General features: G+C 38.2%; 55 protein-coding genes and 4 pseudogenes (2 of these 59 cut by a window edge). 36 read left to right on the top strand and 23 right to left on the bottom strand.

Annotated features, from left to right (window positions below; translation table 11 throughout):
- From ACRWSG_RS22650 to ACRWSG_RS22615, 8 genes are all read left to right on the top strand, one after another.
- On the top strand, window positions 1–162 hold the final stretch of the coding sequence (locus tag ACRWSG_RS22650; RefSeq protein ID WP_462167626.1) for a GGDEF domain-containing protein. 1605 nt of this gene lie to the left of the window's left edge; 162 of the gene's 1767 nt are visible here — the last part of the coding sequence; its start codon lies beyond the left edge, outside the window; its stop codon occupies window positions 160–162.
- Window positions 129–917 (top strand): EAL domain-containing protein, encoded by a 789-nt coding sequence (locus ACRWSG_RS22645; RefSeq protein ID WP_462167625.1) that lies wholly within the window; start codon window positions 129–131, stop codon window positions 915–917. Before ACRWSG_RS22650 ends, ACRWSG_RS22645 begins: the two co-directional genes overlap by 34 nt.
- A 253-nt stretch (window positions 918–1170) precedes the next feature.
- Entirely contained in the window at window positions 1171–1536 is a 366-nt protein-coding gene (locus ACRWSG_RS22640) for a hypothetical protein (protein WP_055022201.1), read from the top strand.
- Window positions 1537–1539: 3 nt separating this feature from the next.
- Window positions 1540–1836, top strand: a complete 297-nt coding sequence (locus ACRWSG_RS22635) for a type IV conjugative transfer system protein TraL (protein WP_462167624.1) — start codon at window positions 1540–1542, stop codon at window positions 1834–1836.
- A 9-nt stretch (window positions 1837–1845) separates the two neighbouring features.
- Window positions 1846–2556 (top strand): TraE/TraK family type IV conjugative transfer system protein, encoded by a 711-nt coding sequence (locus tag ACRWSG_RS22630; protein ID WP_462167623.1) that lies wholly within the window; start codon window positions 1846–1848, stop codon window positions 2554–2556.
- Window positions 2557–3690 carry a hypothetical protein gene (locus ACRWSG_RS22625; RefSeq protein WP_462167622.1) on the top strand — a complete coding sequence of 378 codons (1134 nt, stop codon included), beginning with the start codon at window positions 2557–2559 and terminating at the stop codon, window positions 3688–3690.
- A gap of 11 nt (window positions 3691–3701) precedes the next feature.
- Entirely contained in the window at window positions 3702–5090 is a 1389-nt protein-coding gene (locus tag ACRWSG_RS22620) for a TraB/VirB10 family protein (RefSeq protein WP_462167621.1), read from the top strand.
- 3 nt (window positions 5091–5093) lie between these two features.
- Entirely contained in the window at window positions 5094–5528 is a 435-nt protein-coding gene (locus ACRWSG_RS22615) for a hypothetical protein (RefSeq protein ID WP_274169656.1), read from the top strand.
- 221 nt (window positions 5529–5749) lie between these two features.
- Here the strand turns inward: ACRWSG_RS22615 and ACRWSG_RS22610 are convergent, their stop codons facing one another.
- The gene (locus tag ACRWSG_RS22610) at window positions 5750–6700 is read right to left on the bottom strand and encodes an IS30 family transposase (RefSeq protein WP_462167710.1); all 951 of its coding nucleotides are present in this window, start codon (window positions 6698–6700) and stop codon (window positions 5750–5752) included.
- A gap of 495 nt (window positions 6701–7195) precedes the next feature.
- Complete coding sequence (locus ACRWSG_RS22605) at window positions 7196–7345, bottom strand: hypothetical protein (RefSeq protein WP_167330986.1); 150 nt, start codon at window positions 7343–7345, stop codon at window positions 7196–7198.
- 258 nt (window positions 7346–7603) lie between these two features.
- Between ACRWSG_RS22605 and hsdR the strand changes: the two are divergent.
- The 7 genes and pseudogenes from hsdR (at window position 7604) to ACRWSG_RS22570 (ending at window position 18194) form a co-directional block, all read left to right on the top strand.
- Window positions 7604–11111, top strand: a pseudogene (gene hsdR, locus ACRWSG_RS22600) (type I restriction-modification system endonuclease).
- Window positions 11112–11226: 115 nt separating this feature from the next.
- On the top strand, window positions 11227–12306 hold the full coding sequence (locus ACRWSG_RS22595; RefSeq protein ID WP_063529394.1) for a Fic family protein: 1080 nt from the start codon (window positions 11227–11229) through the stop codon (window positions 12304–12306).
- Between the two features lie 27 nt (window positions 12307–12333).
- Window positions 12334–13932, top strand: coding sequence for a class I SAM-dependent DNA methyltransferase (locus ACRWSG_RS22590; RefSeq protein WP_462167620.1), 1599 nt, complete (start codon window positions 12334–12336; stop codon window positions 13930–13932).
- The gene (locus ACRWSG_RS22585; protein WP_462167619.1) at window positions 13933–15336 is read left to right on the top strand and encodes a restriction endonuclease subunit S; all 1404 of its coding nucleotides are present in this window, start codon (window positions 13933–13935) and stop codon (window positions 15334–15336) included.
- A complete protein-coding gene (locus ACRWSG_RS22580; RefSeq protein WP_462167618.1) occupies window positions 15336–16145 on the top strand; it encodes an ATP-binding protein in 810 nt (269 codons plus the stop codon). The genes ACRWSG_RS22585 and ACRWSG_RS22580 overlap by 1 nt, the downstream gene beginning before the upstream one ends.
- Window positions 16117–17100 (top strand): AAA family ATPase, encoded by a 984-nt coding sequence (locus tag ACRWSG_RS22575; RefSeq protein WP_462167617.1) that lies wholly within the window; start codon window positions 16117–16119, stop codon window positions 17098–17100. The genes ACRWSG_RS22580 and ACRWSG_RS22575 overlap by 29 nt, the downstream gene beginning before the upstream one ends.
- Window positions 17100–18194: a hypothetical protein gene (locus tag ACRWSG_RS22570; RefSeq protein WP_462167616.1), complete on the top strand. Its 1095-nt coding sequence runs from the start codon at window positions 17100–17102 to the stop codon at window positions 18192–18194. Before ACRWSG_RS22575 ends, ACRWSG_RS22570 begins: the two co-directional genes overlap by 1 nt.
- A 307-nt stretch (window positions 18195–18501) precedes the next feature.
- Here the strand turns inward: ACRWSG_RS22570 and ACRWSG_RS22565 are convergent, their stop codons facing one another.
- Both ACRWSG_RS22565 and ACRWSG_RS22560 read right to left on the bottom strand, forming a co-directional pair.
- Window positions 18502–18801 carry a HigA family addiction module antitoxin gene (locus ACRWSG_RS22565; protein WP_462167615.1) on the bottom strand — a complete coding sequence of 100 codons (300 nt, stop codon included), beginning with the start codon at window positions 18799–18801 and terminating at the stop codon, window positions 18502–18504.
- A 68-nt stretch (window positions 18802–18869) separates the two neighbouring features.
- The gene (locus ACRWSG_RS22560; RefSeq protein ID WP_309167713.1) at window positions 18870–19175 is read right to left on the bottom strand and encodes a type II toxin-antitoxin system RelE/ParE family toxin; all 306 of its coding nucleotides are present in this window, start codon (window positions 19173–19175) and stop codon (window positions 18870–18872) included.
- 439 nt (window positions 19176–19614) lie between these two features.
- Here ACRWSG_RS22560 and ACRWSG_RS22555 point away from each other — a divergent pair, with 439 nt between their 5' ends.
- The 3 genes from ACRWSG_RS22555 to ACRWSG_RS22545 all read left to right on the top strand — a co-directional run bounded on the left by ACRWSG_RS22555 (window position 19615) and on the right by ACRWSG_RS22545 (window position 20715).
- A complete protein-coding gene (locus tag ACRWSG_RS22555) occupies window positions 19615–19815 on the top strand; it encodes a hypothetical protein (RefSeq protein WP_462167614.1) in 201 nt (66 codons plus the stop codon).
- Between the two features lie 18 nt (window positions 19816–19833).
- Window positions 19834–20262, top strand: coding sequence for a hypothetical protein (locus ACRWSG_RS22550; RefSeq protein WP_462167613.1), 429 nt, complete (start codon window positions 19834–19836; stop codon window positions 20260–20262).
- Window positions 20263–20367: 105 nt separating this feature from the next.
- Entirely contained in the window at window positions 20368–20715 is a 348-nt protein-coding gene (locus tag ACRWSG_RS22545) for a hypothetical protein (RefSeq protein ID WP_462167612.1), read from the top strand.
- Window positions 20716–20857: 142 nt separating this feature from the next.
- On the opposite strand, the gene ACRWSG_RS22540 is transcribed toward ACRWSG_RS22545, so the two are convergent.
- From ACRWSG_RS22540 to ACRWSG_RS22530, 3 genes are all read right to left on the bottom strand, one after another.
- Window positions 20858–22045, bottom strand: a complete 1188-nt coding sequence (locus ACRWSG_RS22540; protein WP_462167611.1) for a hypothetical protein — start codon at window positions 22043–22045, stop codon at window positions 20858–20860.
- Between the two features lie 433 nt (window positions 22046–22478).
- A complete protein-coding gene (locus ACRWSG_RS22535) occupies window positions 22479–23429 on the bottom strand; it encodes a tetratricopeptide repeat protein (RefSeq protein ID WP_462167610.1) in 951 nt (316 codons plus the stop codon).
- The gene (locus ACRWSG_RS22530) at window positions 23377–24726 is read right to left on the bottom strand and encodes a DUF4365 domain-containing protein (RefSeq protein ID WP_462167609.1); all 1350 of its coding nucleotides are present in this window, start codon (window positions 24724–24726) and stop codon (window positions 23377–23379) included. The genes ACRWSG_RS22535 and ACRWSG_RS22530 overlap by 53 nt, the downstream gene beginning before the upstream one ends.
- Window positions 24727–25157: 431 nt before the next feature.
- On the opposite strand from ACRWSG_RS22530, the gene ACRWSG_RS22525 reads away from it, so the two are divergent.
- Window positions 25158–25541, top strand: a complete 384-nt coding sequence (locus ACRWSG_RS22525) for an Arm DNA-binding domain-containing protein (RefSeq protein WP_462167608.1) — start codon at window positions 25158–25160, stop codon at window positions 25539–25541.
- Between the two features lie 137 nt (window positions 25542–25678).
- A complete protein-coding gene (locus ACRWSG_RS22520) occupies window positions 25679–26362 on the top strand; it encodes a tyrosine-type recombinase/integrase (protein WP_462167607.1) in 684 nt (227 codons plus the stop codon).
- 193 nt (window positions 26363–26555) lie between these two features.
- Here the strand turns inward: ACRWSG_RS22520 and ACRWSG_RS22515 are convergent, their stop codons facing one another.
- Entirely contained in the window at window positions 26556–26960 is a 405-nt protein-coding gene (locus tag ACRWSG_RS22515; protein ID WP_462167606.1) for a hypothetical protein, read from the bottom strand.
- A gap of 992 nt (window positions 26961–27952) precedes the next feature.
- Here ACRWSG_RS22515 and ACRWSG_RS22510 point away from each other — a divergent pair.
- Window positions 27953–28828: a hypothetical protein gene (locus ACRWSG_RS22510; RefSeq protein WP_462167605.1), complete on the top strand. Its 876-nt coding sequence runs from the start codon at window positions 27953–27955 to the stop codon at window positions 28826–28828.
- Between the two features lie 57 nt (window positions 28829–28885).
- Here ACRWSG_RS22510 and ACRWSG_RS22505 read toward each other — a convergent pair whose 3' ends face one another.
- Window positions 28886–29386 carry a hypothetical protein gene (locus ACRWSG_RS22505; protein WP_462167604.1) on the bottom strand — a complete coding sequence of 167 codons (501 nt, stop codon included), beginning with the start codon at window positions 29384–29386 and terminating at the stop codon, window positions 28886–28888.
- On the opposite strand from ACRWSG_RS22505, the gene ACRWSG_RS22500 reads away from it, so the two are divergent.
- The gene (locus ACRWSG_RS22500; RefSeq protein WP_063528617.1) at window positions 29385–30335 is read left to right on the top strand and encodes an IS30 family transposase; all 951 of its coding nucleotides are present in this window, start codon (window positions 29385–29387) and stop codon (window positions 30333–30335) included. The genes ACRWSG_RS22505 and ACRWSG_RS22500 overlap by 2 nt on opposite strands.
- Here the strand turns inward: ACRWSG_RS22500 and ACRWSG_RS22495 are convergent.
- Window positions 30318–31145, bottom strand: a complete 828-nt coding sequence (locus tag ACRWSG_RS22495; RefSeq protein ID WP_462167603.1) for a hypothetical protein — start codon at window positions 31143–31145, stop codon at window positions 30318–30320. The two genes, ACRWSG_RS22500 and ACRWSG_RS22495, sit on opposite strands and share 18 nt — an antisense overlap.
- An 807-nt stretch (window positions 31146–31952) precedes the next feature.
- On the opposite strand from ACRWSG_RS22495, the gene ACRWSG_RS22490 reads away from it, so the two are divergent.
- Window positions 31953–32303 carry a hypothetical protein gene (locus ACRWSG_RS22490; RefSeq protein WP_462167602.1) on the top strand — a complete coding sequence of 117 codons (351 nt, stop codon included), beginning with the start codon at window positions 31953–31955 and terminating at the stop codon, window positions 32301–32303.
- Between the two features lie 2 nt (window positions 32304–32305).
- Complete coding sequence (locus ACRWSG_RS22485) at window positions 32306–32662, top strand: hypothetical protein (protein ID WP_462167601.1); 357 nt, start codon at window positions 32306–32308, stop codon at window positions 32660–32662.
- Between the two features lie 121 nt (window positions 32663–32783).
- Here the strand turns inward: ACRWSG_RS22485 and ACRWSG_RS22480 are convergent.
- Window positions 32784–33083, bottom strand: a pseudogene (locus tag ACRWSG_RS22480) (IS66 family transposase); the annotation flags it as partial.
- 1237 nt (window positions 33084–34320) lie between these two features.
- Here ACRWSG_RS22480 and ACRWSG_RS22475 point away from each other — a divergent pair.
- Window positions 34321–34773 carry a hypothetical protein gene (locus ACRWSG_RS22475; protein ID WP_462167600.1) on the top strand — a complete coding sequence of 151 codons (453 nt, stop codon included), beginning with the start codon at window positions 34321–34323 and terminating at the stop codon, window positions 34771–34773.
- A gap of 219 nt (window positions 34774–34992) precedes the next feature.
- Here the strand turns inward: ACRWSG_RS22475 and ACRWSG_RS22470 are convergent.
- From ACRWSG_RS22470 to ACRWSG_RS22445, 6 genes and pseudogenes are all read right to left on the bottom strand, one after another.
- Window positions 34993–35942, bottom strand: a pseudogene (locus ACRWSG_RS22470) (IS30 family transposase).
- Between the two features lie 171 nt (window positions 35943–36113).
- Window positions 36114–36350, bottom strand: a complete 237-nt coding sequence (locus ACRWSG_RS22465) for a hypothetical protein (RefSeq protein WP_462167599.1) — start codon at window positions 36348–36350, stop codon at window positions 36114–36116.
- Between the two features lie 743 nt (window positions 36351–37093).
- Window positions 37094–37486: a hypothetical protein gene (locus tag ACRWSG_RS22460; protein ID WP_462167598.1), complete on the bottom strand. Its 393-nt coding sequence runs from the start codon at window positions 37484–37486 to the stop codon at window positions 37094–37096.
- Between the two features lie 49 nt (window positions 37487–37535).
- Window positions 37536–37850 carry a hypothetical protein gene (locus ACRWSG_RS22455; RefSeq protein ID WP_462167597.1) on the bottom strand — a complete coding sequence of 105 codons (315 nt, stop codon included), beginning with the start codon at window positions 37848–37850 and terminating at the stop codon, window positions 37536–37538.
- Between the two features lie 223 nt (window positions 37851–38073).
- Window positions 38074–38526: a hypothetical protein gene (locus ACRWSG_RS22450; protein WP_462167596.1), complete on the bottom strand. Its 453-nt coding sequence runs from the start codon at window positions 38524–38526 to the stop codon at window positions 38074–38076.
- Window positions 38527–38826: 300 nt separating this feature from the next.
- Entirely contained in the window at window positions 38827–40008 is a 1182-nt protein-coding gene (locus ACRWSG_RS22445) for a hypothetical protein (protein ID WP_462167595.1), read from the bottom strand.
- Window positions 40009–40611: 603 nt separating this feature from the next.
- Between ACRWSG_RS22445 and ACRWSG_RS22440 the strand changes: the two genes are divergently transcribed.
- Both ACRWSG_RS22440 and ACRWSG_RS22435 read left to right on the top strand, forming a co-directional pair.
- Entirely contained in the window at window positions 40612–40944 is a 333-nt protein-coding gene (locus ACRWSG_RS22440) for a hypothetical protein (protein WP_462167594.1), read from the top strand.
- A gap of 201 nt (window positions 40945–41145) precedes the next feature.
- Window positions 41146–42819, top strand: a complete 1674-nt coding sequence (locus tag ACRWSG_RS22435; protein ID WP_462167593.1) for a tyrosine-type recombinase/integrase — start codon at window positions 41146–41148, stop codon at window positions 42817–42819.
- Between the two features lie 211 nt (window positions 42820–43030).
- Here the strand turns inward: ACRWSG_RS22435 and ACRWSG_RS22430 are convergent, their stop codons facing one another.
- Entirely contained in the window at window positions 43031–43510 is a 480-nt protein-coding gene (locus ACRWSG_RS22430) for a hypothetical protein (RefSeq protein ID WP_462167592.1), read from the bottom strand.
- Window positions 43511–43612: 102 nt separating this feature from the next.
- On the bottom strand, window positions 43613–44050 hold the full coding sequence (locus ACRWSG_RS22425; protein WP_462167591.1) for a TIR domain-containing protein: 438 nt from the start codon (window positions 44048–44050) through the stop codon (window positions 43613–43615).
- 747 nt (window positions 44051–44797) lie between these two features.
- On the opposite strand from ACRWSG_RS22425, the gene ACRWSG_RS22420 reads away from it, so the two are divergent.
- Entirely contained in the window at window positions 44798–45004 is a 207-nt protein-coding gene (locus ACRWSG_RS22420; protein WP_462167590.1) for a hypothetical protein, read from the top strand.
- A gap of 191 nt (window positions 45005–45195) precedes the next feature.
- On the opposite strand, the gene ACRWSG_RS22415 is transcribed toward ACRWSG_RS22420, so the two are convergent.
- Window positions 45196–46077: a LysR substrate-binding domain-containing protein gene (locus ACRWSG_RS22415; RefSeq protein WP_462167589.1), complete on the bottom strand. Its 882-nt coding sequence runs from the start codon at window positions 46075–46077 to the stop codon at window positions 45196–45198.
- A 106-nt stretch (window positions 46078–46183) separates the two neighbouring features.
- On the opposite strand from ACRWSG_RS22415, the gene ACRWSG_RS22410 reads away from it, so the two are divergent.
- The gene (locus ACRWSG_RS22410; RefSeq protein ID WP_462167588.1) at window positions 46184–47248 is read left to right on the top strand and encodes a YeiH family protein; all 1065 of its coding nucleotides are present in this window, start codon (window positions 46184–46186) and stop codon (window positions 47246–47248) included.
- A 199-nt stretch (window positions 47249–47447) separates the two neighbouring features.
- Here ACRWSG_RS22410 and ACRWSG_RS22405 read toward each other — a convergent pair whose 3' ends face one another.
- Window positions 47448–47735, bottom strand: coding sequence for a hypothetical protein (locus ACRWSG_RS22405; protein ID WP_462167587.1), 288 nt, complete (start codon window positions 47733–47735; stop codon window positions 47448–47450).
- Window positions 47736–48457: 722 nt separating this feature from the next.
- Here ACRWSG_RS22405 and ACRWSG_RS22400 point away from each other — a divergent pair.
- The 5 genes from ACRWSG_RS22400 (at window position 48458) to ACRWSG_RS22380 (ending at window position 52806) form a co-directional block, all read left to right on the top strand.
- Complete coding sequence (locus ACRWSG_RS22400; RefSeq protein WP_462167586.1) at window positions 48458–49039, top strand: hypothetical protein; 582 nt, start codon at window positions 48458–48460, stop codon at window positions 49037–49039.
- Between the two features lie 153 nt (window positions 49040–49192).
- Window positions 49193–49897, top strand: coding sequence for an ETEC_3214 domain-containing protein (locus tag ACRWSG_RS22395; RefSeq protein WP_462167585.1), 705 nt, complete (start codon window positions 49193–49195; stop codon window positions 49895–49897).
- A gap of 363 nt (window positions 49898–50260) precedes the next feature.
- Complete coding sequence (locus ACRWSG_RS22390) at window positions 50261–51301, top strand: transglycosylase SLT domain-containing protein (protein WP_462167584.1); 1041 nt, start codon at window positions 50261–50263, stop codon at window positions 51299–51301.
- A gap of 75 nt (window positions 51302–51376) precedes the next feature.
- Entirely contained in the window at window positions 51377–52273 is an 897-nt protein-coding gene (locus ACRWSG_RS22385; RefSeq protein WP_055022262.1) for a tetratricopeptide repeat protein, read from the top strand.
- Complete coding sequence (locus tag ACRWSG_RS22380) at window positions 52270–52806, top strand: hypothetical protein (protein WP_462167583.1); 537 nt, start codon at window positions 52270–52272, stop codon at window positions 52804–52806. Before ACRWSG_RS22385 ends, ACRWSG_RS22380 begins: the two co-directional genes overlap by 4 nt.
- A 109-nt stretch (window positions 52807–52915) precedes the next feature.
- Here ACRWSG_RS22380 and ACRWSG_RS22375 read toward each other — a convergent pair.
- Window positions 52916–53261 (bottom strand): annotated as a pseudogene (locus ACRWSG_RS22375) (type I restriction-modification system subunit M N-terminal domain-containing protein); the annotation flags it as partial.
- Between the two features lie 126 nt (window positions 53262–53387).
- Here ACRWSG_RS22375 and ACRWSG_RS22370 point away from each other — a divergent pair.
- The gene (locus ACRWSG_RS22370; protein ID WP_462167582.1) at window positions 53388–55106 is read left to right on the top strand and encodes a putative bifunctional diguanylate cyclase/phosphodiesterase; all 1719 of its coding nucleotides are present in this window, start codon (window positions 53388–53390) and stop codon (window positions 55104–55106) included.
- Window positions 55107–55173: 67 nt separating this feature from the next.
- Here the strand turns inward: ACRWSG_RS22370 and ACRWSG_RS22365 are convergent, their stop codons facing one another.
- Complete coding sequence (locus tag ACRWSG_RS22365; RefSeq protein ID WP_462167581.1) at window positions 55174–56220, bottom strand: sensor domain-containing diguanylate cyclase; 1047 nt, start codon at window positions 56218–56220, stop codon at window positions 55174–55176.
- Between the two features lie 492 nt (window positions 56221–56712).
- Between ACRWSG_RS22365 and ACRWSG_RS22360 the strand changes: the two genes are divergently transcribed.
- Window positions 56713–57671, top strand: partial view of a ParA family protein gene (locus ACRWSG_RS22360; protein WP_462167580.1) — the 5' portion only. 253 nt of this gene lie beyond the right edge of the window; 959 of the gene's 1212 nt are visible here — the first part of the coding sequence; the start codon lies at window positions 56713–56715; its stop codon lies beyond the right edge, outside the window.

Raw genomic sequence — 57671 nt, 5'->3', positions numbered from 1 at the left:
AGTGCTGGCTGCGTTAGCTATACCACTCCAGCTGATATAGACATAAAACATAACCTTCACCAAGCTAATATAGCTTTATTCAAGCTATTCAAAGGGGTGGAAATCAACCAGTTTTATTCCAAGCAGCAATGGAGGATGAATACAAAGAGGCTATTGACATAAGGAATGCTTTGTTTGAGGCTATTAAATACAATCAATTCTCTGTTTTTTATCAACCTATCCACAAGCTTGAAGACGAAAGCGTTGTTGGTGTCGAAGCCTTAATTCGCTGGGAGCACAATGATAAATGGATTTCACCCGCAAAATTCATACCTATCGCAGAAACAACCGAGCAAATAGTCCAGATAGGAGATTTAGTTTTACAGCGTGTAATTAGTGATATTAATCGCTCACCTTCACTTCAAAAAATCAAAGTTGCTGTAAACTTTTCAGCTAAACAAATTATTAAGCCTGATTTTCTAAACAACTTAATTGATCAAATAGCAAATAGCGCCGCTCAATTTAACAACTTTACATTAGAGGTCACTGAATCATCTCTTCAGGATAAATCACTTGTAAGTCAAACTCTTCAGGCTGCTATGAACAAGGGAATTAACATTGCTATTGATGACTTTGGGACTGGTTACTCTAGCTTATCATCTCTTGCGAGCCAACCATCAAACATCATTAAAATTGATCGAGAATTCACCTTTGGTGCGGAGGTACCTTCAAAAGAGCAACGCCTATTAGATACAATAATCAATGCCTGTATCGATTTAGATAAAGCTGTCGTAGTGGAAGGTGTCAAAAGTAGAGAGTTGATTAGTTATTTAAGAAAATATAAAGGGATTAGGATCCAAGGGTATTTTTATTCAAAGCCCTTACCTTTGGAAGAATTAATCGAATACATCCATAACCACAAAGTAAAAAAACAATAGGCAACAAGCCATTTATTTTAACAATTACAAATTTCACGTAATCTTAAATACATAGCTTAATTTTTAAAATTAAGCTTTCTCTCATTCTTACATGAAGTGAGACCAGCTAACGTAAAAATAAAACACGCCAATTAAATATCAATTTCCACTATTTTTATTCAAATTTAAATAAAAATCCGGCTTTATGCTGTTTTTAAGAGTTTAAGATTAATTCGACTTTAACGTTGAACATTAACTCTTAAGAGGTTTAAAAATGGAACTAACCAACCAATCAAACATTGTTGAAGCACCAACAATCACTAAAAAAATGTCTACTGCTAAAAAAGCGACCATCGCACTGATGGTAATCTCTTTAGCTCTATTAATTTCACAAGGCGTAATGGCTGCGGCTCCAACTTCTGGTGACTTCCTGTACGGAGTTTACAATGAAGTAGTTGGCTGGTTAACCGGCGCACCTGGCATCATCATTTCAATTTTCACATTTGGCTTTGCTGCTTTCCAAGGCATTATGAAGCAGAACTATGCTACTTGTGTGGGTGCATTCCTTATCGCACTGCTATTTGCAAATGCACAAGATGCTGTTGAGTACTTCCTAACTGCTTCAGTTGGAGTGCTTTAAAACATGGAAACGCCCAATCGCTACCGCTGTAAGACCCACATCAACCAACCGTTATTAATCTTGTTTGTATTTACTAAAGAACAAGTAATACCGTTGATGGTCGCGGTAGCGATTGGCATGGTGACAAAACAGACCTTTATCCTTGTATGCCTAGCCATGGCATACATTTATATCTCTCAAAAGGTTAAAGGCCGATTCCCTAAAGCCTATGTTAAACACAAGCTTTGGTCTTATGGGTTCATCTTAACCAATCAAAGCAAATCAATTGCAGATCCAGTTAAACGTACATACCACCGCTAAGGCAAGAAAATGCTTGATGATAAATCCGCTTCAGTTCGAAGCTTTAAATCAATGGTTGCATCTAACAACATAAGCCGAGTAGCTAACCTATTTTTATCCATTACAGTTGCACTAGGCGCTTTAACACTGTTTTTCAAGGACAGTGAAGTCGTTCTTATCCCAGAACAGAATTACTTTGGTGAGCTTACAATTCAAGGCGATAAAGCTAACCAGAATTACCAACAAGCATGGGCCTACAGCGTGTCTACTCTAATAGGCAACATTAACTCGCAAAACATCGATTTTGTAAAAAAGATAATGATGAAAATGTTATCTCCACAACTACAAGTTGAAATCGAGCCAATGCTGGATAAGCAAGCTGAAATGATAAAAATGCGTGATATACGACAGGTTTTTATTGCTGACGACCTAATTCATGAGCCTGAAACTGATTTAATCACCATTTGGGGCCAAAAAATCACTTTCATTGGTGGAGAACCCAAAGCAGATACAAAGTGGAGCTACGAATTTAAGATCACCGCAAGAAATGGAAGACCTAAAATCACCCACTTAGATCAATATCCGGGCACCCCAAGAAAGCGAAAACAAGCGATGGAAGCGCGTGGCGATGCTGAACCGGGAGCTTTAGAGTCGCAACCTTACTATGACAGTGAACTGGAGATAGGAGTACTAGAAGCGGCAAAAGAACTGAAAGTGAAAGAACAACAGGAGAGCAACTAGATGAAAACGAAATCAATACTTTTAGCCATTGGTTGTGCGTCTAGTACATTCACCTTCGCTAATGATGCAACTGAAAATCCAAGCAATACATTCAAGCTACCAACAGAAGTAGTAAATGAACAACCTATTCCTGTTACAAAACAAGCCATATTTGAAGCGGCTAAAAACGGCATTAAATTAGATAGTCGAAGTGAGCCTGCAATGAAAACAGTTTCACCTCAAGATGAAATCAATCAAATTGCCGATAACGTAAAACCAAACGGAATGATGAATGAAGCTGACTTTAACCAATACCAGCAGCCACAAACTGCACAGTCAATTCGCTCAGGTAATGGGTACTCATTCCTAGATATCGTTAAATCAAAATACAAACCAACCCAAAACCTTAGCAATCTTGAACCGGGCGCTAATATCGCTGTACCTGTAGCTGTCGGCTTGACGAATCCAATCATAACTAATTTTAAGATGGTTGCTGCTAGAACCCACGACGAAGAATCAGTCATTGAATTGGAAGATGGCCGTTTATACATCACTTTAAACTCACTTAAGCCTGTTGCTTTAATGTTGTTTGAAGAAGGCGTTCCAGAGTCAATGATTAATCTTACATTGGTACCAATGGAAGCGATGCCCGTTGTTGTAAATGTCGATGTGAATCTTTCAAAATCGATGCAATACAAAGGCGCAAATCACAGAGCGGAAATAAAAGAGCAAGAAGCATTAGCTGAAGCGTCTTTAACTGAAGGCCACGTCGCAAATGTTGAAACAGATCGAGTAGCGCGTATTAAGCAAATTCTAAAACCTGTTGGTAAAGGTGAAATACCACAAGGTTTTTCACTTTCTCATGATGTATCAAAAGCGATGCACCAACCTTGCGGCTTAACCATTAGTCAGCAAGTACTACAGCGAATTGTCGGTCCAAGAGAAGTTGTTGATGTAGTCAGAGTCCAAAATACAACTACACGCCCCTATACAATTCGTGAACAAATGTGCGAGTCACGTGATGTTATGACCGTTGCCATTTACAACAAATCACTACTTCAACCTGGCGAAGCAACAGAAGTTTATATCCTGCGAGACAAATTGCACCAAAGCATTGTTAACACTAACTCTAAACGTCCTCGTGTAATCAACTAAGGCTGGTGGAAATGAGCATTAAAAAACAATGGGAAAATCCCAAAGTTAGAAAGTTTGCAGCAATACTGATGATTATTCCTATTGCGTTCTTTGGTTATAAGTCGATGTCTTCGAGTGATAAAAAAACCAGTCTGCAGGACAGAATTGCAGCAAGACAAGCTGAAGACCGCCTTGATGGAAAGGGTAAAGTACGCGGGCTATTTGATTCAGAAAGCATTGCTAACATCGATAAAAACGAATTCGACGAAATCTATGACAAGTCTGTAGACTCAATTCGCAGAAAAGAGCGTGAGGTATATACAGAAAAAGAGCGTGTACTTGAGATGGTTCAGCAACAGCAGCAAAGCATTGATGACCTGACGCTAAAATTGAAAGATTACGAGCGCCAACTGGAAGTGCGCGATAGAGCATATGCAAACACCCAACATAATAGACAATCAAATGGTGGCTCACGCTCAAATTACAACACTTCATACTCTGGTGCAGAGCAAGGGCAACAAGCTATAGCTGATGCACCACAACAGTACGATGAGAGGGTCTTTGACAGAACCCCTACTCAGCTTGTTACTGCAAAACCATACATCGAAGGCCGTGTAATTAGAACTATTACCCAACGCAGCGTTCGAAGTATTAAGAGTTCGGGTGTTGTTGAAGAAAAGCAGCAAAAAGATTTGTTGATCACACAACAAAGTCTAAAACCTGAAAAAGAGGTCCAAAAGAAAAGCGATCCAAATGAAGGTGGACTAATTGATTCTGACGAGGGTGTTGTTTACTTGCCTGCAGGCTCATTTTTCTCTGGTGTTTTACTTACTGGTTTGGATGCTCCAACACAGCTTGCAGCCAAGTCTTCTCCTATGCCGGTTGTAATCCGAGTTAAAAAAGAAGCTATCTTACCTAACCATTTCACTTTAGATATTCGCGAGTGTCACGTTATTGGCCAAGCAATCGGGGATTTATCAAGCGAAAGAGCGCATATCCGAGCACAATCAATTACATGTGTACGTAATGACGGTAAGAGTGTTGAAAGCGCGATTCAAGCGAATGCAGTTTCTGACTTTGATGGCAAACTTGGTATAGCCGGCAGACTTGTAAGCAAAAATGGCAACCTCTTAGAAGGCTCTATGGCAGCTGGATTTATGAGTGGCATTTCTAAAGCTGTTGCACCTCAACGAACTACATCAATCAATACGTCTGGTGGTGATAGAGCGGTATGGGAATCAGTAGACTTAGGCTCCGTTGCTTCCGCTGGTGTGTTCCAAGGCTCAGCTGATGCTATGGATAGACTAGCTGAATACTACATCGCTTTAGCAGAACAGATTCACCCTGTAATTGAGATATCACCGGGACGTTCAATTACATTCGCTGTGCTATCTGGCACTAAACTCAAATTAGGTGATTAAACAATGAATGACTATATAAAAATGATTCTAATAAGCCTAGTTATGTCAGCCTTAGCATTTTCCGCCGGTGTATCTTACACAAAAGCAGTAAGCGAAAAATCGATGATTGAGATAACTGATTTACTTGCAGGTTATGCGAAAGTTCAAACGTTTAATCCAGAAGAGATTTCAAAGCGCATTACATCAGAGGGGGCTACACCTGCAGAGCTGGCATCTTATATCGAGCGTTATATTAAGCTCCATCAGCTCAAAGGGGTAATCCTTATTGATGAAAGTTATGTAGTTGCAAAGCCTAATTTCTCATCATCTGCTACGCTTACTATGAGTGAGCTAAATAACCTTAGTGAAAAGTACAATATTAAAACTGAAATAGATTATGGCTCACTCCTTAGTGAATTCAATAAAACAATTAAAAGCGCCAAGAATTACACAAATTAAATCCCAACTAAAAACCGCCTCATCATTTTGTAGGCGGTTTTTTTTGATCTATGTCCTATTTTTGATATCAAATTCCTTGAATTTACATCAGGTATTCATTAACTGAGAGAGCAATTAAAAAACAACGCGATAGCTTACTCTGCTGATATATAATATTAATTCTAAAAATAATTATGATTCACTAATCGCGAATTCAACCCCGAAGTGCACCACTCGCTAAATTAGGCCGCATTGCGTAATTCGTTAAACACAACGACAGGCTGTTTGTAACCTAGGCACTTTCTAGGTCTGGCGTTTAGCGCACGTTCTATATCGGTCACCTGCTTATCCGTTACCGTTCTTAAATCCGTGCCTTTGCGTATGTACTGGCGCAGTAAACCGTTGAAGTTTTCATTCAATCCGCGCTCCCATGAGGAATACGGATTCGCAAAATAAATATCAGTGTTGAGCTTATCTGCAACTAGCTCGTGGTCACAGAACTCGCTGCCATTATCAGCGGTTATCGTATGCACATGACGGCGATATCGCCACAGCATGCCTATCATGGCTCTGCTTACGTCTGCCGCGCTCTTTGCTGGCACTTTACGTATTAAATAAAGCTTGCTTTGGCGTTCAACTAGGCTGACTATGGCACCCGTTCCATGCTTACCCAGTACGGTATCAGCTTCCCAGTCACCGAACCGTCTTTTCTTGTCAACAATCGCTGGGCGGTGCTCAATGCCCACTCGGTTCGGGATAATGACACGCTTCGCACGACGACCTTTGCGATATCGTCGATGGCCTTGTCGTAAGTGCCTAAACAACTTGCCGCCACTCAATTTATCCCGTTGCACATAACCGTAAATCCATGCATGACTCACTGAAAGCCCAATAATCCGGCCCACGCCTGCAATTTGCTCGGGACTCCACTTTTGTTTTAATCCGAACTCAACAAAGGTGATGGTCAGCTTAGATAGACACGACTTTGCGGCTTGAACGCGCCTTTTGAGTGTCTTTGCCTGGGCGACTTCGGGTAGATAGTGATTTTCCCGGATCCTATTTCGTCTGATTTCTCGGCTAATGGTGCTATGACTGACTTTCAGGCGTTTGCCTATCTCACGATAACTAAAGCCCTCGCGTAAGTAGGCTTCTATCTGGTATCTTTGTCCTGCGATCAACTGCTTGTAACTCATGGTAAATGCTTCTGTTTGTTTGGCGACGATAGAGTACCACCAACAGGCAGTTGATCTCTTCTCACCGTTTAACCATGAGTGGTGCACTTATTATCTGAATTCGGGCTTACCTTCTTTTCTAAAGTTAGAAAGGTTTGTAAGTGCAATTTGCGAGAAATTATGTGATTTAGATTCTTCAGCATTACTTGTGTACTTCAGGATTAGTCGAGGGATAGACACAAAAATACAAGTATGTTTTGAACAAACTGAAAGCGAAAAACTTATTCCTATTTTCAATGAGATTATTGGGCAATACCCTGCTTACTTTAAGTACTATTCAGAACGCGAGAATTCGGCCATCTAACTTCAAAATTAGACGGCCTTAGCTTTTGCAATTAATCGTCTAAGCGCTCTTCCCAGTCTTCAGGGCGCTCATCTTCACCTCGGCTTTGCCAATAAGCGTCATGCTCAGGGTTTAGCTGCTGTGAACGGTTGTCATCATCATGTTGGGCCATTTTATTTTTTCCCTTGTTGGTTTTTGTTTGCGGCTCTAGCTGCGCGAGCAGCAAAACCATTAGAATCAACGCCGCCACCATTTTGCTTAGCTTCATTTCTTTGAATACGGGCCAAAGCATCGGTAGTCATTGGAGTTTCTTTCTTCGTCATTATATTTCTCCAAAATAGGTTTATTGTTAGGTGCTCCTAACAACAGAGAGAATAATGCCAAACAAAATTGGCGCTGTGGTGGGGGGAAAGAGTGTAAATTTAATTTTCTCTATGTATTTTTGTAAAACACACTAATCATAAGAAAGTTGAAAATCCGTCTATTAGTGATAATGTATTCAATATTCAGGCAACAGGGCTTGTGAACCTTTATATCTCATATACTTGGCTTGTTGTTTATCATTTAAATGGAGTTTATGAATGTCTGCGTCTAATGGAAATTTTGGGTTTTTAGCTGAACATGATCCATTATTCACTGAGCTTGCTTTATCCGCTGAGCGCTCTTTCGCCAGTGATCCAAATACCACATTAATAAAACTACGTCAGCTAGGCGAAGCATTAGCACAACATATTGCTGCATTGGCTGGTATTGAGTTTGATGAACAAACAACACAAGCTGACCTTTTATACAAAATTAATCGTGAATTACAATTAGAAAATGTTGTACGAGAGTTATTCCGCACTCTTAGGGTTGAAGGTAATAAAGCAACCCACCAATTTAAAACAAAGCATAAAGAAGCAATTAACGGCTTAGTAGTTGCCCGTAAATTAGCAATTTGGTTTCACCAGTCATTTGGTAAAGCTGGCCCAAAGTTTAAGCCTGGGCCATTTATTGCGCCTTCAGATCCGAGTGAACAGTTACGTAAACTTCAAAGTGAAATTGCTAACTTAAAGACTGACCTACAAAAAGCAAATCTTGATTTAAATTCAAGCCACCAGCTGAATGAGTTAATCGCCAAAGAAAAGCATGAATATGAGCAGTTAGCGTATGAAATGGACGAAGAGTCTAAATTATTAGCGCAACAAGCGGCCTCTCATGAACAAGCATTGCAGCAACAACAAAAAGAGTACGAAGCCAAAATAAAGGCACTGCAAATACAGCTAGCTTCACAAGATGAAAAGTCAAAAGCTAACCAACGTGAAAAGCTAAACAATAACACTCAAGCAGCAACTAAACATATCGTACTCGACGAAGCGTTAACTCGTATTTTAATAGATCAGCAATTAACAGAAGCAGGTTGGCAGGCTGATAGTGAAGAGCTTACTTATAAAAACGGCATTCGTCCTGAAAAAGGTAAAAATATCGCAATTGCTGAGTGGCGAACGCGGCCGAGCCGATTACGTATTATTTGCAGGGTTAACACCCATAGCCGTGGTTGAAGCCAAAAAAGAAAACACCAATGTTGCAGGTAAAATTCGTCAAGCTGAGCGATACAGCAAAGGGCTAACAGTCAATCCCCCGCTACTACCCGCTTGGGAATTGCAAGGTTTGACCATAGCATGGCCAGATGAGGCCGAAGACCATTATAAAGTCCCGTTTGTGTATTCTTGTAACGGTCGCCCTCATGTAAAACAACTCGCTGAACAATCTGGTATTTGGTTTCGTGATGTACGGGAGTGCTCAAATACAAAACGAGATTTAAGTAAATTCCACACGCCAACAGGTCTACTCGATACTCTCAAGCGCAGCAAAAGCGAAGCACAAAAAAAATTAGATAAAGAGCCATTTGGCTACTTAAAGCTTAGGGAATACCAAAAAAATGCAATTAGTGCCGTTGAGGATGCACTTGCAAATAACGAACGGCGAGCATTACTTGCAATGGCTACGGGTACTGGTAAAACCCGCACAATCATCGGTTTAATGTACCGTTTTTTAAAAGCAGAACGCTTTAAACGCATTTTATTTTTAGTTGATAGAACCGCACTGGACCAGCAAGCACTCGATGCCTTTAACGAAGCGCCACTAGAGCAAAATCATACTCTTTCAAAAATTTATAATGTCGCAGAACTTGGTGATATGGGTGCAGAGGCTGAAACGCGCGTACAAGTTGCTACCGTGCAAGCAATGGTTAAACGCATATTTATGAGTGATAACCCTCCTCCGCTCGATCAATTTGACTGTATCATTATCGACGAAGCACACCGAGGTTACACACTTGATCAAGAAATGACAGAGGGCGAACTTGCTACACGGGACGCTAGCCAATATTTATCTAGTTACCGACGCGTACTCGATTACTTCGATGCTGTGAAAATAGCGCTCACAGCAACCCCAGCCAAGCACACCAGTGAAATTTTTGGCAAACCTGTGTACACCTATTCTTACCGTGAGGCTGTTGCTGAAGATTGGCTTATCGATCATGAATCACCTATCCGTTATGAGACCTTACTAAGCCAAAATGGCATTCACTTTGATAAAGGTGATAAAGTCCAATCAATTAATACTCATACGGGTGAAATTGAATCAGCAGACCTGGATGATGAGCTTGATTTCGAGATTAATGCATTCAACCGCAAGGTTATTAACGAGAACTTCAACAAAGTCATTTGCGAACAACTTGTTCAAGAACTCGATCCCTTTGGTGATGAAAAAACCATTATATTTTGTGCCCCCTCACAAAACGGCCTTCATGCCGATATGATGAAGCGATTACTTGATGATGCATTTAAAGATCTATATAACGGTGAGTATAACCAAGCGGCTGTAGAAGTTATTAAAGGAGACTCTGATAAAGTCGACCAGAGAATTAGACAGTTTAAGAACGAACGCTACCCTAACATTGCCATAACCGTAGACTTGCTCACTACAGGTATTGACGTGCCTAAAGTCTGTAATCTTGTTTTCATGCGCCGAGTAAAATCACGCATTTTATACGAGCAAATGATCGGCCGTGCAACTCGCCGCTGCGATGAAATAGGTAAAATCGTATTCCGTATCTATGACCCTGTCGATATTTATTCAGCTTTGGCTGAAGTGAACACCATGAAGCCTTTGGTTAAAGACCCTAATATAACCCTAGAACAGTTGGTGGATGAAATCACTAATCCAGAGCTATTAGAACAAGCTCTGAATACACCTGGCGACTCACCACAAGAAAGTCACGCCGATGTTGTACTCAGTCAGTTAAGCCAAAAGGTCATGCGGGTTTTACGTAAAGCAGAAAAAAAGGCCGAAGCAAAGCCTGAACTAAAACAAAAACTAAACGAGCTTGAAAGTTTATGGGGAGTAGAGCCTAAAAACCTTCATACCCATTTACACCAACTAGGGCCAAAGCAAGCTGCAAACTTTATCACAGAACATAGTGGTTTAATCCACCAGCTTGCACAGGTCAATACTTTATTGGGCAGTGAACACCAGCCCGTTATCTCTGAACATCATGATGAAATACGTGAAAGAACACAAAGCTGGGGCACACACAAAAAACCAGAGGATTACCTAGAGAGCTTTAATCAATTCGTTAAAGAGCAGTTAAACCAAAACATAGCCCTTGCGACTGTGGTAAGTAAACCACGCGACCTTTCTCGTGAGCAATTAACTGAAGTAAAACTATTACTTGATGGTGCAGGCTTCTCAGAGGCGAATTTACAAAGCGCGGTACGTAATCAAACCAATCAAGATATAGCAGCAAGTATTGTTGGTCACATTCGGCGCGCAGCCTTAGGTGAACCTCTTATCCCCTTTGAACAACGTGTTGCTCAAGCAATGTTACGTATATACCAAGCACATTCATGGACACCTAATCAGCGCAAATGGTTAGAGCGCCTTGCCAAACAACTTGTGCATGAAGTTATCGTCGACAGAGAGTTTGTTAATAACCGCTTTGATCAGCACGGTGGCGCGAAGCAATTTGACAAGGTGCTTAATAATCAATTAGATACTGTACTTGGTGAAATAAGTGAAGCTATTTGGCCTATTAAGAGCGCATAAAGTAACGTATATAAATAAATGGAATTACTATACATGTTATATAGGTTATGTATAATTTTATGAAAAATTTATACATAACAACGCTGACATGTATAAAAAAGGATAAAAGCTATCTATGTCGACCACTATAGAACCGTTACCGCTTGCGAATATTGAACAGTGGGAAACCCGCGCTGTTTTAAAAAAAACCGCCACTGCCCATCGCCATTTAGCTGAGTTAAAAGGCGTTGCAGCCAGCATACCTAATGAAGCCATATTGATTAACACACTCGCCCTACAAGAAGCAAAAGACAGCTCTGAGGTGGAAAACATCGTAACAACACACGATGAGCTCTATAAAGCGAACCTGTTTGAAGAAGCGGTCACTAACCCCGCAACTAAAGAAGTACAAGATTATGCCGTTGCTTTAAAGCAAGGGTTCGAAACAGCGCGTAAAAGCAAACTTATTCGTCTTGATGACATACTCGCAATACAAAAAAACCTAGAACATAACGATGCAGGTTTACGAAAGCTCCCTGGTACTGACCTAAAAAACGCACGCACTGGTGAAGTGGTTTACACGCCACCACAGCACGCTGATGAAATTACAAAGCTAATGGATAACCTTGTGCAGTTTATCAACAACGATGAACTATGCGATGCCGACCCTCTGGTAAAAATGGCTATTATTCATCACCAATTTGAAAGTATTCATCCCTTTTACGATGGCAACGGCCGTACAGGGCGTATTTTAAATATTTTATATTTGGTCACCAAAGATTTACTAAACTTGCCTGTACTTTACCTGAGCCGATTTGTAATTCAGAACAAAGCCGATTACTACGCTAACCTACAAGCAGTGCGCGATACAGGCAACTGGGAGCCTTGGTTAGAGTTTATGCTTGATGGTGTCATTGATACCGCGCAAAACACTATTTCACTTATCACCGCCATGAAACACCTTATGGCAGAAGCAAAACACGGCATTAGAGCGCAGCTTCCTAAAATTTATAGCCAAGATTTACTCAACAACCTATTTAACCACCCCTACACCAAAATAGACTTTATTGTTGAGGAACTCGGTGTCACTCGCATTACTGCCACCAAATACCTAGAACAGCTGGTGGAACATGGCTTTTTAACCAAACAAAAAGTAGGCCGTGCTAATTACTACATTAACGAGCCTTTGTGCGCCCTACTGGTTGCCCACGGCTAACGCCCAATTACTAATTTTGAGAAAATTATGACTAATAACGACATCGTACAAAAACTTTGGAACCTATGTGACGTACTACGTGACGACGGCATAAACTACAGCGACTATGTCACTGAACTGGTACTGCTTCTTTTTATTAAAATGGTGCACGAAAACACCGAAGCAGGCGTGTTAAAAAAACACCCGCTGCCAGAGGGCTGCCGCTGGCAAGACATTAACGAAAAATCAGGTATTAACTTACTAAATGATTACAAAGCTATTTTGTTTGCGCTTTCAACGGGTAAACGCCTTGAAGCAGACCCAGAAAACCCAGGCCAAACTAAAGAGGTCCAAGTACATGAAGACCCATTGATCAGCGCTATTTATGCCGATGCACAAACCCGCCTGCGTGAGCCACGCCATTTGGAGCAAATGATTAAAACCCTAGATCAAATTGATTGGTTTAGCGCGCAAAAAGACGGCCTAGGTGACTTATATGAAGGCTTATTAGAAAAAAACGCCAGCGAGACTAAATCAGGCGCAGGACAGTACTTTACGCCGCGTGCGCTCATAAACTCAATGGTGCGCTGTATTAAGCCAAAAACAGGCGAAATAATACAAGACCCAGCAGCAGGCACCGCAGGCTTTTTGGTGGCTGCTGATCAATACATGCGCGAGCAAACCGATGACTACTTTGATTTAAGCCCTAAAGAGGCTGAGTTTCAAAAAAACAAAGCCTTTGTTGGTGTTGAACTGGTGCCAAACACCCGCCGCTTATCACTGATGAACTGTTTACTCCACGGTATGGAAGGCGACGATGAAGGCGTGGTGCATTTAGGCAATGCACTTGGTGATGCAGGTAAAGCTTTAGCACAGGCAGACATCATTTTAGCCAACCCACCATTTGGTACTAGTAAAGGCGGCGAAGCCAGCAACACTCGTGACGACCTCACCTACAAAACAGGCAATAAACAACTGGCATTCTTACAGCACATTTACCGTAACCTAAAGCCAGGTGACCGCGCTGCAGTTGTGTTACCTGATAACGTGTTATTTGAAGCGGGTGTCGGCACTGATGTGCGCCGCGACCTGATGAACAAGTGTAACTTACATACGATTTTACGCTTACCTACAGGTATCTTTTATGCTCAAGGCGTAAAAACCAACGTGCTCTTTTTTACCAAAGGCTCAGCCACCGACAAATACCAAGAAGAAAACTGCACCGAAAACGTCTGGGTGTATGACCTGCGCACCAATATGCCGAGCTTCGGCAAACGTACACCATTTGGTGATAACCACTTAACACCATTTGAAACGGTGTATGGTGAAAATGCCAATGGCACCAGCCCTCGTACTGAAGGCGAGTACAGCTTTGGTGCAGAAGAAATCGCCGTTGATAAAGAAGCCGCAGCAGAAAATAAAGGCGTTGACGATAAACTCGCACATAGCCGCTGGCGCTGCTTTACCCGCCAGTGGATTAGTGATACCAAAAACGACTCACTCGATATCAGTTGGCTAAAAGACAAAGACAGCATTGATGCCGCCGACCTACCAGCGCCAGAAGCATTGGCTAAAGAAGCCAAAGAGGGGTTGACCGGTGCGTTGGTGGAGCTGGATGAGTTAATGGCTGAGTTGAGTGAAAGTTAAATGGATAAAATGAACTTACCAGTGGAGTGGTTACTCACAAAGTTAGACAGCCTTGCCGTTGATATCTCTTATGGTTACACAGCGTCTTCGACTTCTGAAAATGTCGGTCCTCAGATGCTCCGTATTACAGATATTCAGAATAATCAGGTAAATTGGCAAGATGTTCCTTTTTGTCAGATAGATGAAGACAAAAAAGCGAAGTATAAGCTTGAAAAAGGAGATTTATTATTTGCAAGAACTGGTGCTACAGTAGGTAAAAGCTTCCTTCTAAAAGAGGAGCCACCCGAGTCTGTATATGCCTCGTACCTTATTAGAGTGAGAACAGCTCATAGTGAATTGACATCGAATTTGTCGCATTTTTTCAATTCTGCGCAGTATTGGCAACAGATAACCGAGTTTAGCTCGGGAATTGGTCAGCCAAATGTTAATGGAACAAAGTTAAAGGGATTGGATATACCACTCCCCCCTCTCGCCGAGCAGAAGGTTATTGCGGACAAACTGGATAAGTTACTAGCGAAAGTCGACAGCATTAAAGCACGCCTAGACGCCGTCCCCGACACCCTAAAACGCTTCCGCCAATCCGTCCTCGCCGCCGCAGTTAGCGGTAAATTGACAGAAGAGTGGAGAGCATTAAATAAAGTAACAGGTAAGTGGTTAATTGAAAGTGCTGATAAAGTTTGTCTGAAAGTTCAAAGTGGCTCAACACCAAGAAATAATCCATTTGATCAGGGTGGTACGATACCTTTCCTTAAGGTATACAATATTGTCAATCAAGCCATAGATTTTGATTATAAACCGCAATTTATCACAACAGAAGTTCATCAAGAAAAATTGAAACGTTCCATAGGTCTCCCAGGAGATGTTCTGATGAATATTGTCGGTCCTCCTCTTGGAAAAGTAGCAATACTTACAGGCCAGTATCCTGAGTGGAATCTTAACCAAGCGATAACTTTATTTAGAGTTAATCCAGAACAACTCTTAAATAAATATCTTTATTTTGTATTGTGTGAGGGAGCGCTAGTTCGAGATGTGGTTCATGATACTAAAGGTATTGTTGGGCAAGTGAATATATCATTGTCACAATGTAGACAAGCAAAGATTCCGATTCCATCATTAGAAGAACAAGCCGAAATCGTCCGTCGCGTCGAAAAGCTCTTCGCCTACGCGGACAAAGTCGAAGCTGAGGTGAACGCCGCCCAACAGCGCGTAAATAAACTCACTCAGTCAATCCTAGCCAAAGCCTTCCGCGGTGAACTCTCCGCCAAATGGCGTGAGCAAAACCCCGACCTCATCAGCGGTGAAAATTCAGCAGAAGCCTTACTAGCCTTGCTCCAGAAAGAACGCAAAGCCGAGCGAGAAAAGTTAAAACCTAATAAGAAAACACACACAAGGAAAAAAGTGTAATGCGCTTACTTTCACTGAGATTAGATGGACAATATAAAGGCCTAAAAAATCGCCTCTTTAACTTTGAAAGTACCACAGATAATGTGATTGCTTTTATTGGGTTAAACGGTTCGGGGAAATCTCAGTTACTAGAGTTGATCGCTGAATGCTTTGCATACTTAGAAAGGTTACAGCGAGATGACTTCAAAAATAAGGGTCATCTTGCTTTTGATTTCACCTTAATTTACAGCATGAAAGGTTATGTTAATCAATCACCATTTGACAAAACTACTATATTTGGTCAAAAGTTTCGAGTTGAGGGGGGCTTTACGGACCCTATATTTACCGTCACAGTCAATGCTAACAGTAAACCCAAAATTGAGGTCGAGCAGCAGGGACAAACGGACAAAATAGATATAGAACAATTAACACTGCCCTATGTTGTAGGTTACTCCTCAGGCTTAAATGAAAACCTACAAAGGCCGTTTTTAAAAAATGCAAACCAACTATTCAAAGCATTAAGGGCTCGTGCTCGATATCACAAAGAAAAACGAAAGTTGGATATTGATTACGAGAAAAGCCTTAATAATACAGAGCTTTCGTTTAACACTTATCTAAACAATAAAAAAGAACTACTGAAAAAATACAAACGAAACCATCCTTACTTGTTTACCTACAATACCGCAGAGTATCTAGAAGATGAGCAAGAGCTACCCGAAACGACGACCCATCTATCTAATTTTATTTACCTAGACTACGACAGTGCTCAATTTGCCGTTGCCTTAAGTGATTTTCGGTTTAATGCCCTTTTTAAGAAGCGCAGATTCTGAAAAAGAAAATTTAACGAGCCTTACTTACACGACTCCTACATTGCTACAGCTAGAGTTTGATTTTACTCTGTCTCACGTTACCGATGAAATCGTTGATGATGTTCGGTCATTTATCAGAATAGCTGAGTCAACTGGCGGAGCCATCGAATACACGGGCATAAAAACGACTACTGAAGAATATGAATATTACGAGTTAGATTCTTTAAAAGGCATTATTAGCCTTGACCTAAAACGCTTGGCTTTTGAAAACGAGCTATCAACGTTTGGTACCTATGACCGATTTAGGTTATTTGAACGCTTATACAAAGCGCAACAACTTGGCATGAAAAACGTTAATACACATGGCAGAAAACTCCTAGAGGAAAATGGCTTCATTGGTACAGTTAAGAAACCCCTCAAAGTAAGACTTCCTCTTATGTCTAAACGTTTGATGTTGTGTGGAGGTGAACTCAATGAAGTGTCCTATGAAGAACTATCTGATGGCGAGTCCCAACTATTGCAAATATTGGCCATTATAAAACTGTACAGCAATGAAAATACGTTATTCCTTCTTGATGAGCCAGAAACACATTTAAACCCAGCTTGGCGAACAATGTTTCATACTTATTTAACAAACGCATTAATGGGCGAAGGTAAAGAAACAAATTCACAGGTATTCGTATCAACTCACTCCCCATTCATGGTGTCCTCACTTAAACGCAGCAATGTGTTCTTGTTTAGCCGCAAAGGCAAAGAAGAGATAAATTTTCAGCCAGTTCAAAAAGAGACCTATGGCGCCTCATTTGATGTGTTAATTAAAGGTTTTTTCGAGCTTCGCTCATTAATATCGCAAAGCGTCATAGATGAAATTAGAGAGCAGTTAAAAAAAGGTGATGCCCACGCAAAAGAGTGGATTGAAGACAACCTAGGCTTGTCTGCTGAAAAAGCCTACTTGATAAGGAAATTGAGTCAATAATGCTGTTTCGTTTAGCCCCCAATACACCAAGCTTTGAAGTATTTAGATTGCTTAATGAAGAGCTTCTATACTTCTTTGAACAAATTGTTAATAGCGACACTTTCAGTAGAGTACTGTTTACCCAGGAAGCGGTTGGACAAGCTTGTTGGGATAATAAGCCCACGAGGGATAAATTTAAGGGCTTATGGGACTCAATAAACGCTGCTGGCTTAAGAACAAAGCAACAGTTACTTAATACAATGCAAAGCAATCAAAACCTCCAGGTGTTCTTTGGCACTCCACAACGAGATTTGCTCAATTTCATGAATGAGCATTGCAGAGAAGCTTTAAAGCTATTGTGTACACATTTATATTGCTCAACCAAAGATTTAGCCCCTATCATCACCGCTGCTGGTGGTGTAGACATAAAGGCTCACTTTAACGCATATAGAGCTCAAACTGTAAATGGAAATATATGCAAAGCTTGTGGAATGGAGAAGCTCGCCCCTTTCAGAGCCAACACTCCAGATAAAGACCAGTGGCGAGCAGACTACGACCATCAACTATGCAAATCAAAGTACCCTATATTTGCTGTTCATCCAGATAATTTGATTCCACTATGTGACGTATGTAACCAAGATGCAAAAAAGGCAAAGGACCTATTTAGAGACGAAGATAAGAAAGCCCGTTTAGCATTTTACCCATTCAATGAAGAAGCAAAGGACTATATTAATATTGGATTCGAGCAACTCCATGATCCTGAGCCTATTATAAAAGTTAAATGGAACGCTCCAGACGGCACTATCTTAGATAAACTAAATACGTGGGATGAAGTCTATGAAATCCGCAATCGAGTTGAAGGACAGTTTCGCTCTTTAGAAGCTATAATAGAAGATGAGCTTAATCCAAATAGCCTAGCAGACGTGAGAAGGAAGATAGCCGGAAAAGCTCGACCCTTATCTCCCAATACCCTAAAAAGGAAGGAGTGGGCATACTGGTATCATAAGTTATTTTCAGAGCTGAACCTGATTGACTTAGCTCCCTTTGCCGCTAAGTGGGAATTCATACAACAACAAGCGACTGATGGCGGTGATTACATATTAAACCCACCATAATTAAAAATACACCTCAGAAAGCTCAAAGTTGGTAACGTTATGGTTACCATTAAAAATGAATAAAAAATATAAAACACTGTTATTGCCGATAATTTAAATGTAAAACGACATTCAAATTCAGAATAGCAAATAATGAAAACGGATGCATGTTCCAGGTTTTAAAATAATGAGAGCACAAGCTGATGCTCTAGAAATGCCTGCTGCTTACTTGTTTTTTATTAAGGAAACGTTTGCCCGTTCGATACTATAATTTCAATAAGAGTTAAAAACAAAAAACCAGCTATTTAGCTGGCTTTTAACTTTATTGTTAAGCATATTTTAATGAAGGAATAGCTGTCACGACATCAGGAAGTTCCATATTTTCAGCCTCCCAAGTATCTAATTTTGCCTGCATATTGATCCAGATAGATACTCCTGTACCTGTAGCTTCTGAAAGCCTTCTAGCCATAGCATGTGAGCATTTTGCTTTACCATTTACAAACTCGCTCAACGCTTTTCTCGATATGCCAAGATACTCGGCGGCTTTAGTAATAGATATGCCTCTTTCATCCAATATGGTGAACTTGAAAAACTCACCAGGATGTGATGGTTTTCTAGTTTGTCTCATTTTAATCTCCAAATTTCCCTTATTTAGGGAGGCTGTTAAAATAATCAACAGCCTTTTTATGGATAAAACTAGCCTGCTTTGATGTTTTTACCATGATAATCACGATAATCTAGTAATACGGCACCATCATCTTTTATTTGAAACGTGATGCGCCAATTACCATTAACCTCAATACTGAAAACACCTTCACCTGAACCCTTTTTCTCTGAAAACTTACTATTATAAAGAGCTTTCAAATCTTTAGGGTGATGGGAAGAGTCTATTGCATCTAGTATATATCCGACTTTTTTTAAGTGATCGCTTTGGATTCCACTTGGGTTGTCATCATAAAAGAACCTCTTAAGCCCTTTATGTTTAAAACTTTTGATTGCCATGCTACACCTCCTTCGCATTGCGTATAATTTATATAATTAGTCATAATTTTGCCTTATTGTTTTCTCATATTGTTTTATCAACAAACTAATGCCTAACTATTGAATTACTTTATGCTTTTAGCCTTCACTATAGAGGATGTAGTCACTGATTAACTTAATAGTAACGCGTAACGTTACACTTGTCAACAAAGATATTCTTTAGTAATTATGTGGCCTTGTTACTATTTCAAAATGAGGCATCATGAGCAATTGCCTCCTCTTTTCTGGGCTTCGCCCATACCCCCACTTCAGAAGCTTTCAGCTTCATTATAAAACCAAGTCTTTTGATTTTTAGGCGCGATCAGTCCGAGCCTTACGCATGCGTAAAACAGGGGCGAATAGGCGTTAGCCGCTGAGCTTAATCAGCCAGTTTTTCTTACAACCACACCGGAGAATAACTATGACCTTTAATGCTAATGCTAAAGCAAAAGCGTTGCGCCTAAAAAACGAGAAAAAATTGATCAGTAAAAAACGATTTAAGCCATCCAAGCTAGATAAACATAAACAACGACTTTTGGCTCTTTATGAAGAAGATACGAGTATAGCCAATCTTCAAAGATGGCTCTTGCGTAAAGGAATGGAGTACATTGGACAACTGTAAAACGTTGGGTACAAAAGAATGCCTAAGTTCGCAAAACCAGAAGCGCAAGCGGAAAAGCTAGCTAAAAACTTATTTAAGCACAAAATTATTAAATCTTTAGGTACTGCTCGAAGTTATAAAACTGCACTTATAAAAATAGCTCGGTGGTCAAAGGATATTGGCATCAATGGTGTGCAAGGGATGAGCACTCAAGATGCTTATAAATACCTTGATTACCGCAGTGAGTTTGTAGGCCAAAAAACACTGGATATGGAACGGCAAGCAATCCAAGCTATGTTTAAACTCAACAGCAAACTTGGCCCTAAAGAAACGCTGACTGTAATAAAATCTGAAAAAGAGATAATCGAAAAGTCTCGCGCTTACACTCCAGCCCAAGCCCATGCAATTAGTGAACATCAAACTAAAAAATATAATTTATCTACACAAATAGCCTACGCAGCAGGATAAAGAGCCCATGAGCTTTTAACGATTGCCAGAGTATCAGAGCGTAAAGCTGATAGCCGCCCTGCGTTAAACAGTAAATGGCTTGGTCGAGAAGGTTATATTTATACAGTGAAAGGCAAAGGTGGCCTAATTCGTGATGTACTAATACCTGACGCACTAGCTACTCAATTAGAACCAAGGCGCTTAGCGCAGCCTATAACGGTTCGTGATAGGGAAATTAACTATTTGCAACGTTATGATATTGGTGGTGGTCATAAATGGTCATGCTCATTCTCAAAAGCATCTTGTCGCACACTCTTTTTTTCTAATGGCGGTCATAACATCAGGCATAGCTATGCGCAAGAGAGAATGACTGAGCTAAAAAGCTTAGGTTTAAGTAGAGCAAATGCTCTCGAAACTGTATCGCAAGAGCTAGGTCACTTCAGGGCTGAAATTACTGAAGTTTATTTGAGGTAGGCAATTACACAAAGTTAGTTACGGTCTCTAATTGACTGATAGACCTAAAAGCATAATTAGTATAAGCCTTGCTTTAGCAATTTCGTAAGCTATCGTTAACTATTCAAATACAAATCACTCCAACCCAATCTACCTATCTTTATCAAGAACTATAATGGTTTAAGTGCATTAAGCTATCATTAGAAGAGGCCTGCTTAAATAAACTTGTGAATAATTCCGCTTCCTGAGTCATTGGAACGAAGCAATTCATAATTGCTATGAATGCTCTTTCTCTGACTTCTTCCTCCAGCACAAAAAGCTCTTGAATTACCGGAATTATTAACTCTTTAAATGTGTTTAACTGCCCATTAACTCTTATCGCTAATGCTTCATATTCTAGCCAGTACTCAAAGTGTTGCTCACTTCTACATATCACTGACTTAAAATCAGCTGCGGTACTAAAGCATTTATATATAAACCAAACAGAGATCAAACCCATTTCAGTTTTAATAGGGTGTCTAATTAAAAACCCCTTAAAAAGACTGTATAACACATCTACATTAATACTTTTCCTCAACTCTACTTGATTAAGCATCTTAAAAAACAGATCTCGACAGCTCTTTTGATTCCTATTGACCTCAAATAATTTATCAAAGATAGATTTAAATTTGGTTTGAGTATAGTCAGTTACATTATCAGCATCTAAATAGTGAATAAAGAGATCTATAAGTAGGTCCATTCGCATGTTTGGCTCATATAAGCCCATATCGCAAGCCTTTGCTACTAAATCGTATTTATCACTATTATTAATGAGCTTTACTGCGAAAATATGTTCGATAACATTAAAGGTGTTAGCAAATTTTGCAGTTTCGCAATTTAATTTAATATAGTGTGATAGGTATAAATCGTCAGTGATAAGCAGTGAACGGTGAGATAACATTACTTCCGTATAGAGAGCTATTGAATCTGTTGCTTTAACACTAGCATCTAGCAAGATTAGTTTATCTAGATGTTTTTGAATCACTAGCTGAATTCGCTTTGCCAGTAAGTTGTTTATTTCTCCGTAAGCATAAGCAGCTTGATTAATATTATTAAACACTGTTCTTAGTAAGCTGAATCCTGAAATATTCTCGAGAAATAGATCAAGTACCTCTAGCTCAGCAAGTATTAATAAAGAAGTCTCTTCTAAAATGAAAATTATTTCGTCAGAGTTACATGCTTCAGCAAAACTCTCGGCCTTAGCTTGTGGTGCTTGCTTGATTCTAAACTCAATGAATTCATCAGGATAATTTAGTGAGTAACTCCAAGAGGTAAAAATACTACCTGTATTACTTAAGAAGTCATGCCGCATGCTAAAAGGTACCGGCAATGAACCATTTCTAATCGCCCGTTTATTTTTTTCCCATTGCTCTAATTGCTCGCCAGTTATCCCTACAATTTCATTAATTGATTTTATAATTGAATTTGGTCCATCATCAGGGTTGACTACGCCTTTCTTCAGAACCTTTGAATTAGGAAAGCTTTCTGTATATTTCGTAAGACGCTTTTGAAAATCTTTAACTCTATCATTGGCCCCCCCATCAATTGGTACTCTTAGAAACCAAGATAGAAACTGACCTTCTTCTTCACAGTCATTTTGATCAACTAACTCTCCGTATTTACCTATTGCTCGCTCTAAATGAGTTGAGTAATTTTCATTTCCAGAATAAATATTGATGAGAAGCTTAAGGAAATGAACCTTCTCACTTCTCTTTATACTGTTGCTATAAAGCTCACGTAGAACTTCAACGACATCCCCAAGTAAACCTAAAGACAGACATAGATTTATGTAGGAGATTCTGAGTATCTCGTGAGACTCCAGGCTCTTCTAAAGCATCTTTTAATGTCTTATAGGCTTCTCCAACTTGACCTTGATGGTTCAATGATGCAGAAAGAATGAGCTTACACTGCGCAACACTGATTCCCTTTTGAATATTTTTCCTAGCAATTTCTTCAGCCTTTTCCCATTGTTGAGTTGTCAAAAAAGCTTGTGCCAAATGAAGGTAGTCATTTTTTGTAAGCTCTCTTTTTTTAAAGAGGTTCTCACCTAGCTCTATAACTCTTTCAGCTGAGCTTTTGATGTAAGAATTTAGATGTCCAAATAGCTGTTCAGCTATAGATATTGGTCCCCCCAACTCAGAGTAAGTTTCATATAGCTCATCACAATATTCATTTTTGCGTTTGGGGTCTGAATTACAAGATACTATAAAATTATGTATTGCAAGATAGGACTCTCCATCTTTAGCTTTTTTCACTATATTATGGTATTTTTCAGCCAATTCAGTTTCAAATAGCTCATTAGCAATTTCCATAGCTACACAAAAAATCAATGTAGGGTTATTACTTTCCATTAACTTACTTTCTGAATCTTTTACGATTTCTAAAGCTTCTGGCTTTTTACCTAAATTATAATATGAGAGCATCAACATTCCGCTGTCCTCAGAACTTAGATATTCCAGCCTCTTTAGTAACTCGATAGTAGAGTCATAATCACCAGTATTGAAAAGGATCTTGGTAAATTGACGGATAATTTCTTGGTTCTCAGGACGAGAAGACAGAATGGATTTAATTTCCTCTTTTAAAATAGGGAGGGCATCAAAATACCCATAAATTAATATACTTATATCTAGCAGTAAACTTATTTCATACGGATACCCCAAAGTTTTTGCTAAATCCCAGGCTTTTGGAGAACTCAAATGAGCGTTCCATTGACACAAGGTCATAAGACCGCTTCCCTTGCATAGGCAATATTTCCCCTACCACCTCGTTACCTGTAGCTCTAAAGAAGTAACACCTAGCAGCAAGAGAATTAAAAATATATGCTTCCTTATCACTAAATGAGCTAGAGTTAGAATGCTCACTAATCAACATATCTAACTTATCAGTCATTCCCGAGATACTAGCAATAATCATTTGACCAACAACTTTTTCTGGGTAGTTGTTTTCAAGTATTTTAATTGCTTCTTCGGGGCTATCTAAGATTGCTAAACACTTCGCTTTAATTAAACACTTTTGGTAGCTGCTCTCATCTAATTCTTCAATTATTTTCTCAAACTCAGCTTGGGGCGGGAGCGGGTCTTTACGAAAATTACACTCAAGATAACCTAACTGATAGCGCTCTTTTTTCTCTTTATCAAATGCCAAAAGGTATTCGCTTTCTGCCTCATTTAAAAGGCCATTTAATGATAGGATGTTAGCCTTTTGATAGTGATACTCAGCATACTCATTTTGGGTAAACTGCTCTTCTTTAATAAAGAGGTTTGTAAGAACTTTATTGGCTGCCTCTAGATTATTTGATTGAATGTACTCTGAACAACGTTTTAGCTCACAAGCTATTGTGCCTTCAGGGTTTGATAGCCAAGGAGCATCACTTTGCTCCGCTAAACTTTCGAGCAGTTTTGGTTTCTGATTTACCGCAGTAGAGATTATTTCAATCCCATCTATCACTTCTCTATTTTGTTGTTGTATACCTTTTTTCAGCTTTTCTACAGCAAACTTCTCGTCTAATCTCTTGGAATAAAAGTCAAATACATTCAGTGACTGATCTAGTAATTGATTAATGGGGATATTTAGAGAGATTGTTTGCTGAGTTTGTAGCTTATTTTTATTTTCTTCGAACCAATCTTCATCAAGCCAGCAATAATAAATTGGACATTTCCACAGCTCATTTTCATTGCCTTGTAAGTCAACCACAGCAACCATAACAAGAGGCTCTTGTTGGTGATAGTACTGGAGTGTTTTTACTTTGAAATCATAAGAAATGAATGTCTTATCTGAGCTGTATCTAGGTGAAGTAGTACCTTTCAACTGTAGGTAAAAACTAAATGAAACTAAGCACTCCTCAGATTTCAGCTGAATAAGATAATCTATACCAAAGTCAGAATCTCCATCGAGTTCTTTTTCAATCCATGAAGTAGGTAACTTGTTGCCTAGAGCCCTTCCAGCCAAACGACCAGTCGCTTGGCTGTTCCCTTCCATTGGTAAGTTTTTCATTTAATTTCCAATTCATCTGTTGAGCAACAATATTTAACTATTATGTAAACAGTAAATAATACAAGTCAACCTATTGACGTTAAGCGATAAGAACAACGTTGAGGTTACCAGATACACCCTACTCCCTTAGTGTATCTCCGCGGTGTTCATGATTGCCCCTTCAGTGAGCACCTAGTAAGTTAAGAGGTTATGACTAGTTCTGAGTGAACTATTATAGTTACTTTGCTATACTCAAAAGTAGCACAGGGTAATTTCTGTTAGTAGGTGTTTACTTGGGAAGCTTTTAAAAATGGTGGCCCCTCCCAGACTATAAAACCTAACTTTTCAAACACTTAAGCTAAGTCAGGGCTTTCTAAAGTCCGTATTTTAACGGCTTTGAGCCACGTTGTTCCACCTTATTAAAATTGAATTAAGTGGAACAAAGGTGAAACATGGCTGAATTAATAAGATCATTTACAGACCAATTTATTAGCAACTTACAAGTTAAAAAATACATTCAAATCTACGCTGATAAACATCATAAGCATTTAAAGTTACAAGTAAGACCATCCGGCAAAAAGAGTTACTTTTTTAGAGCGAAATGCAATGGTAAAGATATTAAACGTAAAATAGGTGAAGTTGGTCAAATCACAGTACCTATGGCAAAAGTGTTAGCTGATAAAACACTGCGAGAATTAAGGCATAGCGATAGAGAATTTGAAATAGCAGAACAATATACGCCTAGCAAGTACATTACTATAAATAATGTCTTTGAACTCTATAAGGCTAATGAGCTTGATTACCGTAAGACAATAGCAAACGTACTCATGCATTAGAAGTCGCATATAACACTCACGTTAAAAAACAAATAGGTGATTGTTTTGTAGTTGAAATATCGAAAAAATTTGCCCGCTCATTTCTTAAAGAAATTGAGCCGAAAGGTTACAGTGCTCATAACAAAGTTATTAGTGTTTTGAAAGCTGCTTTTAACTACGTGATAGATTATGAAGAGCAACTTGGTATATCAGTTAACCCCTTTGAACGCATGAAGAAAATGCAGAGCATTGCTCGTAATCGCTACCTTAGTTATGAGGAGGCTGGAAGGTTGTTGAATGCATTAAGTAAAGTCTCTGACCAAGATGTCGCTGATATATACCGAATAGCTCTATTTACTGGTGCTAGGCTTTCAAATGTAAAATCAATGCAATGGGCAGACCTAAACCTCTCGTCAGCAATTTGGTTAATTCCAGCAACACTGACAAAAACTCGTCAGCAATATGAAATCCCATTACACAAAGCGGTGCTTGAGATCTTAAGAGCAAGAAAATCAAGGGGAGGCTCTGCACATTTTGTTTTTCCTGCTCGTAACAAATCCAAATATGGCTATATAACAGGCGGCGATAAAATTTGGAAAGAAGCGATCACCCTTGCAGGACTGTATCATGAAAATCCTAATATTCGACCTAGACCACATGACTTGAGACGTACTTTTGCGACTTGGCAGATACAATCTGGTGCTGACATAAGCGTTGTTTCAAAAGCACTTTGTCACACATCGCTAAAACACACTCTTATTTATGCCCATACAAATATGGATCAGGTAAGAAGTGCGATAGAAGGAGCTTTTGAAGGTATCACTTATAGCTTTACTGCGTAGTAGATATATTTAAACAGGGTTTAGAAGTTCAATGTACATAATTGGATTGTTTTATACTAATTTTATGTGCTTTGCTTCTGAGATCAATTAGGTTTGAAAACTATAAAAGCCCACTAATGTGGGCTTTGGTAGGACTAACTACTAGGAAATAAATATTTTATTCTTTGCTTATATAAACAAAGCTTTGCTTGATCTAAAAATCTGTATTATCACTGATACCTGCATCATCAAATCCCCAGTCCGTCGCACCATGGTCGTCATCAAACGTTATGATCCCGCCTTCATCCGATAACATAAAGCTATGGTCTGAGTGGGCTACATGACACTCATCGGTACTCGATATTGAATCTGACAAAGCTAAGTTGTCATTAATATCAATTAGCGATACAGGCTCTATGAGGGGGTCTGAAATATCACTTTCATCTGAAAGCACGCAAGCAGTTGCTGCAGCCACATCTATCTGCGCTGAGAGGGTCAAAGGATTGGTCAGTATGTCATCACATACATCAATTGGGGTTATTTGTGTGTCTATATCTTCTTCTATAAATGGCTCTACAGAACAATGGCCGAATAGTTTTAAACTTAGTAAGTCTGTCATAATTGCACCTTAATTTTCGTTTTGGCGCTATTTGACTTTAAGAATTTAAAACTCATTTGCAAACATATTTTTATAAAAACGTTTATCGACTAAAAAGTTTTCAAAGATAAAAAGTGTTGACTGCTTTTATCTATGGCTTTGTTTCTCGTGCAGCGCTAAACACTAGCCTGTTTACGGCTCAACCACAGCTATTGCTGTGCAGGCAAACCATCTTACCTATCTCATAATTCGTTCTCCTTGGCTCTTTGTAGAGCTTGTTTATTAATAAAAGCAAAGATACTCGTCCCGCTACAATTCGAGATTTTGTATCTATTTTTTGTCAACGAGATAATCGTACACGCATTATCAAAGATTAATAAAAGTAGATTATGCAGAAAGTGCTCTTCTGTTAATTACAAAGCGAAGCGTCATCTCGCATCAAAGCAACCGCTTTGACTGCAATAAAAGCAGTTGTGAAACAACTCAATAAATCGCGTAGTAAGAATAATTGCGAAGCCAATTTTCGAGCGCAGCAGCGCATGTCCGACTGTGGCGGACTAACCCCGCTTTTGTTTTTGTGGAGCAAAAATTTACAGTGTAATAGCGAAGCAATGAAACAGTAAACCTAAAAGTGAGGACACGAACGATTGCCAGCTTTACAAGCAACAAGATTTATCGATGCGCAGCCTGGCATGGCTAAAGGGGGGTTAGTGCGGCGCAAGCCGGACATGCGCTAAGCGTCAACCCTAGAAGCGAACGCTTCGTAGAGCCAGCTCGTTGACGAATGTCAACATAAGAGCTGGCGAGGGTTGTAAGCGTTTAATCGCAAAGTGAAACCTTTGAGATTAATGAAGTGAAACGTCTTATTTAGTTTATCTATTAGTATTTTCATTGGGTGTACTGAAGCGAATACTTCTCCTAATGAAAAACCGATAGTTCATCGCTATTTGAACAAAATTCGTATCATCCAAACCTTCATATCTCCAAGTAAACAAATCACGATGGAGATAAAAATGACGATAGATAAAGATACTTCTGGTATTACCAACAGTAATGTATATCTGCCCTACTTTGACATCGATATGCATTACAAAAAATATAAAAACCGACGACAACAAGGCCAGGTAAAACTAGAGTGGACAATAAAACATACTATGCGGTTTGGATTTGTATCAGCGATTGTGTGTGCAGAGGTATGGCAAACGAACAGAGCGAAGACATTAGAGTTTTTAAACAAACTCGTTGGTATGGGATTACTTCAAACAGCTAAAACAATTCGCGCAGCAGATGGTCGCGTCTATGTATTAACATACGCAGGCGCACAATATGCACGTGAGTTAACACAAATCGAATTCCCTTTTCGCTCAACATCAGAGCCAATACACCAGGTGAATCAAAACTCAATTATGCATGACAGCATTTTAAGTTTAGTGCTCGCGCTTGGTATTCAGAATAGTAATACAGAAGGTACACCCAACCCGCTTTGGAAAGCCTATTTGACGGAGTTAGAGTTTAAACGCCTGTTCCCATCAAATGATGTAAAAAACGTTGATGCGCTAGTTTTACTGAACAATAGCGAAGTCGCTGCAATTGAAATAGAGCACTCATTCAAGCGAAAACAACAGCATGAGCAAAGTATTCTAAAATTTAAAAGCGCACTATTTGCTGAGCAGAAGTTGTATGACAAAGTGTTTCTCATCGTAGCATCAACAAAAATTCAGCAAGACACACAACGCTTCTACAAGCTGTTACTCAATGAAATGCCAACACGATATGACAAGAAAACAAAGCTGCCACTGCTGACGGAGGCAGAAGCTGAGATACTGAATGAAAAAATAATTATTAGAACCAAGTTTATTGATGGAATTAATTATTTATTTTACACATAAAAAACGGCACCTTAGGGTGCCGCGAAATTAACACATCAACTTAAAACAAAAAACATTTTAACCAAACGGAGAGTGATATACGCCATTGTAGAATTCACATGGTGCTGAACCTTTCGGGTATAACTGATTAATCTTTATGTATTTAAGCCCTTCTATTGACTCTATACGTACAATTTTCTCCTTAACTTCAACAACCAAGCCACAGTGAGAGCTATCACCTTCAGCTAAATTAGCTCTAAAGCTTTGCACTCTAGCTTGAAATGCTTTTCTTTTTTGATCAATTTTTTGCTGAGCAATTTGCTGAGCAATTCTTTTTTGCTTTTCCCACTCCTTTCTTTCCAACGCCAGACGTTGATATTCTCGTGACTGTTTGATCGGGGAACTGATACTATCTAGTTCTCTTTTAGCCGCAGTAATGACTTGAGAATATGGAGTTGTTTCTATTACATCCCCCGAATTCAGATAATAAGTGCACCACTCATGGTTAAACGGTGAGAAGAGATCAACTGCCTGTTGGTGGTACTCTATCGTCGCCAAACAAACAGAAGCATTTACCATGAGTTACAAGCAGTTGATCGCAGGACAAAGATACCAGATAGAAGCCTACTTACGCGAGGGCTTTAGTTATCGTGAGATAGGCAAACGCCTGAAAGTCAGTCATAGCACCATTAGCCGAGAAATCAGACGAAATAGGATCCGGGAAAATCACTATCTACCCGAAGTCGCCCAGGCAAAGACACTCAAAAGGCGCGTTCAAGCCGCAAAGTCGTGTCTATCTAAGCTGACCATCACCTTTGTTGAGTTCGGATTAAAACAAAAGTGGAGTCCCGAGCAAATTGCAGGCGTGGGCCGGATTATTGGGCTTTCAGTGAGTCATGCATGGATTTACGGTTATGTGCAACGGGATAAATTGAGTGGCGGCAAGTTGTTTAGGCACTTACGACAAGGCCATCGACGATATCGCAAAGGTCGTCGTGCGAAGCGTGTCATTATCCCGAACCGAGTGGGCATTGAGCACCGCCCAGCGATTGTTGACAAGAAAAGACGGTTCGGTGACTGGGAAGCTGATACCGTACTGGGTAAGCATGGAACGGGTGCCATAGTCAGCCTAGTTGAACGCCAAAGCAAGCTTTATTTAATACGTAAAGTGCCAGCAAAGAGCGCGGCAGACGTAAGCAGAGCCATGATAGGCATGCTGTGGCGATATCGCCGTCATGTGCATACGATAACCGCTGATAATGGCAGCGAGTTCTGTGACCACGAGCTAGTTGCAGATAAGCTCAACACTGATATTTATTTTGCGAATCCGTATTCCTCATGGGAGCGCGGATTGAATGAAAACTTCAACGGTTTACTGCGCCAGTACATACGCAAAGGCACGGATTTAAGAACGGTAACGGATAAGCAGGTGGCCGATATAGAACGTGCGCTAAACGCCAGACCTAGAAAGTGCCTAGGTTACAAACAGCCTGTCGTTGTGTTTAACGAATTACGCAATGCGGCCTAATTTAGCGAGTGGTGCACTTCGGGGTTGAATTCGCGCCTCTTTTAGATTCATTTTTTTATTTGATAAGTCTTTAAAAAATTTATCTTGATTAAATTTAATAGCCATGAACTCATCTCCATCTACATTCGGATGATCAATAATAAGCTTATCAATAGTTACAGAAAATTTTCCTCTATTGTTATTCTTATTTGTTATATTCATTATTAAATCAAATTTTATGCTACCAACAGTTATCATGTTTTTGCTATTAGAAGATGTCATTGAGTATATAAAATAGGTAGCAGGGATTTCTTTCGTTATCGAAAAAATTTCGCTGGTATCACTGATTGAAGTTCGCTCTATTTTTACATTATTAGATTTTATATCAAAACTAACCATTCTAGGTCCATTTCCAGGTGACCATAACTTTTCTCCATTAAAGTAACTCTCGCTGTAGAATTGGTCTTTCAAAAAAGCGAAAAAAGCGTCAAAGGCCTCATTATTTTTGAAGCTCAGCGGAAGTGTTTGACTCGGCTCATATGATTTCAGCAATTCTTCAGTGTATTTTTTAACCACCTTTTCGAATTTTAATTTGCCCATTAAGTCAATGTAGTAGGCTGAGTTATCTGAAAGAGCGGTTATGGCATCTTTTCTTTGAAATACAAGTGCACTACTATTTCTTTCAGCAGGAAATGAACTCTTATATTCGTAAGGTTTAAATAAAGTCATATTTACTTCATTCAGTGTCGCGGGCTTAGGAGGTGTGGGGGTAGTATTACAACCAGTTAAAAAAATAGTTGCTACAGTCAAAAGGGAAATCATGTACTTCATTAATTATTCCTGAATCGATTTTATAAGGAGGTTTAGATTAATGAAATTCCCTTTTTTTCAATGACTTTATAACAAGAATCCAATTTACTTATTTGATATGCTTATTATCTTTAGAAACATTATCGATTAGTCCAACTAAAATGAATAAAAACGCTAGATCACGCTATCGAGCAATGAAGAATAAGCTCAGACATGAAGCAGAGTAATAGATTTAATAATTTCTTGTGGTAAAAATGTTTTTGAGGTCGCGGGAGGTCGCTAACAAACACATTAACCACTCGCTGCGCTCGCTAGGGACCAAAACCTCTTAGGCTACTACGCTTCGCTTGGTATTGTAACCTACGTGTTTTGCCCGCTATGCGGGCGCTACCGCTCAAATACGTTAACTCATTTTTGTCCCGAAACAAGTTAGGGTAAATTCTTCAATGATTGTTTTCAGCAATCAAGAGATGGTCCAAGTCGTTTAATGCTATTGGCTCTATTCTACAAAGCGAATGTTCTGCTAACGCATTTTTTCGCCTCATAATATTAGCTAAAAATTTTGCTTAATGGGCTTACAACACCGTTTGCTCCTTGTTGTAAAACATGGGTGTAAATCTGTGTGGTTTTGACATCAGAATGTATCAAGACCGATAAAAAGTATGCTATGTTTATTCATGTTAGCCTCTGCTGTTTAGTTATTTGACAAACTAATTATGGCTCTGGCTTTGAATTAAGCTAACCCACGAAAAGCGGAGGCTAACACCTTGTGGGAGTTATTATGTCTAGGCTTCAATCCAGAACCCTGAATCAACTTAAGGATAATATATGTTTTTGAAATACACTGCCCCACTGATGCTTGCAGCTATAGTGTCGAGTTATGCATCTGCGGAAGATTTGCAGGCCAAAAAAGCCAATGAAGATATTATGGTCTGCATGTACAAGGCAGCTATTGATTTGGATGATGGTGTTTCTGACGTTAGTTCTCTTACCCCGATCATCGCAGACTGGTGCAAGAAGGAGTCTGATCGCTTCTATCAAATTACCCGCAGCAGGATTGACGGACCAATTGACAAGAGGCGCGTCCAGCAGGCAATTCGAGAGAAAGATCTAGAGATGGCTGGAAGAATTATACTAATTAAGCGCGCTCGCGAACGTAAGGCACGGCAACAGCAGTGACTTTGGACACTATTTTAAATATAGCCACGCTCTTAGGTGGCATCACTGCCTTGTGGTTTCTGTACGATAAGCGTGTCATTATTTTCAATTGGTTCAGGCTCTTTACAACAAAATCTGTAAATCCGCTCTCCCTACCAGATCAAGAGTTTGAGTTTATCTTCAATAAAGCTGAGTTTTTCGCAAACTCGGAGTATCTACCTGTAACCCCTGAAGAAGATGAATTATGTAAATCTCTAGTGAATCATGGAGTCTTGAAGGAGAAGAATGGCACCTACAAGCTCACAAATCCCAGGCAAGAGAATGTTGGCGGGTTCGCCAGTCTAACACATATGAGCCTTAACTCTGTCAATAGGCATTAGTGTTCTTTTTGACCGTTTTTATAAAATGACGGTCATTCTTAATTCAATGTATCCGTCCGGTGATCACCACCTAGCCTTTAAAATTCCACGGTAATAGACTGTCGATATCGGGCGTTGGTTGTCACAATTCATTTAAACATGCTGTGATGTAATCGTAGGGTACTAAGTCGTTGGCTTTGGCTATTTCAATGATGCTGTAAAGTGCGGCGTTGGCGTTAGCTCCTGCCGCGGTTTGGCTAAACAGCCTGTTTTTACGGCCAATGACGAACGGCTTAATGGCTCTCTCTGCACGGTTATTATCAATGCTCAGTCGCCCATCGTTGATGTATTTGATAAGTTTCGGCCATTGGTTTGCCATGTAATTAGCAGCATCTATGAGTGTTCCGTTTAGGTTTGTTGCGGGTATAGCTAATTGCTTGCTGCTCAGGCTCGATTGTTTCAGCAATCTCTTCCGCTTCATTGAATAATTCACCTTGCCCCACAAAGCCTTAGCACGTTTGCCGAATTGTTTTTGTTGGGCTAAACGGAATTGCTCTAGCAAATATTGATTTCGCTCATTTGCTTGAGATAACTGTTTCTCAAGCTCAGCAATGCGTTGTTGTAAGGTAAATATATCGTTCATGCCGTTTATTTTGATCCAGCTATATATAAGCTTTCCCAAAGGGAGTGATACAGGCTTACCGTGTTCCGTATGTTGCGCAATGTCAGGTTAGATGCCCGCTATAGTGCGGAGAGTTCAGTGATCACGAAAGAGCATGGGGCAATCTCTTTCCGACTCTCGTGCCTTTTGGCTACAGCGTATTAACCACTTCCGCTGTTTCATCGTATAACGCACCTTACGCGGATTCACTTATGTTCATCATACTGACTGCCTAGCACTCACCCGATTTGTGGTTATCAGGGGGATCGTCCTCTCACGATTTAGATCCCGATTAGCGCATACCAACCTTCGTTACATTGTCAGAGCCGCTACTTTATTCAGGCTCCTAGGATCATCTGGTGATACAGATGGTTCACTCATTAAGCGGTGAACAGCGCTTCATACGACCTCACGTCGCACGCCCCAAGACGAGTTAACGTAAATGCTCTAAGGGCGGCTATGAGCGTTCAAGAATAGTTATTAATGAATAGTGTCGAGTGAGCATAGAGTCTACAATGTAATTTAAATTGGAAAACGAATTTTCATTTTCAATCACTAGTTCTATTCAGTGAAAAAGCAAACTTGTCTAGATTTTAATAACACTGGCAATTAGTTAACAAGTTTGTTAAAAATATACTAATAAGAAAAACGCGCAATTCGCTCGCTATAACATAACTCACCACACTGCATAGTGTAAGGATGCACAAATGAACATAAATGCAACAGTTGCAGGTCAAATCATATTTATTAATTTCTTAATTATGCTGTATTTAACTTTGAAGTTTGCCAAAAGAAAATCTGATAACTTACCCCTTGTAGGGCTTTATACTGTCCTGCTAAGTTTTCTTTTCGCTCCTGCTAGTTGGTTATATTGCTGGTATTGGACAATAAAGAAGCCGAAATTAGAAGTCGAGTTATAACAAGCTAATAAATAGGACAAAAACATTTTCTGTTTTCGTTCCTCAACATTTTAGCAAACAATATTTTTCTCGTGTTTATGGAAAAAGGAACATTGCTAATGAAATTAATAGTATTTTTAGTTTTCGTATCATTTAACTTATTTGCAAACCAGATAGTTAGAGACTCAGACTTTGAGCATAGTGAAACCATTTACTGGATTAATAAAGATACTAATAACGCTATAATTTACAGTCAATTTGAAGCTTTTCATATGCTCAAAGGTTTAATTAGTCAAACCCTTAAGAGCGAACCTTTTGGAGTTTATGCTTTAGAAGATATTTGTCACTTTGATCGACTTCTTTTTATTGATGGGCAAAAAAATCTATTATTTGAAATTGCAATTAATGATGATGAAATCATCTATAATGGGAATGCTTATCCTGTTAAAGAAAAGAGTTTAGAGAAATTTAAATCTCATAACCTTAAGCGAATCGAAAATAATGAGAGTATGCTAGGCAGGTATATAAAGTTAAATGTTAATGACTACTCTGATAAATGTACGAACCTTTAAGACTTTTAAATATTCAGAGCAAGATGCTGCGCAACCTTTAATTTTTATTTAATCTTAAGGTTGCTTTAGAGCAAAGAAAGTGACAGTTGTTCTAACTCAATTAGATACAAATTCGCTACCAATTAAGGGCAGTTTCACCAGAAGTGGGGATTCAAGTGCAACACATTTTTGTCCAAATATAAGTCGCGAATTCAACCCCGAAGTGCACCACTCGCTAAATTAGGCCGCATTGCGTAATTCGTTAAACACAACGACAGGCTGTTTGTAACCTAGGCACTTTCTAGGTCTGGCGTTTAGCGCACGTTCTATATGGTCACCTGCTTATCCGTTACCGTTCTTAAATCCGTGCCTTTGCGTATGTACTGGCGCAGTAAACCGTTGAAGTTTTCATTCAATCCGCGCTCCCATGAGGAATACGGATTCGCAAAATAAATATCAGTGTTGAGCTTATCTGCAACTAGCTCGTGGTCACAGAACTCGCTGCCATTATCAGCGGTTATCGTATGCACATGACGGCGATATCGCCACAGCATGCCTATCATGGCTCTGCTTACGTCTGCCGCGCTCTTTGCTGGCACTTTACGTATTAAATAAAGCTTGCTTTGGCGTTCAACTAGGCTGACTATGGCACCCGTTCCATGCTTACCCAGTACGGTATCAGCTTCCCAGTCACCGAACCGTCTTTTCTTGTCAACAATCGCTGGGCGGTGCTCAATGCCCACTCGGTTCGGGATAATGACACGCTTCGCACGACGACCTTTGCGATATCGTCGATGGCCTTGTCGTAAGTGCCTAAACAACTTGCCGCCACTCAATTTATCCCGTTGCACATAACCGTAAATCCATGCATGACTCACTGAAAGCCCAATAATCCGGCCCACGCCTGCAATTTGCTCGGGACTCCACTTTTGTTTTAATCCGAACTCAACAAAGGTGATGGTCAGCTTAGATAGACACGACTTTGCGGCTTGAACGCGCCTTTTGAGTGTCTTTGCCTGGGCGACTTCGGGTAGATAGTGATTTTCCCGGATCCTATTTCGTCTGATTTCTCGGCTAATGGTGCTATGACTGACTTTCAGGCGTTTGCCTATCTCACGATAACTAAAGCCCTCGCGTAAGTAGGCTTCTATCTGGTATCTTTGTCCTGCGATCAACTGCTTGTAACTCATGGTAAATGCTTCTGTTTGTTTGGCGACGATAGAGTACCACCAACAGGCAGTTGATCTCTTCTCACCGTTTAACCATGAGTGGTGCACTTATTATCTGAATTCGGGGTTAGTCATAGCATCAACAACTTGACCAAAAACTTCCATAGAAAAGCGCCCGTTGGGCGCTGAGTGTTACAAGTACTTTTCTCTTAAGCTCGATTCTACATAACCTAATATTTCTGCAAATATGAATGCGATGATAAGTCGTGCATATCCATCGATACCCGAAAATGAGTAACTTGATGCAGCTTTGTAGATTGAAAAATAGTCCACGACCCAAAATCCAACCGCAATAGCCACAAATATATAAATTACATTCACAATAACTCGAACTAAATCTAGAACGAACTTTAAGCGTAATGTCTTCACACAGTTTCTCCTGTTTTATGTACTGTGCAAATATATAAGTTTGGTCGATGAGAAATCTAAAGAGAAAAGCAGACACATGGTGCCTGCTTCTCTATTTTATTGCTCTGTCATTCATCTGAGTTTGCTGCAACGCATTCGTGCAACTCACACAGCTAACTCTCCCTACAGTTAACTCTTATCGCAAACCGCTTATATATGCGAGCTGACTTCCTAAAGAAGCCAAGTCTAGGTCCTCCGCCAGGGTGCGGTGGTAACGACATTTGCTAAGTGATGATTGAGCGTCCTGCTTTTTTCTGTATGTCTCGCACTATTAAGTAAGAAATAAACAAGCAAAATAAGTGTGTTTATTACCAGTTTAGTAAAGTGAATTTTGGTTTACTATCTTACTAGCGCCGCTATTTTGTACTTGAGAAAGCATGTCATGAATAGTAGAAATGACATTGGTTTTGTTCTAAACGTCGTATAGTGAAATCATGCTCAGCTTGCGATGTGTTATAGTTAATTACTAACAAAGGTAACGAGCTATATTTTTTGCTCACATTGAATTGGAGAAGTGCTATGAACTTTCAGGTTGAATACTTAACTTTTCTGGTCCCCCTATCAATGATGATTGGCGGCGCTATTTGGGTATATCTAGATAATAAAAAAGCGAGTGCCAACAAATAGTGTCATTGCAAGTAAGGGCATGACGCTATCTGGTAGTAATATGTACAAGAAAAAGCGACTCTTTCGAGTCGCTTCAATTAACCATCATTTTCAATGATTGTGTTCCAATGCCACTGCGCTAATTCGAAAAACAAATCATGCGGCAGTAGAAAGAATTGTTCAAATTCATCAGCCCAGAGCTCGCAGAAATCTTTGATTTGGTCGATGTAAAAGATAAGTATGCGATACATACCGCTCCCTTCAAGATACTGACTTTCAAGACTGTACTCTCGAGCAATTGATTTACTAACACTGACCCCGACGACTTTTCCAACATCATCACGATGGACGTATATGTATTGTGAAAAGTCTAACTCAAGCCTGTCTTCGTTAGTGACATTTGCAAGCCAAAGGCTCGTCGATGCGTCTTGAAAAGGTGATTTAGACTCTCTTGTGTACTTTCTGACAATTTGAAGTTTTGTTTGGCTCATGTTTATCTCCTATATGTACTTAAAGATAAACATGTTCACTGAAAGCGAATTAATACGAGTTATCGAAGTCAAATTCCAACTGACGCTCTTCAACAAAGCTTTCACTATCACCAGCGTCATTACTCATTAATAAGTTAGTGTTGCTACAAAGCAGTAATAATAGTGACCTTAGAAGAGATAACTGTTCATAGCTAAAACTAATTTTGTAGCTACTAGAAAAGCAGTGAAATAACAGCTTCTCTATATCAAAATTATCTTCTGTAAAGTTTAAGTCATAAATAGCGTCATACTCTTGATAAAGGCACTGACTAACTTTCTCTAAAAAATCGGCTGCTACAGCTGCATTAAATTTGTCATTATCCATTTCATTTACTCCATGTTATTAAAATCAAAAATAAGAAGCGGCAGACAATGCAAATTTTGCATAAGTAGCTCGTATTTATTTTCGAAGACAAACTTTTTGGAGGTGGAGATGAATATGACTAACTCAAACGTTGTGGAACTATTTCAGAAGCGACCTGCAATAGCTAATGATGGCTACATATATTACGTAAGAAATCATGTAGCACATCGAGAGTTCTAATACTTTAATCAAATACCTTTGAATGTGCAAAAACGACCTCACTATCTGCGTAGCGAGTTATAAAGTCACTTTCATCAAAATCAAAATCATAAAAGCAAGATGTAGTTATTGGTTTTTCATTCTCGAGTAAAATTTCAAATTCTATTTGTAGTACTTCAGAAGCGCGTATAGGCTTATCAAAGTACACGTAACATTTCGAATTACCACCTAAAGAATGAGTTTTCCCATCAATATTTATTTTATTACCCTCAATTACAATTTCATTGGGTGTAATAACTAGGTAAGAGAAATAGTAGACTGCACATAAGTAAAAAATTGGAGATACAAACAGCGCGGCTTTTATCTTTATGGATTCCGAATCATGAAAGTAATATGTAGATACCAAAGATACCAATGAGAAAAGAAGTGTTATGACAAACATTGGTGTAAGCCAGTTTTTTTCAAATTTGAAGTTCAATATTGATTACCATTTTAAAGCTTAAGTTGACTCAACTGCATTGAACCAATTAGAGCGAGTAATTTTAAGGTTCTCGCCTATTCCGCAAGCATCATTTCGATAAGCATATGCTGAATAAGCATATGCTGAATAAGTCTTAACTTGATCTGCCAGATTTGATTTATAGAGTTGAATTAAATCTGACAGTGAACAGCCGATTGGTGCCATGAGCAGTCATTCATGATCAACTCGTTTCTGCCCCAAAGCTTGCTAGCACTCGTTTGTTCATTTGGGAGTTTAGGAATGCGTTGCCCTACACTACTAATGGAAAAGTCGCCAAAGAAAACCTTTTGACTGTCTTTTAGCCTTTAGCTCTAGGAGTATAAATTTATTTAAAGAATGTACAAATATAGAAGAACGTACTTTTTTTAAAGTTAATGTGTATTCTTTTATATTAGCTTTTGTTGGCTCTAAGTTCCTGAGTTCATGTATTTTCAAGTCCAAATATTTTATTACCACAGCAGCGCTACTGTAGTCAGTGTCTTGCTTTTCAACAATACTTAGTAAATCCAATATATTGCTGTTTATATACAGTTTTTCTAGCATTTCTTCAGTTAATGGATCAAATCTTACAAAATAACGAACAAAAGACAATAAATTTCTGTCATGTTCAAAATCAAGGCTGGATGCGACTTTAACGCATATGGATTGCCACTCTTCATAATTTTGTGGTTCACTTAAATTCCCAAAATTCGGTTTGTTAACTAAACGTCTTGGTTCTCCATTATACAACATGAGACAATTACTATTTTTTTCTAGAGTTATGCATACTTGCTCCCAATAAGGAAGAGATTTAAAAAGAGGACAACGTTGATTGATCATCACATCCTCCTTATGTTGCAACCACTTAAGTCTAGTTAATAAATCTTTATTATTAGATTTTAACTTTGCTCCTTTTGAAAGATTTCTCTTTTTAGTAATGAAAGCTAAGTTGGATAAATGATTAATTACACGTGGAGAAGTTATTCCATTTTTAACTAAAACTTTTATTGGAACTTTATGATCTAAATGATGAGTGTTGTCACCCCATTTATAACCGATTTTAGTAATAAAATCTTGTCGAGTATAACCAAGCAAGGACTCCGTATATGAAATGTCATTTTTGTCATGATCGCGTTCATCATATCTATAGCGGCTAATATGGAGTCGAGCACGTTTAGCAACTAGTTTTTCATATTCTGACAGTGTGTCCGATATAGATTTTTGTTTTACTATGGTTTTTGGGGCGGGAATGAAACATCGTGTCTTTTGCTCAGCAGCCAAATCTGAATCAGTCCATGTTCCGCGCCTAACCTTTCTAGCCTTTTTATCACAAACAATGCATCTTGCATCACTCACATATCGTTCAGATATATGACCATGCTTACATGGTTGACCAGTAAAAAATCGACTTAGACCTTGAGTTCTTGCATTTTCCCTGTTTATTACCTTTGGTCTTTTCATTTATCTTTCATATAGTTAAGTGGTTAATATTTATTGAAGCCAGTGATCTTATATATTACCCCCAATCCCCTAAGAAAGAAATTCATCACACTTTCTATATTTATTTTCGATATATAAAAATCATTTGTGCTATATGTGATTTAACCACACTGATAACTTTTAACAGTGCGTACCCATACTTTAAATTATCCGAAACTCACTAATTGGAGTAAAAGTCTAAACGATTTCTGTCCAAAAATGAGTTTATCGACCGTCTGCTTCTCGCTCATAGCAGCCTGTCAGATTAAGTCTAAACCTATTCATCGAAACTGTAAGATCAGATATGAGCTACTACACATATGCACTACTACACATATGCACAAGCCATATTATTCATACAATCTCTTACTTATGGTTGAGTCTAAAAGAAACCGTTCGTTTAATTGATAATCCTCTCAGCTCCTCCCTTTACGGCCAAATCCTCTGCAGCGTTAAGTTTTTATTTTTCATCAAGTTTGTTTCCTTCTTAGCCGATCGATCAATAAATAATAAATCAGCAGACAATGTAAATTTTGCATAAGTAGCTCGTATTTATTTTCGAAGACAAACTTTTTGGAGATGAATATGACTAACTCAAACGTTGTGGAACTATTTCAGAAGCGACCTGCAGTTGCTAATGATGAAGAATATATTGCTTTATATGAACAAAATGATGGCTACATTTATTACGTAAGAAACTATGTAGCCCAGCAGGAGTTTATAGTAGTAAGCGATTCTTTTATGCGGGCGTTACCTGAAGAGATGCGCCCCGCTACGAACGTGTTTTTCAGTTGTAATTTCTGCTTATTGAAACAGTTCAAGCAAGATGTGCAATCGCATATTCAACATACTGGACAATTTTTATATTTTTATCACTTGTTTGATAAATCAGTTAACGCGTTTTTTGACTCGTTATAACCTAAAGCCAGCTATGCTGGCTTTTTCACTTATAATATCAAAAACTTAAAAACACCATGTTTGAGTGAAAATTATTTAGTAAATACAAAGTTTGCATAATCTTTTTTAGTTTGAAAATTTTTTTCATTTTAGAATTTTCACATTCTCAAATTAAAAAAACTTTGCATGCAACAATTGAACGCAGACCCAAAGCAAAACACTATGCCTGATGGCATGGTAAGTTTTGCTGTGCGCTCAAATCAATTTGCTAGCAATTTACAAGATATAGCGTGTGTACTTGGTATTTCAGAAAGCGATGTAAAAGGCCTGGCTGACGATGGTCTTATCAACGCTATTCGCCTTCGCTCAGGAGAGTGGTTATTCCCACCTATTGATAAGCTAGTAGTATTGTGGGGAGAATCTACTAGCAACACTTCAACAGCAAGTGAAATGCAAGCCCAAGTAAGAACACTTTATGACGATAATATATTTAATAATAATGTAGACCATGACTTTGTTAGTGAATCGAATAAACCAGGTGCTAATCAATCAGCCACTCTTGATAACACACAGCCACAAGTTCAATCTACCAAAGGTGACCAGTCTGATCTAAAAAAGCCTTTGACTATCGCTGAAGTTTGCAATTTTGAACACACGCATAAGCTATTTTCCGCACGAAATAAGAGAACCCCTTTGATAATTGAAAATACTAGATTTAAAGGACTGAAACTGGAAGGCTCTGAATTTAGACGCAAGTTGATCGTTAAGACGAAGGCGGTTCGTTGTGTACTTTTTGAATGGACAAATTTAGATGATATTCAAACATCTGTATTAGAGAAGTATATTGAGCGTTATGAATATGTATTCAATCAATTAAAAAGAAGGCCAGAAACAGAAGAATACAAGCTTTACAGCCAACAGCTTAAAACGGTGGGTGATGTTATACGGAACCATCTAAAATTCAATATTCCTAATAAGCACAGTGAAAAATCTGGGGAGATTAATGTTATCAATAGTTTAATTCGTCTTCACTTATCTAAAGATGTAGAAGTAACACTTCCAAGTAAACGTAAAGAGGTTATCAACCTGATGGATGAGCAATTCTGCTCATTCACTATTGCTCGATACAATGCCTACTTAGAAACGTTTAGAGCAACAAATGGAACCCACGATAAGATTGTTACAAGAGTAAAGGCTGCATTCAATTTTGCATTTGATGAGAAGCTAATTGCAGCTGTAAACACCCGCCCTTTTGTTATTGCTCGTAAAATTAATAGAGAGCGGCATATCGAAATACCAGGGGAGCATATGAAGCTGATGTTTGAGTATTTGGATGATCATGAAAACCCAGACTTTGTATTTTTTATGAACCTCCAATCTTCCGGGCACTTCAGATACGGCCAAGTTATGTCGTTAAGGTTTACTGATTTTGATTTTGCTCATAACTTTGTGAGAGTAAAACCGAAAGGGGGTAAAGAGGTTACTATTCACTTGCCTAAGGATGTTGTAAGTTTAGTCGCAAAAAGGAAGGAGCAATTTAAAGCTAGGGGTCTACAAGCAGACTATATATTCCCATCAAAGCAGTCTAAAACGGGTCACAAGGCCGATTTTTACGCTCATTGGCATGATATGCTCGAAGAACTTGGTTTTTATACTCTGGATAGTGATGGCGAAAAGCAGTATCAATATCAGCTTCACGATTTTAGAGAAACTTTACTAGGCCGCCTTCTTGAATTTGATGAATATACACTAGGAGCTGCTCTTGGTCACTTATCTCTACACGCAGTCAAACGCTATAAAAAGGCAAATACGGCGAGTAATAAACTAGCCGCAGAGAAAGGGCATCTTAGAAAAGAGAACATGATCAGCCGAGAACCTCTAGAAGGTTCTAAGTGATTACCAAAATAAATCTGAACTTATGTACGGTGAAGCATTGAGCATAACTGTACAAGAATACGTTTATAGAACTCATTTTTGGACATAAACGTGTTAGAGTATTTAATCAGTAACGCCCGCCTAACAGGCGTAAAAGGCTTGGCTAAAATTAGGAACGAAGTGACGCAAGCCAAGCTTTTTACGTCCTTTGTTGAGGCGCTTGTTAGCAGTACTATAACTCCTGTTCCAACGCGTGCCTCAAGATATGAGGTAATTCTCGCATCATCATATATGTATGCTTATCATCTCTATACATATCTCTCATCATAGGGTGTTCAAACGAAAACTCGATTAACTCTTGAAACGCATCTACGGCATCTCTTTTATTTCCTGATTCACTTTCGCTTCGTAGAGTTTTTACGAGATCGATACCAGCGTCGTAGATCCATGGAAAATCTTCCCGAAATAGACTTATTGCAATTTGAAATCCTGTGAAGTTTCTTCTAAACCTAGGAGACATATGCAAAAGTTCATCAATCATTCGAGGATGAACCTTTTTCTTTCTTCGCATTCTGAGATCGCGCTCCATCTCAGATCTAGAAATAATCTCTTGAAGCATATTCTTAAGCGAATCTAACTCTTTATGAACATCAAGTTCTGGACTTCTTAATAATTTTTGATTTACGCGCGAAAGGTCAAGAATTTCTTCCAAAATCTCATTTGAAAATGACTCTTGTTGCTCAGGTTCAGCTTGCTCAACTTTTTTAGGCTGCTCCTGAAGGAGAGTATTTAATTGTTTTTCAAGATCTGGGTATCATACATCAAGAGCTTTCTCTAAACGTTCTGCGGTTAGCTGCTCACCACTATCGGCTTTATTTAAAGATAATAGTAGTTTTTTTACATCATCTTTTTCAAACACCGTGGATTGGAATTGTAAAATAGGACCATTAACCTCTGAACGTTTAATATCAAACAGAAAGGGGCTAACATACGATTTATCCATTGTTTTTGACAAGGCACCAGCTTCAAATGTAAGCCAAGGAGCGTGTAAGTTTTCCTTAGTCACGCACAATATTCCGTAACTTGAGTCAGCCAATTCAGAAGCAATATCGGTACTCCACCGAGCACCTTTGTCTATATCTTCGGAAGATACATAAGGTTCGATTGATTGAATCACAGATGGCAACCAATCACGTAAAGTTAATGCAACTTTATGACTAAGGTCTCCAGACCAACTTAAAAATACTTTCACTTATACTCCCTGAATTTAAAAAACACTCTGAACTTTGATTGTACTGCTAACATTTTAGTATTTATGCGACACGCAGTTTGTGTTGCATAATCGCTTGTTGGACTGAGCCGCTACCTGCTCGGTGTGTCAGAGTTGGTGTTGTTTATGCTATGGGAATTTGCTTTTTGGTGGTTCTCACTTTCTTAGCTAATTTAATCAGCTTAGCTAGTATTATGTATGCTTTCCCTGCATTGCTCAGTGCTTATTATGTACTCATTACACCTAAATTTCCCTTAAGAAGCAATTTTTATTTTTTACACATGCAGAGACTACTATCTAATTCTATTTGGGGTAACTTCCGTAGTTCGTTCAAATTCGACTCTAGAGTATCTGCTCTGAATTATTTTGGGGCAGAAACGACTTCCCCTTCCTTGCGCTCGTATTAAAAGATGAATAACAGCTCACCATAGCTGCCAGTCTGATAAAGCTTAACTTGCACGGTAAAGCTACAAGCACGACCTCATAAACCGCACATATTTAACTTAGGAATTATACCGAGTATCAAATTGAGCTTGATTTAAAAGGTGGAACAATTAAACTCAAAGGTGGAACAAAAGTGGAATAAAACTGTTAAAAACTAGCGTAACTTGTTGATTTGCAATGGTTTACACAAGAAGGATGGTGGCCCCTCCCAGACTTGAACTGGGGACCTAACGATTATGAGTCGTTAATTGATATTTTGAGGTTTAAATCGACAGGAGTATTATAATGACTGTTGAACGCCACTTTAACTTTTTTGAAATTAAGGCTTACGTAAGTAAGTATAAATGTAAAAATGCTAAGAAAGCCCTAGACTGGCTCGCAATGTATAACTCAGCAATGAGTGAAGATAATTCCAATTATAACCCCCATACCCAGCGACCATTCTCGTTCTGGGCTAATCTTTTCCCTGAAATTTCATACATTAATCAATAAGCTTTTTAAAATTTGACGATTGAATTTCTCATAGAAAATTAATGCGTCAGCTCCGTGCTTTAGATTTCTTTGGGAAGAACTTGAGGATAGACTAACTATTCAACCATTCTTTTGAAAGATACCTAACTTACGAAAATGGTTTGAGTGAACTAAAAGTAGTGAAGAAAATAAACTTGCGGGTGCATTTAAATCTAACTTATTGAAAATAAAATTCTTTTTAATGCCTCGGCAGAATGTGAAGAAGATTTACCTAGGCAATGTAACTGATATAGAGGCCTAGATAGCATTTCACCTTTAACTTGACTCAAGCGCTTTAACTTTTTTAGTTGTATTAAATCTTCTGTGACCACATTTGGCAATATAGCTATTCCCATTCCTTGTGCGACTGAGCGAGCTATAGCTTCATTACTCCCTAGTTGCATACTATTGGTAACTTTTATACCTTGCTTTTCTAACATTTTAACTGACATTTCACGTGTTCCAGAACCTGGCTCACGGAGTAACCAAAACTGTTGGCTAAGCCATTCATTTAAATTAGGGCTAGGCTTAAAATGAGGTGGGATAACGACACTCATCAAATCATCTTGCCAGTGTGTAGGTACTATCTTTTTTTCTGTTGGTGTCCCTTCAACAAGAGCCAAGTCAATAGAGCACTCAAGCAAAGCATGTTCAATTTTTTCCGTATTTTCGACCTTCACTTCAACTTTTATATTTGGGTAAGCACTACAGAACCTGGCTAAGTAGGGTGGTAACCAATAACTTGCAATTGTAGTGCTAGTACCAATGACAATTGTGCCACGCTTTAGTCCGGTACGTGACTTTATATCGTCTATTGCCGTCTTTTCAATAGCAAAAATATTACGAGCATGTTCATATAAAGCAACTCCGCCCTCAGTTAATGCGAGTTTTCTCCCTTTGGTGGCACGTTCGATAAGTTTAAGACTTAATTGATGCTCTAGCTCTTTTAACGCTTTAGATACCGCTGGCTGACTAATGAAAAGAGTTTCTGCCGCACCCGAGAAACTTTGCAATTTCGCTACAGTATAAAAGACTCTCAATGCGTGCAAGTTCATAAGATAACCTAAAGTTATTAAATCATAAAATTAATGTATTGGAGTTATATTTTGGGTCTTTCTAAAATGCAGTCAAGTAAATATAGCAATTTATTGAAGGACGTTTATGTTGTTCTATACGCGGTGTCTATTTAAATCCCAAACAAAAAAACTCACAGATAGTCGATGGTGGTTGGGCCTAATGTTGGTAATTACATTAGCAAGTATATCAATAGCCCTAAGTAAACTTTCCGTTTTGCAAAATGCACAAGTTAGTTCACTCACTATTGGAATTATCCTCGGCATCATAGTAGGAAACAGTTTGTTTTCCCGTATCGCAACTCATACTGATATTGGAGTAGACTACGCAAAAAGCTTCTTACTTAAAGCTGGCATCATTTTATTTGGCTTTAGAATTACATTCTCACAAATAACAGAAATTGGTTGGTTAGGGCTAGTTATTGATTTAGCCATATTACTAAGTACATTTATCCTAGCAATTCAGTTAGGTAAACGTTTATTTAAACTTGATGAGCAAACAACTATTCTTATTGGTGCAGGGAGCTCTATTTGTGGTGCTGCAGCAATAATGGCAACAGAACCAGTTATTAAAGCACAAGCACATAAAGTATCTATTGCGGTTGCAACAGTCGTTGTATTTGGAACCCTAAGTATGTTTACTTACCCCTTAATGTTTGAATATATAGGGTTGAGTGAATACGAGTACGGTATTTTTGTTGGTTCAACCATTCATGAAGTAGCTCAGGTAGTTGCTGCGGGTACCGCTATTAGTGCAAATGCAGCCGACACGGCAGTAATTGAAAAAATGTTAAGGGTAATGATGCTTGCCCCATTTTTGTTTGGTTTATCATATTGGCAAAAACGAAAGGATACAAAGAAAAACTATAACTTAGAAAAATCTTCAGGCCTAACAATTCCTTGGTTTGCGGTTTACTTCATTTTAGTAAGTGGATGTAATTCACTAATTAACCTATCCCTGAGTACAAAAAACAATATTGTGTGGTTTGATAATATATTACTCACTATCGCCATGGTGGCATTGGGACTACGAACTCACATTGGGGCAATTCGTCAAGCTGGAATAAGACCCCTACTTTTGGGAAGTTGTTTGTTTTTATTTTTAACGTTAGGCGGTTTCGGAATTAACACTGGAGTAAAAGCACTTTTATAGTTGGGTTCAACTACAGGCGAATCGTTAAAAGTGCAAAATATGATCAGTCTGATCTTGCTTCCTAATCGTTAGCGAGTAGACGTGAAATCTCTCTCAAATACAGTAATAATAATTTACTTCATGATTTTTAAAAGGAGCGCTTGACCGCATCTGCGAAGGCAAAAAATTTAGAGGTCAAGCGATAAACTGTTATGAATGTTTATGGTTGAGAATTCAGCTCGATTGGAGAGAAAAAATCAGAAATAGGAGGTTTAGCTGTTTTATTAGGCCAAAGTATACTCTGCTCCCAATGAACAAAGTCAGGAGCTTTGTCTATTTTCGCCTTTTTAATATTTGCACCAGAAGCGCTACTCAAATTATCAGCAACACTTTCAACAAAAGATAACACGTTTGGCTCATCAGTTGCTACATTATAGTATGCAATCAAAACCCCATTGAAGAAAACAGCTTTATCACCGTCTTCCGAAGAAATTGAACATAAATCCATAGTTGCTCCAGCTCATATATTTTGCCAAAGCTATCATATGCGTTAAATCACGCCCGATTCTGGGAAAAGGTTTAAATTTTACTAATAATTGATGAAATCACATAGACCGCGAGGCTAAAAGAAACTTCTTAGTTGTAGTGTGGAATATTCACATCTAAAACTACTGTTTATTTACACAGCGCTTTGTAATTATACTTAGTTGATCAAATTCATTTAATTTTGGGAAAATGCAGCCTCAAAAGACCTATTTTCCGTCGTCAAATTTTAATTTATAGATTGGGAATCTTTTTGCTAAAAATGAACTTTTAAATATTAGCCAAAATTAAAGTTTGGGAACTTAAAAAACTTAATTTACAAGAAGTTACAATGATTTAGAGTTTATAATAATTCAGCAATCTCAATTACAGCTTTATTTGGAGCACCCTTATCATCTATTTATTCACATAAAGCATCTGACCACAACAAAGAACTTTTGGCTAAGGTCGAAAATTTTGTTAGGGAACTTTAAACAAAACACTATTTTTTTGAAGTAATTTACATACTAACTATGTATTAATTCTTAACATTTTGTTTTAATCTGTATAGAAATCTATTTGAGCACGGAGGCGAAAAGATAATGAAGTTCTTAATGTCCCTCCTTTTTTACACTCTAAAACTCTATAAAAAGTAGAATTGAGTGTTGTTTACCCCTTAATCTTAAAAATTACAAGGTTAGTAGATAAATGAAAATTTCACTCCAATTATTAACATCTTTTGCCATTATTGCTGTAATTAGTGGCTGTAACACAGTTGCTGATAAAAGTTCTAATACAAGTGTTTCAAACCTTCCTAACTGGGTCTTAAACCCTAATGTTACTGACGGTATCGCTGCTACTGACTGCGTTAAGTTTTCTGGCAACTTATCTGTTGATAAAAAATTAGCAACAGCTAATAGTAGATTGGCGCTAGCACAACAGATTGAAACACGAGTTGAAGGCCTTGAAAAAACATATAGCGAACGTATTGATTCAAATGATGACACAACTGTGGGCACTACTTTTAGCTCAGTTTCAAAACAGTTAACAAAACAAAAGCTACAAGGATCAAGGTTAATTAAATCAGATATCATAAACATATCTGGTAAAGATTATTTTTGTGTTATGACTGCCTTAGAGCCTAATCAAACAAAATCTTTATTTGATGACATACTCAAACAAAGCAAAAGATTGGTAAATCCTGCAGATGAAAAGTTTTTGTATCAAGAGTTTAAAGCAGATAAAGCTGAAAAAAACTTAGATGAAGAAATAAAAAAACTTACTAATTAATTACATGATTGGTTGGAGAGCTTCACTTTAAAAAGTGAAGCTTCGTTTGTATAGATAAGATTAGTTTTGACATGACAGAAAATAATAATCAAGAAAACCAAAGATCAATGTGGAAAAAAATACAAAACTCAATTTTAATGATAGCTGCGATTCTTGATTTCTATAGGGCAATGGGGGGACACAAAAGATGTTCTTCTAAGTGCATACACAGCCTCTATTAAAAACTTCACACACAAGATTCAATATAAGCAAATAGACAAAGTCAATATTGGGAATGGATTAGCCTATACAAAGTCTTTTTTTGGAGAACCTAATGCAATAAAAAGATCACAAACAAACCCTGATGTTGAGTTCTACTATTACATAAAAGACAAGTTTATTTTTACGATAATTACTTCTGACAAGCGCGTAAATGGTTATTCGGTACTATCACGCATTACAGATTTTTCTCCTGAGGTTCCTTTCTCTGCCCCGCTTGGTAAATCAACTATATTGGATGAGGCATCAGGTGAATTTGAATACAGCTTCGATACTGGTAACTTAATTTACTACCTAGAGTCTCAAAACCTTGGCAAGGATAAAATGTTTCTTTCTTTATCCAAAGGTTTCATTGAATATGCAGCAATACCTAGTTCAATCAACAGTCCAGATAATTACTTAGCTTCAGTAAAAATAGCTCTTAATGAGATTGATTCTCTACTTATCTATTCAGATACCAACAAGGACCTAGAAAAAGAGATTAATTCATTAAGAGGAAAAATAAAGCCTAATTATTATGCAGTTAGTGAACTGAATCATAAAATTGTAGCTGAGTCACTACTTACTCGTTTCGAATACCAAACATTTACAAAAAGCTGAACAAGGGGTTTTTATGTATTCATTCAAGCTTAAAACATATTTATCAATCTTCAGCGTCTTAATGCTAAATGTAACTTGTGCTTTTGCGCAAAACTCAAGTGATCCATTTGACGAGTTAGGGAGAGAAATGACCTTTTAGAAAAGGAAGGCAGTGCTGAAGAGCTTAAAGAGTTTAATGAATGGAAAGAGCGCTACTTATCAGAATATCAAGATTTTAGGCAGAAGCACTTTAAAAAGCTTGATGACATACGTGATAAGCTTATCAATACTTGGGGAGAAACAGATTCACAACGGGCAAGCCTGTCAACATACTACAGCCCTGACAATCAGGTAAAAACTAGTATAGATTTTGAGAATGATGTAATGAGTATCAGTATTTTACATGATGTAAAAGAGAACGTTACAACGAGTAAAGTTAATGATGCATTAAAAAGTACATTGTCAGCTAATCAGGCATTAAGTAATGATATTGAAAATAGAACATTTGAAGAGTTAACAAAAAAAATTGCAAACACAACCCCTACCCAAAAGCCTATTGAGGTTGTTGCAAAACCAGATAACCTTTTCAATAAGGAAATCGATAAAATAAAAGCTCAAGCTATTGCTTCACGTCACCAAGTTGAAAAAATTCATGATATGTCATTATACAACGCATCTTCAGAACTTGTGGCTAGCGATAATCCTCGCTTAGATAAAAGTTTTAAAGCTGAATTTATGCGAATTGAAAAAGAAAAAGAGCAACGCATTAAAGCACTACAAGAGACTCAGAAAAAGGCCAGTACAGTAAAACAAAGAGAGTTACTAAAGAGTAAAAGAGTAACAACTTATACCGTGCCACTTACCCATAAAAGCTTTATGAAAAAAGCAGCGCCATTTAAGGGGGTAGTCAACCAGCATAGCCAACGTTGGCAATTACCAAATAGTATTCTTTTTTCTGTAATTCATACCGAAAGCCACTTTAATACTAAAGCGCAATCCCCTATCCCTGCTTATGGCTTAATGCAAATAGTTCCTTTAAGTGCAGGGCTTGATGTTAATCGTTTTTTACATAAGAAAAATAATATTATGAGCAAGCAGTATTTATTCAATGCAGAAAATAATATTGAGACTGGGGTAGCGTATATGCACCTCTTAAACTCACGATACTTAGCTAAAATTATTAACAAACAAAGTAGGCTTTATTGCATGATAGCGGCATACAATACTGGAGCCGGGAACGTAGCTAAAACTTTTAATTATGATAACTCAAGAAATATCACCAAAGCTTCAACCATAATAAACTCTATGACTCCTGAGCAGGTATATAACAAACTAATTTCAGACTTACCTTATGAAGAGACAAGGAAATACTTACAAAAAGTTATAGAACGTCAAGCTATTTATAAATCTATGGACCAAATTTAATATTTTATACAAAGAAGTTTACAGTCTTGTTAGCAAATATAATGTTAATTAAAAACTCAACATAAAAATGGAAAAATGATGCTAAACATAAAAAAAACACTCTCAAGTTCAATATTCTTTTTTGGCGTATTAGCAGCACTTAGTGGATGTGCTTCAAAAATAGAAGTTGACTCGACTATGAACATGCCAAGTAAGTCAGGTCTCGCTCTTGAGCATATTGATATCGTTGGTTTTAAAGGTGACAAGTATAATATTAAAGGAAACGCTCTTTCTGCTAAAGTAAAGTCTAAATTGATGAGTCATGGATATGTAAATGTTCATGCAAACTCACCCTATATACTTATTGGCGAAATATCACCATCACGTGTAGAGCGTAATTCGTGGAGTGAAAAGCATGAAGGTAAGAAAGAAACTTGGTACAGCTATCATGCATCTGTAAAACAAACGTTAACGTTAACTTACTATGTTGCTTATGGCCAACAAACACTAAACAGCAATTCTAAAACATTTACTTATAGTAAAGAAAAGAGTTCAAACGAAAACAGAAGCAAAGCAAAGGAAAAGCTACGTACTGACTCAGAGATTGCTGACATTTTGATAGAAAAGGCAGCTGATTATGTGGTTAAGCAAATTTCGCCGTACCGTTCAATAGTAAAACTCAACTACCTAAGTGGTGAGGACGAAAATATTGATTTAGGTATTGAATATGTCAAAAAAGACAGGCTAAAACAAGCGTTTAGTATCTTTGATCAAGTTGCTCAAAATAGTAACTCAGTTGAAGATCAGGCGATTGCTCTGCACAATCAAGGATTGGTAAAATTGATGCAAGGTAATTACACAGAAGCCTACAATCTGATGACAAAAGCGAACCTTATTGATCCTAGAAATTTTGATATTCTTGATTCAATAAAAGAAGTGGAAGATTACAAAGTATTGAACGATGCCCATAAAAAACAAAGAGGCTTAAAATGAGAACTATACAGTTATTGATGATCGCTTCTTTAACAGGCTGCGCTAGTAGCGAGAAAAGTCCATACGATTTAGTTATTCCAAAAGCTGATAGTGAAGTTATTGAATATCAACTAAATGAACGGTCGCGAGGAAACTTTACAATCCATTACAAAAAAGACCGTAATGGCAAGCCTATTACAAAAACCATTAATAGATCAACTACAGTTATAGGTAACGATAGTGAATCCTTAAAAAGCTTGCGAGAACGAGCTAAGAAAGAAATCGTTCAACTAGCAACAGAAGAGGTCAACGGCGTTGTAATCTCCTCATCATCAGAAATCGACACTGTTGCTATCAGTGTAGATTCAAACAGCAACACACTTTACTCTAGACAAGATTTCACTGAAAAAGCAGTTTCTCAAACTGCTGGGATTGCAAGAATTAAAGATTTACAATGTCAAACCCTAGCTACACAAGGAAGTAGTTTATTAGTGAAGTGTAACGCCGACGTCACAGTGCAGCTCATTGAAAGCATTGATATTAAGCAGGAGTAATTTGAGTTAATTGCGGTTGAGCCTATATACATATACCTAAAAGATGTCACATATAATCTAAAATTACAGAGCCCTGCTTCCACAGGGCTTATATTTAACTCACCACCACCTTTCCTTTATTTGCTGCGAACTTACCTAAAAAGTATTCATACACACGACCATCTAAATCTTCTTCTGTCATATGACATTCGTTAGCGATGGTCTCTATGTTATTGATGGTATCGACTAATGCTGCAAGCTTACTTACATCGAGCCCTAACCGGGAAAAGTAGTTATCAGGCAATGCACCTTTAAGGGAGGCATTATTTTCTCAACTGTATGTAAAGCAGTATCAATTTTTACTGCTATGTCACCTTGTTTAGCTTGTTTTTGAATAAACGACCAGCGAGCATCCTTAGGTAAGTAAAAACATTGTCTTTGGTGTAAAAGTCCATCATGTCGACATAATCACCCATTGTTGTGGTCAACTAATTCCGGACAGTGAATTAGTTGACCACAACACTACAAATGGAAACTTGACTGAAAAAGAACTCTTTCCTAGGCTTATTTTAGTATGACACTAAGGTGCACTAATAGCAGTAATGAAAGAGAACAACTTTGAAACTAACTCAACCTTCAGTCCTTCAACAAACTTGCCTGACGTTCGCTTCTTAGAGCTCATTGAATCACTCTCAAAAGTAGCTGTTCAAGGCTACAATCGACATCGTGAAGTAATTTATTGGAATAAAGCAAGTACCTTTCTATATGGGTACACTCAAACAGAAGCTTTAGGAAAAAAACTAGAAGATTTGATCATCCCTCCTTCAATGAAAAAAGATGTCATTGAAGCACATAAAAATTGGCTTGAACACAACATTCCCATTCCATCATCCGAATTAACTTTACAAAATATTAAGGGTCAGCCGGTGCCTGTTTTTTCATCTCATGTTTTATTAAAAACTAGGGGAGATGAGTTTGAAATGTTTTGTTTAGATATTGATATTTCTGAGCAAGTATCTGTTCGTAAAGCTTTGGAAAAAATGGTGTCTTATGATCCAATAACTAACTGTTTGAATCGTCATTCCATCGAGTTAGTTATTAATGAGCTTATAACAAGCAGTATAAAGGACTTTTCTCTACTATTTATCGATATAGATCGATTCAAAGATGTGAATGATGTTTTCGGCTATGAATCGGGTGATGAATTACTCCTTAAAGTTTCTGAACGCCTCTCTACCCCATTAGAAAAAACTGACTACATAGCTCGCTTTAGCGCTGATAAATTCATAGTTATTTTGAGTTCGGAGCCCTCATCAAATCATGAAAAATTAACTCAGCTTTTGATTGATTCATTTAATTCACCTTTAAAACTGCATGACCAACTGATTTTTACTTCAATTAGTGTCGGGATCTGTCGTTTTCCAAATGATGGAAAGTCAGTAAGAACTTTATTACAGTGCGCTGAAACCGCAATGTACGACGCCAAGGAAAATGGACGTAGTCAGTTTAGGATTTATAACAAAGCGATGAGCGATAGCTCGCATTTTCAGATTGAGATATCACAGCACCTAAGAGAGTCACTAATACATGAAGAGTTTCACCTTGTATATCAACCCATCTACTGTGCTAAATCCGAAAAAATAGTTGCTTGTGAGGCCCTATTGCGTTGGGATTCTAATGCAAATAAAAACAATACTACTCCTGATACATTTATCCCCATTGCTGAAAAAGTCGGCCTCATGATCCCAATTGGTAACTTAATATTTCATATGGTCCTCAAAGAACTAAAAAAATGGCGTTCTAATGGTATAAATGATGTTCGTATGTTGATTAATATTTCAGGAAAGCAATTGCTCCAAAAGGAGTTCTTTTCACAGCTTTCTGAATTACTTGAAATATATGAACTTATCCCATCAGATATTGGACTAGAGCTAACAGAGCATGCCTTAATTGAAGCTGATGATGAACTTCTAAAAAACTTATCATTACTTCAAGTACAAGGCGTAGACATTGCTATTGATGATTTTGGGACTGGCTATTCATCTTTAAGTTACTTAAATAAACTCCCAGTTAACACGTTAAAGATCGATAAGTCGTTCGTAGACAATGCACCATACAGAAATAAAGATAGTGCCATATTTGAAGCTATTGTGGATGTTGCGCATAAACTAGATCTTTTGGTTATTGCTGAGGGAGTAGAAACAACGCAGCATGTTGAATACTGCAAGTCTAAAAATGTCGACATGCTTCAAGGTTATAGCTATTCGAAGCCATTATCTTCACAAAAGCTGGAAAGTTTTTTATTACCGTCTAAATCTTAAGTCGCCAGTAACACTACCCATTTGAACATTAGTTTGGAACGTGATTTTAATGAGTAGGTAGCGTATTTTACCTAGTACTCAATACGGCTTTTCCCTTCTTTTTCGCTTTATATAGCAGTTTATCAGCTTGCTTTATCACATCTTTAATGGGCAATTTTTTATGTAACTCAACCACACCGGCACTAAATGTAAAATTCAACGCTTTATTACCATGGTTAATAAACATAGTTTTAACTCCACTTTGCAGCCTAACTAAAGCATTCTTAGCATCTATAACATTCACACCTTGAAACACAATAACGAACTCTTCGCCTCCAAAGCGAAAGATTAGATCTTCACGCCTAAGGAAAGTCTGAGCTATCTTTGAAAACCCCTTTAATACTTCATCACCTGCTTGGTGACCGTATGTGTCATTTATTGATTTAAAATTATCGAAATCAATAAAACCAATAGTCAAAGGCAAACTTTTTTGTACGTGGAGACTTATAGTTTTTTCAATAACATCAAAAAAATACCGACGATTATAAACACCTGTTAAATCATCATAAAATACTAAATTAACAAGCTTATCTTCTAGCTTAGCTTGTTTTTTGGCCATAAATCGATAAGTACAACAATCAGCAATCAACTCAGCAAAATAAACTTCATCCCTATTCCACTCTCTGAAATTGACTTTTTGTTCAAAACAGACTACCCCGATAGGAATACCTTCACTAAAAATAATTGTATCAAGCATCGACTTGGTATTTTCTGTTTTTAAGTAAGTATAAGTGAAGTCTATTGTTCTATGATCAGTATGCGCATTATCAGCTATCATTGGGGCACCGAACTCTATTGCTTCAAAATAGCGCGGGTAATCACTCTTAGTTAAATATGGTAGGTCTTTAGGGGTATCATTAACTCCCCAATCTGTATTTGCAACACACTCTAAAATGTTTATTTCTGGATCCGAATTTAACAACCAAACAGAAATACGACTGACATTCAAAGTTTCAAGTGAATCTTGCAAAACTTGCCACATAAACACTTGCACCGGGCAACTGTAATCAACCTTCATTGATGCGTGGCGGCGGATTAAATTGGAGCTAAGTAGAATTTTATCGTAATTATCCAACCCCCACCCCCTTACAACTAACTATAGAAATCGTCGAAGAAATGTAACTTACACACATAAAGTTTACATAATGAAATCAGTTAACACGTAAATAATATACGCAATTCCATGAAAGCTCCAATTTGAATTAGAACAAAACACTTAGAGTAATAACTTGATTTCAATTCAATGCAGAGAAAACAAGAAAGTACCCGACGCTAACCAAAGCACAAACTTAACATGAGTTAGTTACTTAGCACTCCTTTTTTCATCAATTATAAAACCTACAAATGCTATACGCTTGCATATGAAAACTATTAATAACTGATACTCCCCTTTTCTATAGACTAAATCGGACTAAATAACGTGAAAAAGTCATGTGTATAGGAAAACCTATTAAAGATAAACGAAACACGAAACAGAGCATTAAAAAATAACTCGCGCTTTAATTTTTGCTTTACCACGCAAAAATTAAAGCATACACTATAAAAAAACACATTCATTAAGGTTCACATGACTATCTCTAAAGTAGAAGCCACCGATATAGCGTTTGACGAGCTAAAAGACGGTTCAGAGTTATATATTCAGCGCCGTAATAGACGTCTTCTAAATAACCACCGAAAAGAGCTGAGAGTCTTTACTAAGGCTGAAGCAGTGGCATACCTAGATATTGATGCAAGAACCTTGGACAAGTACTGCAAAGCTCTAAAGATTAACCCAAGAAGGCACGAAGAAAGTCAGTGGTTATTAGATATTGAGGAAGTCTACAAAGTAAGAGATTCACTTCCTGAAGAACTTAAAAAACAATTACCATTTGTTCGCGGTGAAAGCCAAGAACTGCAGGTTATTGTTGTTCAGAATCAAAAAGGCGGTGTTGGCAAAACAGTAACTGCAGCAACTGCTGCATCTGGCTTAGCAACAGAGTTTCACCAAAACTATCGAGTTGGATTGATTGATATGGATGACCAAGGAACTCTGTCAATGTACTATGCCCCTGAATCAGCAGAGGAAGGATGTTTATCTGTTGGTGACTTAATCATGGGGAACTATGAGTTAGATGACAACGAGACCTTAAAAGAAGCTATAAGCGAAGCATTTTTACCAACTACAATCCCCAACTTACGCATTTTACCTGCTTCACAATCAGACCGAGCAATAGAAGGCTGGTTCCACGAAGCGGTATTCAATCAACAACTAAGTTCACCTTACTCAATACTGCACGACATTATAGAGCAAGTTAAAGATGAGTTTGATATCATAATAATCGATACGCCTCCATCACTAGGCTACGCGACATACAACGCATATTACGCTGGCACGAGTGTTATTTTCCCCTTGTCTGTTACTGAAAATGATATTGATGCTACATGTTCATATTTTAGTTATATCCCGCAAGTATGGACATTGCTAAAAAACGCGAAACACCCAGGTTATGACTTTATGAAAATATTACTCACTAATCATAAAGAAAG

Source organism: Pseudoalteromonas sp. GB43, from assembly GCF_054923805.1.
Note: the sequence above shows the minus strand (reverse complement) of the source record. Positions and strands in the feature narration are given on the sequence as shown.

What these genes read in the sequence shown, in the direction of transcription:
- ACRWSG_RS22385 (WP_055022262.1), top strand. Translation starts at nt 51,377, where the DNA reads ATGATGCTAAACATAAAAAAAACACTCTCAAGTTCAATATTCTTTTTT.
- ACRWSG_RS22575 (WP_462167617.1), top strand. Translation starts at nt 16,117, where the DNA reads ATGCCCTTTTTAAGAAGCGCAGATTCTGAAAAAGAAAATTTAACGAGC.
- ACRWSG_RS22590 (WP_462167620.1), top strand. Translation starts at nt 12,334, where the DNA reads ATGACTAATAACGACATCGTACAAAAACTTTGGAACCTATGTGACGTA.
- ACRWSG_RS22605 (WP_167330986.1), bottom strand. Translation starts at nt 7,345, where the DNA reads ATGACGAAGAAAGAAACTCCAATGACTACCGATGCTTTGGCCCGTATT.
- ACRWSG_RS22625 (WP_462167622.1), top strand. Translation starts at nt 2,557, where the DNA reads ATGAAAACGAAATCAATACTTTTAGCCATTGGTTGTGCGTCTAGTACA.
- ACRWSG_RS22380 (WP_462167583.1), top strand. Translation starts at nt 52,270, where the DNA reads ATGAGAACTATACAGTTATTGATGATCGCTTCTTTAACAGGCTGCGCT.
- ACRWSG_RS22585 (WP_462167619.1), top strand. Translation starts at nt 13,933, where the DNA reads ATGGATAAAATGAACTTACCAGTGGAGTGGTTACTCACAAAGTTAGAC.
- ACRWSG_RS22630 (WP_462167623.1), top strand. Translation starts at nt 1,846, where the DNA reads ATGCTTGATGATAAATCCGCTTCAGTTCGAAGCTTTAAATCAATGGTT.
- ACRWSG_RS22550 (WP_462167613.1), top strand. Translation starts at nt 19,834, where the DNA reads ATGCCTAAGTTCGCAAAACCAGAAGCGCAAGCGGAAAAGCTAGCTAAA.
- ACRWSG_RS22455 (WP_462167597.1), bottom strand. Translation starts at nt 37,850, where the DNA reads ATGGATAATGACAAATTTAATGCAGCTGTAGCAGCCGATTTTTTAGAG.
- ACRWSG_RS22530 (WP_462167609.1), bottom strand. Translation starts at nt 24,726, where the DNA reads ATGAAAAACTTACCAATGGAAGGGAACAGCCAAGCGACTGGTCGTTTG.
- ACRWSG_RS22445 (WP_462167595.1), bottom strand. Translation starts at nt 40,008, where the DNA reads ATGAAAAGACCAAAGGTAATAAACAGGGAAAATGCAAGAACTCAAGGT.
- ACRWSG_RS22580 (WP_462167618.1), top strand. Translation starts at nt 15,336, where the DNA reads ATGCGCTTACTTTCACTGAGATTAGATGGACAATATAAAGGCCTAAAA.
- ACRWSG_RS22460 (WP_462167598.1), bottom strand. Translation starts at nt 37,486, where the DNA reads ATGAGCCAAACAAAACTTCAAATTGTCAGAAAGTACACAAGAGAGTCT.
- ACRWSG_RS22405 (WP_462167587.1), bottom strand. Translation starts at nt 47,735, where the DNA reads ATGGATTTATGTTCAATTTCTTCGGAAGACGGTGATAAAGCTGTTTTC.
- ACRWSG_RS22540 (WP_462167611.1), bottom strand. Translation starts at nt 22,045, where the DNA reads ATGCGGCATGACTTCTTAAGTAATACAGGTAGTATTTTTACCTCTTGG.
- ACRWSG_RS22400 (WP_462167586.1), top strand. Translation starts at nt 48,458, where the DNA reads ATGAAAATTTCACTCCAATTATTAACATCTTTTGCCATTATTGCTGTA.
- ACRWSG_RS22620 (WP_462167621.1), top strand. Translation starts at nt 3,702, where the DNA reads ATGAGCATTAAAAAACAATGGGAAAATCCCAAAGTTAGAAAGTTTGCA.
- ACRWSG_RS22515 (WP_462167606.1), bottom strand. Translation starts at nt 26,960, where the DNA reads ATGACAGACTTACTAAGTTTAAAACTATTCGGCCATTGTTCTGTAGAG.
- ACRWSG_RS22570 (WP_462167616.1), top strand. Translation starts at nt 17,100, where the DNA reads ATGCTGTTTCGTTTAGCCCCCAATACACCAAGCTTTGAAGTATTTAGA.
- ACRWSG_RS22410 (WP_462167588.1), top strand. Translation starts at nt 46,184, where the DNA reads ATGTTGTTCTATACGCGGTGTCTATTTAAATCCCAAACAAAAAAACTC.
- ACRWSG_RS22640 (WP_055022201.1), top strand. Translation starts at nt 1,171, where the DNA reads ATGGAACTAACCAACCAATCAAACATTGTTGAAGCACCAACAATCACT.
- ACRWSG_RS22420 (WP_462167590.1), top strand. Translation starts at nt 44,798, where the DNA reads ATGACTGTTGAACGCCACTTTAACTTTTTTGAAATTAAGGCTTACGTA.
- ACRWSG_RS22390 (WP_462167584.1), top strand. Translation starts at nt 50,261, where the DNA reads ATGAGTATCAGTATTTTACATGATGTAAAAGAGAACGTTACAACGAGT.
- ACRWSG_RS22500 (WP_063528617.1), top strand. Translation starts at nt 29,385, where the DNA reads ATGAGTTACAAGCAGTTGATCGCAGGACAAAGATACCAGATAGAAGCC.
- ACRWSG_RS22435 (WP_462167593.1), top strand. Translation starts at nt 41,146, where the DNA reads ATGCCTGATGGCATGGTAAGTTTTGCTGTGCGCTCAAATCAATTTGCT.
- ACRWSG_RS22525 (WP_462167608.1), top strand. Translation starts at nt 25,158, where the DNA reads ATGGCTGAATTAATAAGATCATTTACAGACCAATTTATTAGCAACTTA.
- ACRWSG_RS22475 (WP_462167600.1), top strand. Translation starts at nt 34,321, where the DNA reads ATGAAATTAATAGTATTTTTAGTTTTCGTATCATTTAACTTATTTGCA.
- ACRWSG_RS22565 (WP_462167615.1), bottom strand. Translation starts at nt 18,801, where the DNA reads ATGAGACAAACTAGAAAACCATCACATCCTGGTGAGTTTTTCAAGTTC.
- ACRWSG_RS22615 (WP_274169656.1), top strand. Translation starts at nt 5,094, where the DNA reads ATGAATGACTATATAAAAATGATTCTAATAAGCCTAGTTATGTCAGCC.
- ACRWSG_RS22370 (WP_462167582.1), top strand. Translation starts at nt 53,388, where the DNA reads ATGAAAGAGAACAACTTTGAAACTAACTCAACCTTCAGTCCTTCAACA.
- ACRWSG_RS22560 (WP_309167713.1), bottom strand. Translation starts at nt 19,175, where the DNA reads ATGGCAATCAAAAGTTTTAAACATAAAGGGCTTAAGAGGTTCTTTTAT.
- ACRWSG_RS22510 (WP_462167605.1), top strand. Translation starts at nt 27,953, where the DNA reads ATGACGATAGATAAAGATACTTCTGGTATTACCAACAGTAATGTATAT.
- ACRWSG_RS22440 (WP_462167594.1), top strand. Translation starts at nt 40,612, where the DNA reads ATGACTAACTCAAACGTTGTGGAACTATTTCAGAAGCGACCTGCAGTT.
- ACRWSG_RS22490 (WP_462167602.1), top strand. Translation starts at nt 31,953, where the DNA reads ATGTTTTTGAAATACACTGCCCCACTGATGCTTGCAGCTATAGTGTCG.
- ACRWSG_RS22495 (WP_462167603.1), bottom strand. Translation starts at nt 31,145, where the DNA reads ATGAAGTACATGATTTCCCTTTTGACTGTAGCAACTATTTTTTTAACT.
- ACRWSG_RS22415 (WP_462167589.1), bottom strand. Translation starts at nt 46,077, where the DNA reads ATGAACTTGCACGCATTGAGAGTCTTTTATACTGTAGCGAAATTGCAA.
- ACRWSG_RS22555 (WP_462167614.1), top strand. Translation starts at nt 19,615, where the DNA reads ATGACCTTTAATGCTAATGCTAAAGCAAAAGCGTTGCGCCTAAAAAAC.
- ACRWSG_RS22610 (WP_462167710.1), bottom strand. Translation starts at nt 6,700, where the DNA reads ATGAGTTACAAGCAGTTGATCGCAGGACAAAGATACCAGATAGAAGCC.
- ACRWSG_RS22595 (WP_063529394.1), top strand. Translation starts at nt 11,227, where the DNA reads ATGTCGACCACTATAGAACCGTTACCGCTTGCGAATATTGAACAGTGG.
- ACRWSG_RS22635 (WP_462167624.1), top strand. Translation starts at nt 1,540, where the DNA reads ATGGAAACGCCCAATCGCTACCGCTGTAAGACCCACATCAACCAACCG.
- ACRWSG_RS22645 (WP_462167625.1), top strand. Translation starts at nt 129, where the DNA reads ATGGAGGATGAATACAAAGAGGCTATTGACATAAGGAATGCTTTGTTT.
- ACRWSG_RS22505 (WP_462167604.1), bottom strand. Translation starts at nt 29,386, where the DNA reads ATGGTAAATGCTTCTGTTTGTTTGGCGACGATAGAGTACCACCAACAG.